A 52,621-nucleotide genomic window follows, 5' to 3' on the forward strand; every position below is an offset into this window, starting at 1 on the left:
CAAGGGCTGGCGGCGCGTCACCGACGCGGTGCACGCCGCGGGCGGCCGGATCTACGCCCAGCTGATGCACGGCGGCCGCAACGGTCACCCGCTGGCCCGCATCGACGGCGACCTGCCCCTCGCCCCCTCCGCGGTGACCCCGCCCGGCCACGCGCACGGCCCGGACGGCACCAAGCCCGACTACGTCGCCCCGCGCGAGATGACCCCCGACGACATCCGCACGGCCGTCCAGGACTTCGCGGACGCCGCCCGCAACGCCGTCGCCGCCGGTTTCGACGGGGTCGAACTGCACGGCGCCAACAGCTACTTGATCCACCAGTTCCTCGCGGACAACACCAACCTCCGCGACGACGCGTACGGCAGGGGATCCATCGCCGACCGCATCCGCTTCGCCGTCGAGGTCGTCCGCGCCACCGCCGACGCCATCGGCGCCGAACGGCTCGGCCTGCGCCTCTCGCCCGGCAATCCGCAGTTCGGCATGGCGGAGGCCGACCCGGGACCCGTCTACCGCGCGCTGCTCGACGAGATCGACGGCCTCGGCCTCGCCTACCTCCACCTCACCGACAACGACCGCTACCCGGCCCTCGCCGACCTGCGCCCCCACTGGCACGGCCTGCTCATCGGCAACGTCGGCGAGAACGGCGAGCCGACGACGAGGGAGGCGGGCGAGGCGGTGCTCGCGTCGGGCCTCGCCGACCTCGTCTCGTACGGGCGGGCGTTCATCTCCAACCCCGACCTGCCCGAGCGCCTCGCGGTGGGCGCGCCCCTCCAGGAGATCGACGAGGCCCACCTGTACACGCACGGCGCCGAGGGCTACACCGACTACCCGGCGCTGACGGACGTGCTGGTCGCCGCTCAGACCTCCACGAGCACCTGATCGAGCGACTTGCGCACGAGGTCGGGGACCCGGCAGTCCGGCGCCGGGTAGCCCACCGGGATCACCGCGAACGCCTTCTCGTTCTCCGGGCGGCCCAGCACCTCCCGCAGGAACCGCATCGGGCTCGGCGTGTGGATCAGCGCGGCCAGGCCGGACAGGTGCAGCGCGGAGAGCAGCATCCCCACCGCGATGCCGACCGACTCGTCGACGTAGTAGTGCTTGTGCTTGGTGCCGTCCTCACCCAGCCAGTAGCGCTGCTGGAAGACGACGATCAGCGCGGGGGCGTCGGTGAGGTGCGGCTTCACCTCGTCCGTGCCGAGGGGGCGCAGGGCCGCGAGCCACTCCTCGCCGAGCCGGCCGTCGTAGGAGATCTGCTCCTCGTGCTCGGCGGCCTCCCGGATGCGGCGGCGTATCTCGGGGTCCTGGACGAGGACGAACGTCCACGGCTGCTGGTGCGCGCCGGACGGCGCCGTCGCGGCGCAGGCGATGGCGTCGCGGACCACCTGGGTGGGCACCGGGTCCGGGGCGAACTGGCGCACGGTCCGCCGTTCGTCCATCCGCTCCCGCAACTCGGCTGCCTGCGCGAGGGATTGGCGCTCGGGCATGCGCGCGGGCCGGTACGGGACGGAGCGGTAGGGCTCGCCGTGGACGGGGGTCCACGGTCCTTGCTGCGCGGTCTCAGACATGGTCAGATTCTGCGTCGGGAGGCGGCCCGCGCGCCATGGTGCAGACCTGTTCCGGCCCCTGGGCCGGCCGGAACGGCCCGATCAGCTCCACCCCGCCACGATGAGCGAGAGCCCGGCGGCGAATCCGCCCGCGAGCAGCGCCAGATACAGCCCGTAGAGCCGCCGCAGCCGGTGCGCGAGGAACCCGGACGCGCCGCACGCGAGCCCCACGGTGAGGGTGCGGGAGCCCCGGGAGAGCGCCGAGCGGGCCAGCCAGGCGGACGGCGCGACGTCGGCGCGGCCGGCCTCGCGTGCGTACACCTTGAAGGGGATGCCGTTCCAGGGCTGGTGGCGGACGGCGGCCGCCGACTCGGCGGAGAGCTCGTGCCGTACCTCCGACCGCATCCGGTCCGTGGTGAGCGGCTGCGGCAACTGCACGCCGGCGGCCGCCAAGTGGAGGGCGAGGAGGCCGCCGGCGAGGCTGCCGCCGAGCGCCGCGAGAGACAGCTTCAGGGCGCGGCGCGGGACCGCCGCACACGCCACGGCGAGGAACAGCTCCGGCATCAGCGGCCAGCTGAGCGCCTCCGCGCAGGCCCACGCGAAACCGAGCGCGAGGCCCGCGCGGGATCCGGCGACCGCGGCGACCCGCTTGCGCGCGCGGGAGTCGGCGAGGGGTTCGCCGGTGGTACGCCGGTGCAGCGCGGCCACCGCCTCGCGGGCCTCCTCCGGGGTGGCCGACGCGGGCAGCGGGGCGCCGATGGCGACGCGCACCAGGGCGGGGCGGAGCCTGCCGTGCTTGGGCAGCAGCCGGTCCGTACCCGCGATGGCCACCGGAACGACCGGCACGCGCGCGTGCTCCGCGAGGACGAGGGCACCGCGGTGGAAGGAGCCGAGCTCGCCGTGGCGCGCGCGGGTGCCTTCGGGGAAGAGGACCACGGCGCGGCCCGCCCGCAGCTCGGCGGTGCGGGACAGCAGGTCGTCCAGGCCGCCGCCGGTGCGGCGCACGGGGAAGCCCGCGGCCAGACGGCTGCAGATCCGTCGTCGCCACGGCGAGGCGAACCAGTAGTCGGCGGCGGCGCCGATCGCGGGGCAGTGGCGGGCGTCCAGCGCTGCGAGCAGCGCCGCGGTGTCGGCGTGGGAGGAGTGGTTGGCGACGACCACGCAGCCGCCGCGCGGGAGCCGTCCGCGCCGTTCCACGCCGCCGGTGAGGGTGAGCAGGGTCCACCACAGGGCGCGGCGGAGGGCGGCGGCGAGGGAGGGCCGGGGTTTGCCAGCCCGCTCAACGGACGCCATTGCTCCGGGACTTGACGTCCTCGTATTCACAGTGTCACCGCCATCGTCAGCAACAACGCCACCAGCAGCGAGTCGATCCGGTCGAGGAGTCCGCCGAAGCCCGGCAGCCAACTGCCCGCGTCCTTCACGCCCGCCTCCCGCTTGACCATCGACTCCAGGAGGTCGCCGAGGACGCCGCCGACCAGGACCGCCGCCCACAGGAGGAGGGAGAACGCGCCGAGGGCAGCCAGCGCGGCGCCCGTCGCGACGGCGGCCCCGACGACCCCTGCCCAGGTCTTGTGGGGTGACAGGGGTGACAGCGCGCGGGACAGCGGCCCACGGCGGCCGAGCGCCGTACCGCCGCACCACGCGCCCACGTCACCGAACGCCACCGCGACGCCCACCGCCACGGCCGTGTCGCCGAGCAGCACGAGTCCGCTCAGCGGGACCGGGATCCACAGGAGTCCGAAGAGCGTGCGGCACGTGCGCGAGAAGCCGGTCTCCGTGTCACCGGAGAGGAGCGCGACCGCGGCGGCGACGACCAGGAGCAGACAGGCCGCCCGCAGCCCGAGGGCGCCGGGCGCGGCCCACGCGACGCCGGGCACCGCCACGGCCGCCGCCCCGAGCACCGCGCGCTCGCCCCGGGGCAGCCCCGCCATGCGGGCGTACTCGCCGGCCGCGACCACCCCGAGCCCGGCCGCCAGCGCGAACGCCCCGGCCCGCCCCAGGAAGAACGCCCCGAGGAAGAGCGGCGCGGACAGGGCCCAGGTCCGCCACCGCCTGCGCAGCTCCGCCCGCATCCGCACCCGGCAGGGCAGTGCCGCGACGGCGACCCCGCCCGCGCCCAGCACACCGGCCACCACCGGCAGGGCGCGCCCCGCCGCCTCCCCCGCGAGGACCGCCGCGCTCATCGCGCACCGCCCGGCGCCGCGGCCTCGACGGACGCGCCCGCGCCCAACTCCCGCCACAGCCGTGCCAGTCGCAGGCACGCCGTCAGTGCGGAGCCTGCCGCCACCGTCGCGAGGACGGGTGTGCTCCAGCCCGACGCCGCCGCCAGCACGACCAGTGCGCAGCGCTCCGTCTTGCCGACCGGACCGCCGTTCAGGCGCCCCGCTCCCGCCGCCGCGCCCGCGAGGGACACCCAGGACGGCAACGTCGCCGCCAGGCCCGCCGTCGCCACCAGCCACAGCGGGGCCAGCGGCAGGAAGCCCGCGAGGACGGCCAAGTCGGCCGCCCGGTCGCCCAGTTCGTTGAGCAGCGCGCCCCTGCGGGTCGTACGGCCCGTGTCCCGGGCCAGCGCGCCGTCGAGGTTGGCGAAGGCGAGGCGGGCGGCGAGCAGCACGGCGACCGGCGGCGCCGACCAGCCGAAGGGCAGCAGGGCCAGCGCGGCGGCGGCGCCCGCCGCACAGACCACGCCCGCCAGCGTGAGGGCGTCCGGTGACACCGCGCGCCGGACGAGCGCGGCCCGCACGCCGGACAACTTCTCCGCGTACCAGGGCTTGAGGGCGTAGAGACCGTTCATGGCACCGACTCTGCCGCCGCCCGGGCCCGGGCGAATCGGGGTGCGTACTCAGCTGCGGGCTGAGTACGGTGAGGACGTGAACTCCTCGCACGGCACCGTGAATCCCCTGCGCACCGCCCACACCAGCGATCTGTCGCCGGCCGAACTGCGCGCCGCGCGCGAGCTGATGGACGAGGCCTTCGACGGGGACTTCGGCGACCACGACTGGGAGCACGGCCTCGGCGGCATGCACGCCCTGATCCACGACGGGACCGGCGCCCTCGTCGCGCACGGCGCGGTGGTCCAGCGCCGGGTCTTGCACGCCGGCCGTTCCTGGCGCATCGGATACGTCGAAGCGGTCGCCGTCCGCCCCGACCGGCAGCGGCAGGGGCTGGGCGGCCAGGTGATGGGCGCCCTGGAGCGCGTCATCGACAGGGCGTACGAACTGGGCGCGCTCTCCGCTTCCGACGAGGGGTCGCGGCTCTACCTCGGGCGCGGCTGGCGGGAGTGGACGGGCGCGGTCGGCGCGCTCGGCCCCTCCGGTGTCGTCCACCTGCCGGAGGAGGAGCCGCCGCTCCTCTGGGGCGCGGACCTCGACCCGGCACACGAGTTCCTCATCGACTGGCGGGACGGGGACGTCTACTGACGCGTCTGGTGAGACGCCCGCCCCCGCCCCGGGTGGCCTCCGTCTCAGATAGTAGGAAGTCCGAGTAATCGTGGAGACAGACGCTCCGTCCTCCCTTAGCTTGGTAGAAGCCGAACGCCTCGCTCGATCAAGCGAATGGCGGCCGTGAGCCGGAGCCTCGCGCAGGCGAACCCTGCCGCTCCGTTGCTCCCCGCCTCGTTGGGGGTGCCCCCACGCCGCACGCAGTGGGGGAGTCTCGAAACGCACCCTTCCCTCAAGGAGTGGATCTCCCATGGCCGAGACGACCGCCCGCCGAGTCCGTCACGTCTCCCGCACCACCGATTCCGAGCGCAAGAACGCCGCCGCCGCCCTCCAGCGCGCCCTCGACCGCAGGGACAACGGCGGCGAGACGGGTCACTGACCCGCGCGGACCACCTCGAAATGGTCGATGCGTTCGCCGGTCCCGGCGAGCGCGGAGACCGAGAGTTTTGGGTGGGCCCCGGCCGTCACCTCCACCGCGAGGAACGAATGGCCGGTGTAGCGCACCCGTGACCACTCCACGGTGTCCGGGTCGGGCCGCCGGGACCTCGTCCAGTGGAAGGTCGCGACATGGTCGTGATCGTGGACGTGGCCCTCGTAGCTGTCCTTCACCCCGGGACCGAAGCCGTACAGGTCCTTGCCCGCGCCGCCCGCGGTGACGTACACGATGCCGTCGCGCGTCGGATCGGTCGACGCGCCGACCGGCACGGGCCTGCCGACCTCGCCGTCCCTGATGGCGTCGGTGCGTTCGTAGACGTGGTTGTGGCCGTTCACCACCAGGTCCACCTGGTACCGGGTGAACAGCTCCAGCCACGCGTCGCGCACCCCGCCGTCGGAGGCGTGCGTCGACGTCGAGTAGGCGCAGTGGTGGAAGAAGACCACCACGAAGTCCACGGCCGGATCCGTGCGCAGCTCCCGCAGCCGCCGGCCGAGCCAGGCGGTCTGCCGGCCGTCCGTGTAACCGCGGTTGGCGGGTATCTCGTACGAGACGTCGTTGGCGTCGAGCGCGACGACCCCGACGTTCCCGTACCGGAAGGAGTAGACGCCCGGCGCGAGCTTCGGGTCGAAGCCGTTCCCGGGCAGCGACCAGCGGGCGTACTGCCCGCCGTACCCGTTCGGCGAGTACCACGCCTCCATGTCGTGGTTGCCGGTGGTCACCATCCACGGCACCTGCCGCGCCACCGACTCGGTCTGCGCGAGGAAGGTGTCCCACACGCGCGCGTCGTAGGTGTCCGTCTCCTTGCCGTGCCCGGTGGTGTCCGCGTAGCAGAGGTCGCCCGCGTGCAGATGGAAGGCCGGGTTCTGGCCCAGGATCAGCTGGTCGTTGGCGAGGGCGTGCGCGCTGACGCCCTGGTCGCCGAAGGCGGTGAAGACGAAGTTCTCCGGCCGCGCGGGCGCGGTCCTGAACGAGCCGACCGTGGCCGTCCGCTCCGGCGCCGCCGGGTCGAAGCCGTCGTGGCCGACGCCGTAGTAGTACGTGGTGCCGGGCGTGAGGCCGTCGAGCGCGGCGTGCAGGTAGTACTGCTCGACCGCCGGCAGCTTCTTCGAGAGCGACGGCGTGTGCAGGTCGCGCACCTCCGCCTCGATCTTCCGGCCCAGCTCCCAGGGCCGCGTGCCCACCCGTACGTACGGCGACCGCACCGCGAGCGGCACCTGCCAGGAGATCCGCATCTGCGTCCTCGGGTCGGCGCCGAAGGCGAGATGCCGCCCGAAGGGCGCCACGTGCCGGCCGTCGACGCGCACCGGCGTGCGGGGCGCGGTGACCGACGCCGCCACGGGGGAGCCCGCGCCGCTCGCGGTGCCCGAACTGCCCGCGAGCAGCCCCGCGCCGCCCGCCGCCCCGGCCGCCGCGAACGAACCGGCGAGCACCCGGCGGCGGGAGAGCTTCCCGCGCAGATACGCGTGCTGCTCGGGCATGCTCATACGGGCCGCGAGCCGTTCCGGGATACCGACGTCGGGTGTGTCCATGCCGGGAAAGTTCCCAGGGAACCCCAACTCCTCGCCCACGCTCGGGTGAAGACGGGGTGTCGGGCCGATGGCGCCCGTACGACCCACCGCACGGGCGCGCGCGCCGATCGGCCGAAACCCTCCGGAGCGCTCCCGACGGGGCATCCGCGCTGTCCACATGCCGGACGGAGCATGTCATCCCGTGGGACGGCGAGTAGGCTGCCGGCATGTCGGCCAGTCGCAGCATCAATCTCGCAGTCATCCCCGGAGACGGCATCGGCCCAGAGGTCGTGGCCCAGGGGCTCAAGGTCCTCAATGCCGTCCTTCCGCAGGACGTGAAGCTGGAGACGGAGGAATTCGACTTCGGCGCCAAGCGGTACCACGCCACGGGTGAGACCCTCACCGACGCCGACGCGGCCGCTCTCCAGCAGCACGACGCGATCCTCCTCGGCGCGATCGGCGACCCCTCGGTGCCGTCCGGCGTCCTGGAGCGCGGCTTTCTGCTGAAGCTCCGCTTCCTCTTCGACCACCACGTCAACCTGCGGCCGTCGAAGCTGCTCCCGGGTGTCGCGACCCCGCTCGCGGGACAGCCGGAGATCGACTTCGTCGTCGTGCGCGAGGGCACCGAAGGCCCGTACACGGGCAACGGCGGCACCATCCGCACCGGCACCCCGCACGAGGTCGCCACCGAGGTCTCGGTCAACACCGCCTTCGGCGTGGAGCGCGTGGTCCGCGACGCCTTCGCGCGGGCCCAGGCCCGCCCGCGCAAGAAGCTGACGCTGGTCCACAAGAACAACGTGCTGACCTACGCCGGACACCTCTGGACGAACACCTTCAACAAGGTGGCCGAGGAGTTCCCCGAGGTCACCACCGACTACATCCACGTCGACGCCGCGACGATCTACCTCGTCACCGACCCGGCCCGCTTCGACGTGATCGTCACCGACAACCTCTTCGGCGACATCGTCACCGACCTCGCCGCGGCCGTCTCCGGCGGCATCGGCGTCGCGGCCTCCGGGAACATCAACCCGAGCCGGGAGTTCCCGTCCATGTTCGAGCCGGTGCACGGCTCGGCGCCGGACATCGCAGGCCAGGGCAAGGCCGACCCCACGGCGACGGTCCTCTCCGTCGGACTCCTGCTGCGCCACCTCGGGTACGAGGCGGAGGCCGTCCGCATCGAGGACGCGGTCGCCGCGGACCTCGCCGAGCGCGGCGACACGGTGCGCAGCACCGAGCAGATCGGCGACGCGCTCGCCGTACGCGTGGCGGGCTGACACCCGGCAGTTCGAACGTCAGACAGAAGCCGCCGGGTCGCGCAAGACGCCCGGCGGCTTCTCGTATCCGCTCCCAGGTGTCACTATCGACCCTCGGACCGCGACCACGCCGTTTCCTCCTGCGGGACCCCACGGGCGATAATCGAACGAGGGGCCGTGACAGCAGCGGGGAAACTCGGACGTCCTAGTACTGGGCGTACGGACGGGAGCGCGGTCCGTCACCATCACACGTGAAGGACGTAGGACTCATGACGACGACGCCGACCATCGAGCTGAAGCCCTCCTCGACGCCGCTGGCCACCGCCGAGCGCGAGGCGATCCTGGCGAACCCCGGGTTCGGCCGCCACTTCACCGATCACATGGTGACGATCAAGTGGACGGAGGGCCGCGGCTGGCACGACGGCCAGCTGGTGCCGTACGGCCCGCTGGCGCTCGACCCGGCGACGAACGTCCTGCACTACGCCCAGGAGATCTTCGAGGGCCTGAAGGCCTACCGGCAGCCCGACGGCACGGTGGCGACCTTCCGCCCCGACGCCAACGCCCGCCGCTTCCAGTCCTCCGCGCGCCGCCTCGCCATGCCGGAGCTGCCGGTCGAGACGTTCATCGAGGCGTGCGACCTGCTGGTCCGCCAGGACAAGGCGTGGGTGCCGGAGCACGGCAGCGAGGACTCCCTCTACCTGCGCCCCTTCATGATCGCCACCGAGGTCGGCCTGGGCGTGAAGCCCGCCAACGAGTACCTCTTCGTCGTCATCGCCTCGCCCGCCGGCGCCTACTTCCCCGGTGGCGTCAAGCCCGTCTCGATCTGGCTCTCCGAGGACCGCGTGCGCGCCGTCCCCGGCGGCGTGGGCGACGCCAAGACCGGCGGCAACTACGCCGCGTCGCTGCTCGCGCAGGCGGAGGCGGCCACCAAGGGCTGCGACCAGGTCGCCTACCTCGACGCCGTCGAGCACAAGTGGGTCGAGGAACTGGGCGGCATGAACCTGTACTTCGTGTACGGGGACAAGATCATCACCCCCACCCTCACCGGCTCCCTGCTGGCCGGCGTCACCCGCGACTCGCTCCTGTCGGTCGCCCGTGACCTCGGCTACGCGTCGGAGGAGGGCCGCGTCTCCATCGAGCAGTGGAAGACCGACTCCGAGAACGGCACGCTCACCGAGGTCTTCGCCTGCGGGACCGCCGCGGTCATCACCCCCGTCGGCACGGTCAAGTGCAACGGCGGCGAGTGGCAGCAGAGCGGTGGCGAGCCGGGCGAGGTCACGATGCGGCTCCGCGAGACCCTGCTGGACATCCAGCGGGGCACGGTGGAGGACCGGCACGGCTGGATGCACGATCTCGGCTGAGGGCTTGAACCTCTTGGGCGTGGCCCCGCGCCTCCGGTTCCGCCGGAGGAGCGGGGCCTTTCCCGTCCCCCGGCCGCGGGCCTGCCGTAACCGGCCTGCCGCGCAGTTCCCCGCGCCCCTGTCGGCTGCGGGTCCGTCGTGGCTGGTCGCGCAGTTCCCCGCGCCCCTTAACGGCTCCGCCGCCAGGGGGCGGCGCGGCTCGCAGGCCCGCACCGGGCCGCAGGTGCGGGGTTTCTCGTGCGCCTGTCGGCTGCGGGTCCGTCGTGGCTGGTCGCGCAGTTCCCCGCGCCCCTTAACGGCTCCGCCGCGCCTCACAGGCCCGCACGGGGCCGCAGGTGCGGGGTTTCTCGTGCGCCTGTCGGCTGCGGGTCCGTCGTGGCTGGTCGCGCAGTTCCCCGCGCCCCTGAGCGGCTTCGCCGTCAGGGGGTGCCGCGACTCACAGGCCCGCACCGGGCCGCAGGTGCGCAGTTCCCCGCGCCCCTGAACGGCTTCGCCGTCAGGGGGCGGCGCGGCTCGCAGGCCCCACCGGGCCGCACCCGCACACGCTCGGGAGGGGACGTGGGGGTATGTGCGCACGGAGCACCGAGCACGCTCTAGCAACATTGTCCGCGAGGCGGCGCCGCAGGGATGGCGAGTACGCACATACCCCCGCGGCCCCGCACCCACAACCGAACCCCAGGCGCAGACGCACGCCCCCGCCGACCGGACACTCACACCACGTGATCCACCGAGGCGTCAGCCGGAGCCGCCCCCGCCGCAGTCGCCCCCGCCGCAGCCACCCCTGCCGGAGCCGCCCCCGCCGCCGCCTCCAGGGAGGCCCCGGCGCCCGCCGGCCCGCGGTCCCGTGCCGTCAGTGCCGCGTAGGCCACCCCGCCCACCACCCCCGACAGCAGGAAACTGCAGTCGACCCCGCCGGTCAGGCGCAGCAGCGGACCCTCGTACGACGGCAGCGAGACCGCGAGCAGCCCCACCGCCGCGCCCAGCGCCCACGCGGCCGTCGCGCGGACGTTCCAGCCGGCGCGGTACCAGTAGACGCCGCCCCGGGAGCGCCGGTTGAAGACCTGGAGGGCCTCCGCGTCGTACTGCCCGCGACAGCGCGCGAACCCGATCAGGGTGATGACCGCCCACGGCGTGCCGATGGCGGTCAGCAGCAGCACGAAGGACGTCATCGCGTCCTGCGCCTCCCAGGCGAAGTGCCCGACGAAGACACACACGGTGGCGACGCCGGCGACGGTGTACGTGGCGCGGGCACGGGACGCGCGCGGCAGGATCGCGTCGAGGTCGAGCCCCATCGAGTAGAGCATCAGACCCGCGTTGCCGACCGATCCGGCGGACGCGGCGAGCAGCAGCGGCACCAGGTACCAGCCGGGCGACGCGTCGACGAGCCCGCCCGCGTACTCCAGGGCGGCCCGGGCCGCGTACGCGGTGAAGGTGCCGAAGAGCTGCGGGACGAGCAGCCCGGCGATCAGACCGAGCCAGGCCGCGCCGAGCACCTTGCGGGAGCTGTGCCGGGCCGGTGAGACGTAGCGGGTGTAGTCGCCGAGCAGGGTGATGAAGGCGATCGGACCGGAGAGGCCCGCCGCGACCAGGGCGAGGAGCCAGGTCGGCCAGAACGAGCCGAGCGCGTAACCGCCCGCGCCGGGCAGCGCGGAGGTGGTGAAGTCGGGGGCGTAGGCGATGACGCCGAGGACCAGCAGGGCCGTCATGCCGACGGCGAGGATGCGGGAGAGCCGCAGCAGCACCCGGTAGCCGTAGACGGCCCCGGCGACGGTGGCCGCCGCGAGCAGCGCGTAGATCACGGAGTAGGTGAGTCCGCCGGCCGGCAGGCCGAGCAGGCGGTGCAGCGTGTCCACCATCACGTCACCGCCGATCCAGATGGTCAGCGCGGTGTAGCCGAGCGAGAGCAGCAGCCCCACGACCGAGCCGACCAGCCGGCCGCGCACCCCGAACTGGGCGCCGGAGGAGGTCGAGAGGTTCGTCCCGGTGCGCAGCGAGACCAGCGCGAGCGGCGCGGTCAGCGCCGTGCCGAGCACCGTCCCCGCCACCACCGCGCCGACCGACTGCCACCAGCCGAGGCCGAACGACACCGGCAGCCAGCCGAAGATGATCACCCCCAGGCAGAGGTTGGAGCCGATGAGGATCGACACGAGATCGCGGGGACCGCTGGTGCGCTCCCCGTCCGGGATGGTGTCGACTCCGCGCTGTTCTATCGGCATGAGGGTGCCCCTGACGCTCGCTGGTCCCGATCGGTTGCCTCCACGTGTCGCACGTCGCACGTTAGAGCAGCGCTCAATGTGACGCGTAAAACCCCTTGACGTCAATGGTTCCCGCATGCGGATTTCGTCGTTAGAGTGTTGCTCTAAACGTGCAACAGGGAGGTACGGCGCGTGCGACTCACGCCCACCGAACGCGACCGGCTGCTGCTCTTCGGGGCCGCCGAGCTCGCCAGGTCGCGCAAGGCACGCGGCCTCAGACTGAACGTCCCCGAGGCGACCGCGCTGATCGCCGACACCGTCTGCGAGGCCGCCCGCGACGGCGTCCGGCTCGCCGAGGCCATCGAGCGGGCCCGCGCGGTCCTCGGCCCCGACGACGTGCTCCCCGGGGTCGCGGACGTGGTGACCGAGGTGCACGTGGAGGCGGTCTTCGACGACGGGTCCCGGCTCGCGGTGGTGGCCGACCCGATCGGCGGCGGCGGACTCGGCGACGAGGCGCCCGGCGCGCTGCTGCCCGGCCCGCAGCACGAGGACACCACGGCCACCGTGACCCTGACCGTGCACAACACCGCGACCGTGCCCGTCTCGGTGACCTCGCACTTCCACTTCTTCGAGGCCAACCCCCGGCTCGACTTCGACCGCGCCGCGGCCTACGGGCTGCGCCTCGCCGTCCCCGCCGGGTCCTCCGTCCGCTTCGGGCCCGGCGAGAGCGCCGACGTCGGGCTGCTGCCGATCGGCGGCGAGCGGATCGCCATCGGCTTCGCCGGACTCGTCGACGGCCCGCTGGACGCGCCGGGCGCCCGCGAAGAAGCCCTGCGCCGCGCCGCCGCCTGCGGCTACCTCGGCGTACCGCACCCGACCGAGCAGGAGGCCGAACGATGAGCCGCCCCGGAGGCCACGCCGCCGAACCGCGCCGCCTCACCCCGCATGAGTACGCGTCCACCCACGGCCCCCGCGCCGGCGACCACGTCCGGCTCGGCGACTCCGGCCTGACGATCCGGGTCGAGTCCGACGCCCAGAAGTACGGCGACGAGTTCCTCGCCGGGTTCGGCAAGACGGCCCGCGACGGACTGCACCTGAAGGCCGCAGCCGTCCGCGAGACCTGCGACGTCGTCATCAGCAACGTCGTCGTCATCGACGCCGTGCAGGGCATCCGCAAGGTGTCCATCGGCATCCGGGAAGGCCGCATCCACGCGATCGGGCGGGCCGGCAACCCCGACACCCTGGACGGCGTCGACGTGGTGGTCGGCACCGGCACGTCCATCGTGTCGGGGGAGGGGCTCATCGCCACCGCGGGCTCCGTGGACACCCACGTCCACCTGCTCTCGCCGCGCATCATGGAGGCCTCCCTCGCCTCCGGCGTGACCACCGTCATCGGCCAGGAGTTCGGGCCGGTCTGGGGCGTCGGCGTCAACTCCCCCTGGGCGCTGCGCCACGCCTTCAACGCCTTCGACGCGTGGCCGGTCAACATCGGCTTCCTCGGGCGCGGCTCCTCCTCGCACGACGCGCCGCTGATCGAGGCGCTCGCCGAGGGCGGGGCCTCCGGGTTCAAGGTGCACGAGGACATGGGCGCGCACACCCGCGCGCTGGACACCGCGCTGCGCGTCGCCGAGGAGCACGACGTCCAAGTCGCCCTGCACAGCGACGGGCTGAACGAGTGCCTGTCGGTCGAGGACACCCTGAAGGTCCTCGACGGGCGCACCATCCACGCCTTCCACATCGAGGGCTGCGGCGGCGGTCACGTGCCGAACGTCCTGAAGATGGCGGGCGTACCGAACGTCATCGGCTCCTCGACCAACCCGACCCTGCCCTTCGGCCGGGACGCGGTCGCCGAGCACTACGGCATGATCGTCTCCGTCCACGACCTGAAGACCGATCTGCCGGGCGACGCCGCGATGGCCCGCGACCGCATCCGCGCCGGCACGATGGGCGCCGAGGACGTCCTGCACGACCTGGGCGCCATCGGCATCACCTCGTCCGACGCGCAGGGCATGGGCCGGGCCGGCGAGACCGTCCGCCGCACCTTCGCGATGGCCGGGAAGATGAAGGCCGAGCTCGGCCCGATGGAGGGCGACGGCGCGCACGACGACAACGCGCGCGTGCTTCGCTACATGGCCAAGCTGACCATCAACCCCGCCCTCGCGCACGGCCTCGCCCACGAGGTCGGCTCCCTGGAGGTCGGCAAGCTCGCCGACATCGTGCTGTGGCGCCCGGAGTACTTCGGTGCCAAGCCGCAGCTGGTCCTGAAGGCCGGCTTCCCCGCCTTCGGCGTCACCGGCGACCCGAACGCTGCCACCGACACCTGCGAACCCCTCGTCCTCGGCCCGCTGTTCGGCGGCCACGGCGCGGTGCCCGCGGACATCTCCGTGGCCTTCGTCGCCCAGGCCGCCCTCGACCAGGGCAACGACACGATGCCCACCCGCAGGCGCCGCGTCGCCGTCCGGGGCACCCGCGGCATCGGCCCGGCAGACCTGCGCCTGAACTCCCGCACCGGCGCGGTCGACGTGAACCAGCGCACCGGCCTGGTCACCCTCGACGGCGACCCGGTCCGCTCCGAGCCCGCCGACTCCGTCTCCCTCAACCGCCTCTACTTCCTTTAAGGGTGTACGTCATGACCGCAGCCGCCGACGGCTTCCGCATGCCCGCCGAGTGGTCCCCGCACGAGCGCACCTGGATGGCGTGGCCGTGCCCCAACCCCACCTTCGACGACCCCGCGGGCCTGGACGAGTCCCGCCTCGCCTGGGCCAACGTGGCCCGCGCCGTACGCCGCTTCGAGCCGGTCACCGTGGTCTGCGGCCCCGCCCAGTCCGCGTACGCCACCGAGCTCCTCGGCCCGGACATCGAGGTGGTGGAGCGCGAGCTCGACGACGCCTGGATGCGGGACATCGGGCCGACGTTCCTCACCGACGGCAAGGGCCGGCTGGCCGCCGTCGACTGGACGTTCAACGGCTGGGGCGCCCAGGAGTGGGCGCGCTGGGACCACGACTCCAAGATCGGCGCGTACGTGGCCGACCTGGCCGGAGCCGCCACGTACGCCTCGAAACTGGTGAACGAGGGCGGCGGCATCCACGTCGACGGCGAGGGCACCGTCCTGCTCACCGACACCGTCCAGCTCGGTCCCGAGCGCAACCCCGGCTGGACCAGGGAGCAGGTCGAGGCGGAGATCCACGCCCACCTCGGCACCACCAAGGCGATCTGGCTGCCGCGCGGGCTCACCGCTGACTACCCCGGCCACGGCTACGGCACCCTCGGCCACGTCGACATCGTCGCCGCCTTCGCCGCGCCCGGCGTGGTCCTCGTGCACGCCCAGCGCGACCCCTCCCACCCCGACTTCGAGGTCAGCCAGGAGGTCGTCGCGGCCCTGAAGGGGCAGACGGACGCCCGCGGCCGCACCCTGAGGATCGTCGAGGTGCCCGCTCCGACCGTCCTCAAGGACGACGAGGGCTGGGTCGACTACTCGTACATCAACCACTACCTGTGCAACGGCGGCGTCGTCCTGTGCGCCTTCGGCGACCCGAACGACGAGATCGCGGCGGGCATCTTCCGCGGTCTCTTCCCCGGCCGTACGGTGACGCTCGTCGACGCCCGTACGATCTTTGCCGGGGGTGGTGGCATCCACTGCATCACCCAGCAGCAGCCGAAGGTGTGAGCAAGGAGCGGGAACATGGCCGGTCAAGTCCGCGCGCGGAAGAACGCCCCACCGCGTGAGGACGTACTGACCGTCGCGATGGAGATGATCGCCGAGCGCGGCCTGGAGAAGCTGACCATGGCCGCGCTCGGCCGCGAGGTCGGCATGAGCTCCGGGCACCTCCTCTACTACTTCCGCACCAAGGACGAGCTGCTCCTGCGCACCCTGGAGTGGAGCGAGGGGCGGCTCGGCGCCGAGCGCGGCCGGCTCCTGGCCCGCCCCGGCACGGCGCGCGCCCGCCTCGACGCCTACGTCGAGCTGTACGTCCCGGACGCGGCGGGCGACCCGCACTGGACGCTCTGGCTGGAGGTCTGGAACCGCTCCCTGAACGCCGACGAGGACGGCCGCGACCGGCAGGCCGCGATCGAGGGCGCCTGGCACCGCGACCTGGTGGCGCTGCTCGCCGAGGGCGTCTCGCGCGGGGAGTTCGGGGCCGTCGACCCCGACCGCTTCGCCGCCCGGCTCCGGGCGCTGCTCGACGGGTTCTCCATCCATGTGGCGATCGGGCTGCGGGGGACGGGCCGCGAGCACGTCATCGCGCACGTACGGGAGTTCCTGGACGGGGCGCTCGCGACCGGCACGGCCTGACGGCGCGGCGGGGCGCCGCGAGCGCGACCGGGCGGCGGCGCCCGCATCGTGAGACGGCGTCCCGCGCGAAGCCGAACCGTGGCAAGCTGCCCTCGTGCTCTCGTTCGCCATGATTATTGGCAGCAGGCGCGCCGGTCCGCAGTGACCGCCTCGTACCCATCACGTACGGGCGGACACCGTCGCCTCGACCCGCGCGCAGACCTCTCGCACCCGCGAGGGGTTTTTTCGTTTCCCGGCCCAACTGCAGCCGGACACGGAGCGCGAGGGATCATTGGGGGTGGTGGAGCCGGTCATTCCGGTAGACCGAGATCCGACACAGGAGCCAGATCAGCATGACGGACACCAGCGTTCCCGACGATTCCTTCCACGTCTTCGACACCACCCTGCGCGACGGCGCGCAGCGCGAGGGCATCAACCTCACCGTCGCGGACAAGCTGACCATCGCGCGGCACCTGGACGACTTCGGCGTGGGCTTCATCGAGGGCGGCTGGCCCGGCGCCAACCCGCGCGACACCGAGTTCTTCGCGCGGGCCCAGCAGGAGATCACCTTCCGGCACGCCCAGCTCGTCGCCTTCGGAGCCACCCGCCGCGCCGGCGCCAGGGCGGCCGACGACCCGCAGGTGGCCGCCCTCCTCGCGTCCGGCGCCCCCGTCATCACGCTCGTCGCCAAGTCCCACGACCGGCACGTCGAACTTGCCCTGCGCACCACCCTCGACGAGAACGTCGCGATGGTCCGCGACACCGTCTCCCACCTGGTCGCCCAGGGGCGCCGCGTCTTCGTCGACTGCGAGCACTTCTTCGACGGCTACCGCGCCAACCCCGAGTACGCCAAGTCCGTCGTACGGGCCGCCGCCGAGGCCGGCGCCGACGTCGTCGTGCTCTGCGACACCAACGGCGGCATGCTCCCCGCCCAGGTCCAGGCGGTCGTCGCCACCGTGGCCGCCGACACCGGCGCCCGGCTCGGCATCCACGCCCAGGACGACACCGGCTGCGCCGTCGCCAACACCCTCGCCGCCGTGGACGCGGGCGCCACCCATGTGCAGTGCACCGCCAACGGCTACGGCGAGCGGGTCGGCAACGCCAACCTCTTCCCCGTCGTCGCCGCCCTGGAGCTCAAGTACGGCAAGCAGGTCCTTCCCGAGGGCTCGCTGCGGGAGATGACCCGGGTCTCGCACGCCATCGCCGAGGTCGTGAACCTGACCCCGTCGACCCACCAGCCCTACGTCGGCGTCTCCGCCTTCGCGCACAAGGCGGGCCTGCACGCCTCCGCGATCAAGGTCGACCCGGACCTGTACCAGCACATCGACCCCGACCTCGTCGGCAACCGCATCCGGATGCTCGTCTCCGACATGGCGGGCCGCGCCTCCATCGAGCTCAAGGGCAAGGAGCTCGGCGTCGACCTCGGCAACGACCGCGAGCTGATCGGCCGCGTCGTGGAGCGGGTCAAGGAGCGCGAGCTCCAGGGGTACACGTACGAGGCGGCCGACGCCTCCTTCGAACTGCTGCTCCGTGAGGAGGCCGAGGGCCGCGCGCGGCGCTACTTCCGGGTGGAGTCCTGGCGGGCCATCGTCGAGGACCGCCCCGACGGCACGCACGCCAACGAGGCCACCGTGAAGCTGTGGGCCAAGGGCGAGCGCATCGTCGCCACGGCCGAGGGCAACGGCCCCGTCAACGCCCTCGACCGGGCGCTGCGGGTCGGCCTGGAGCGGATCTACCCGCAGCTCGCCAAGTTGGAGCTCGTCGACTACAAGGTCCGCATCCTGGAGGGCAAGCACGGCACGTCCTCCACCACGCGCGTCCTGATCTCCACGACCGACGGCGTCGGCGAGTGGTCGACCGTCGGCGTCGCGGAGAACGTCATCGCCGCCTCGTGGGGCGCCCTGGAGGACGCCTACACCTACGGCCTGCTGCGGGCCGGCGTCGAGCCGGTCGAGTAACCCCGGCTCGAACCTCCGTCCGTGTCCCCACTGGGTTACGTTCGAAGTATGAGGAATCGGGCGAAGCGGATCACTGTCGGACTTTCGGGGCTGCTGCTCGCCCTGGGGGCCGTGACCTTCACGGCGGCACCCGGGGCGCCGGCGGCCACCGGGGCGCCGAACGCCTCCAGCGCGTCGGTGGTGGCCGACGCCTGGAAGAAGAGTCCCGTGTACGTGGACCCCGCGGCCTCGGACCAGTTCTCCGGCGAGCAGGCCGACGCGCTCGCCGAGCGGATCAAGAAGGCGGACAAGCCGGTCTTCGTCGCGGTGCTCCCGGACGACTTCCCGCAGCAGGACATCTTCCCGCGGCTGCGCGCCGAGACCGGGGTGACCGGCCTGTACGCGGTCCGGCTCGGCGGCGGCTTCGACGCGAAGGCCGACCGGTCGGTGCTGACGGGCAACGCCGTCAACAACCTCGTCTCCCTCGTCCAGGGCGAGGACACCGCGACCCAGCTGGACCACTTCGTCCGCCAGGCCCTGGTGCAGGCGGGCGGCAAGGCCCCGCGGTCCTGGGGCGGCGGCGCGGACAACGGGGTGTCGACGGGCGCCCTGATCGGTGTCGGCGTGGTCGTCGTCGCCGGGGCGGGCGGTGCGTACGCCGTGATCCGCCGCAAGAAGCGGCGGCACGAGGAGAGCCAACGCGAGGCGCTGAACAAGCTGTCCGTCGTCGTCGACGAGGACATCACCGCGTTCGGCGAGGAGCTGGACCGGCTCGACTTCCACCCCGCGGAGGCGGGCGCGGACGACGCGATGCGCGCGGACTACGAGCGCGCGCTCGACGCGTACGAGAAGGCGAAGTCGCACATGGCCGCGGCGACCCGCCCCGAGGACGTCCGCGCCGTCACCCAGTCCCTGGAGGACGGGCGCTTCTCGCTGGCCCTGCTCGCCGCCCGGCGCGAGGGCCGCGAGCTGCCCGAGCGGCGCGCGCCCTGCTTCTTCGACCCGCGGCACGGGCCCTCGGTCGAGGACGCGGCCTGGGCGCCGCCGGGCGGTCCCGAGCGCTCGGTCCCGGTCTGCGCGGCGGACGCGGCGCGGCTGGCGGACGGCGAGGACCCGGCGGCCCGCCACGTGGTCACGGAGTCCGGTGAGCGTCGGCCCTACTGGGAGGCGGGCCCGGCCTACGGCCCCTGGGCGGGCGGCTACTTCGGCGGCGGCCTGCTGCCGGGCCTGCTGGTCGGCACCATGCTCGGCGGCATGATGTCGTCCCCCGCCTACGCGGCGGACTACGGCTCCGGGTACGGCGACTTCGGCGGCGGCTACGACGGCGGCGACTTCTCCGGCGCCGACTTCGACCCCGGGGACTTCGGTGGCGGCGGCGACTTCGGTGGCGGGGGCGACTTCGGCGGGGGCGGGGACTTCGGCGGCGGGGGCGGGTTCTAGGCGGGGCGGGGCGGGTCCGGTTCTGGGCGGGGGCGGCTCCAAGCGGGCTGGACCGCTTGACCGCACACCGAGGATGCGAGACGATACGTTCCGTCTCTAATCGTCGGGTCGTGGAGGGCCGTAGCGTGCCGGAACAGGTTCAGGAGCAGTACGTCGAGGTCGCACCCGGTGTGCGGCTGTGGACCGAGCGCCGGGGAGCACCCGACGCCCCCGCCCTGCTGCTCGTCATGGGGGCCCAGGCCTCCGGGCTCGGCTGGCCCGAGCCGCTGGTGGACGCGCTCGCCGCCCATCACCACGTCATCCGGTACGACCACCGCGACACCGGCCGCTCGACCCGGTCCTTCGACGAGCACCCCTACGCCGTCACCGACCTGGCGCGCGACGCGGTGACGGTTTTGGACGCCCTGGGGGTCGAGCGCGCCCACCTCGTCGGCCTCTCCCTGGGCGGCATGCTCACCCAACTGGTGCTCGCCGACCGGCCCGAGCGGGTGCTGAGCGCGACCCTGATGGGTACGTGCGCGCTGAGCGAGACGCCGTACGTGCGGCCGGACGGCACCTCCGTGCCCGTCGCGGAGCTCCCCGGCATCGCACCGGAGATCCTGCAGATGTGGTCGCAGCCGGTCGAGGACCACGGCCCCGAGGCCGAACTGGACCGCCGCGTCGAGCACTGGCGGCGGCTGAGCGGCGGCCAACTCCCGTTCGACGCCGTGTACTTCAGGGAACTGGAGCGCGGCATCATCGCCCACGCGGGCAGCTATCTGGACTCCGCCGCGCACGGCCGGGCCGACGACTCGGGGATGCTGCGCACCGCGGAGCTCGCCCGGACCCGGGTGCCCACGCTCGTCGTCTCCGCCACCGCGGAGCCCGTCTTCCCGCTCCCGCACCCCCAGCACCTCGCCCAAGTCATCGCGGGCGCACGGCTCGTGGAGATCGCGGGCATGGGCCACTCGCTGCCGCCCGCGGTGCACGGGCCGCTGGTCGAGGCGATCCTGGGGCACACGCTGAACGGGCGGTGAGCGAGGGGGTGGAGGCGGGTGGCGCGGGTGTTCACGGACCTCCGGAGGGGGCGGGCGGCCGTGTCGCGGGCGGGGGCGTCACCGGCCACTGGCCCGGGTGTCCCGGAGGCAGTGCCAAGTCCCGCCGGACCGCCGCGTAGTACGCCGCGCGCGCGGCCCGCTGCTGTGCGAGGAGGGCCGCCCACGCCTCGGGGTCGTGGGTGTCCTCGCGCAGGAAGTGCTCCATCGCGATCACCGTCAGGACCCATGCCCGGCCCCCGTCGACCACGTCCGGCGCGCCGAGCATGAGCAGCGCCTCCCCGGCGGGGTCGCGCGCCTCGGCGGCCTGGGTGAAGTGCGGCACCGCCTCGTCGGGCGAGAGGGGGTGCGGGTGCGGGTCGTTGCCGAGGTGGGCGGCGACCCGGTAGGTGAGGCTGACGGTCTGCTTCAGGACCCGGGCGTACTCGCTGTAGACGGCGAGCCGCCGCTCCTCCCAGCGTGCCGCCTGCTCGCGGCGGAACCGGATGCGGTCGCCCCGCGTGATGGCCACGTAGGAGCCGACCGCACCGATGACCACGCCCAGGAGAGCGGGCAGTTGCTGGATGAACTCGGGCACGGCGAAACCGTAGCGCGCGCCGGCAGGTTCAGGCGCCGGCCTTGATCGCCGAGATGTCGAAGTTCAGCTTGATCTTGTCGGAGACGAGTACGCCGCCGGTCTCCAGCGCGGCGTTCCAGGTGAGGCCCCACTCCGAGCGCAGGATCTCCGCCTTGCCCTCGAAGCCGACGCGCTCGTTGCCGAACGGGTCCTTGGCCGAGCCGTTGAACTCCAGGTCGATGGAGAGCGGCTTCGTGGTGCCCAGGATCGTCAGGTCGCCGGTGACGCGGTAGTCGTCGCCGCCCAGGGCCTCCGCCTTGGTGGAGCGGAAGGTCATCTCCGGGAACTCGTCGGTCTTGAAGAAGTCCGCGCTCTTCAGGTGTCCGTCGCGGTCGGCGTTGCCCGTGTCGATGCTCTGCATCGCCACGTCGATGGTCGCCGTCGAACGGGACGGGTCCGTGCCGTCCAGGTGCAGGGCACCGGTGAAGTCGAGGAAAGAGCCCTTCACGTTGGTGACCATGGCGTGCCGCGCGACGAAGCCGATCGTCGAGTGCGCGGGGTCGATCGTGTAGTCACCGGTCAGCGCGGCGAGCTCCGGGGCGACCGCGGCGGGGGCGGTGGTGGAGGGGACGGCGGTGACGGTGTCGGTGTCGTTCTTGCGGCCGAAGAGACCCATGACGTGCTCCTTGGGGACGAGCTCCGGTGGGAGCTGCTGTTGAAAGTTCAACGAGATTGAATGTAGCGCGATTCAGTTCAATGTTCAACCTCTAGCGCGGCGTGTCTTCTGTGGTCACCCGAAGGGGGCGCCGCGCGGGTGGGCGGTTGGTGCGCGCGTGGCGTCATGGGTCGGGAAGGTGGTGCCATCGTGGCGTCAAAAGGTGAGTCACGTGCTGTGAGCTGCGGAAAGAGGGCTGAAGTCGCCGGCGTCGGCGGCCCCTGGCGACATTGGTGGTTGTCATGGCGCCAATGTGGTGCCACTATGGCGTCATGAACCTCACGCAGTACGTCGACCAGCTCCGCCAAGAGCTCGCGGTGGCCGCCGCAGCCGGCGGGGACGAGGCCCGTGCGCTGGCCGAGCGCCTCACCGCCCCGCTGGAGTCGGCCGCCCGGCTCACCCTGCTGAACGCGCTCTCCGCCGCCGCGGACGAGATCACCGTCGATCTCGCGCCCGGATCGGTCGACGTACGGCTGCGCGGGATCGACCCCGAGTTCGTGGTGACGCCGCCGCCCGCGGCCGAGGCGTTCGACGCCCAGGCCGAGTACGCGGCCCTCATGCGGGCCCAGCAGGTGCCGCCCCCGCCGCCCGCCGCGCCCGAGGCCGCGGAGGACGGGGGGACCGCCCGGATCAACCTCCGGTTGCCCGCGCACGTGAAGTCCCGCGTGGAGGAGGCCGCGAACCGGGACGGCCTCTCGGTCAACGCCTGGCTCGTCCGCGCGGTCTCCGGGGCCCTCGAGCGGCCCGACGGCCGGGCGGAGGCGAAGTCCGGCCACGGCGGGTCGTGGAGCCCCGACAACCGCTTCACCGGCTGGGTGCGCTGACGCGGCTCCGCCCGGCCCGCGCGTCGATCGGCCCGCACGGCACCGCACGCACCGCCGCCCACCTCCATCAACCGAGCCTCCGCGGCTCGACGAGCTCCCAGGACGGGACAGCCATGCCTTCTTTCGACACCCCGAAGCCCATCACCGCCACGGTCACGATCGAGGTCGGATCCCTCCGGATCGTGGCCGGGGACCGCACGGACACCGTCGTCGACGTACGCCCCAGCAGCGCGTCCCGCGACGCGGACGTCAGGGCGGCCGAGCGCACCCGCGTCGAGTACTCCCACGGCAAGCTGCTGGTCAAGGGACCCAAGGAGCGCTCCCTGTTCGGCAAGGGATCGTCCGTCGAGGTGGACATCGCGCTGCCGGCCGGATCCGAGGTGCGGGCCACGGCCACCATGGCGCACATCACCGCCGAAGGCGGGCTCGGCGAGAGCGAGTTCAAGACCTCCGCCGGTGACGTGCGGGTCGAGCGGGCCGCCGGGGTCAGGGCCACCACCGGCTTCGGTGACGTACTGATCGGGTACGCGGACGGGGCGGCCCACGCCTCCACCGGTTCCGGCGAGATCCGGCTGGGCGAGATCCGGGGCGAGGTCGTCGCCAAGAACTCCAACGGCGCCGTCGTGCTCGGCGACGTCGAGGGCGCCATCACGGCGAAGACGTCCAACGGCTCCGTCACCCTCGACCGCGCGGCCGCCGACGTCTGCGTGAAGACCGCGTGCGGCTCCATCCAGGTCGGCGAACTGGTGCGCGGCACCAGCGAGTTGGAGACGGCCGCCGGCAAGATCGAGGTCGGCATCCGCGAGGGCTCGGCCGCCTGGCTCGACGTACGGACCGGGGGCGGCGTGGTCCGTCAGTCACTGGAGGAGTCGGGCACCTCGCAGGCGCCCGCCGACGCCACCGACACCCTCAGGCTGCGGGCCCGCTCGGGCTTCGGCGACATCACGGTCCACCGCGCCTGATCCGCGGACGGCCGCCCGGCCCGGGCCGCGGCGTCCTGTCCCGGGCCGTGACACCGGTGGGCCCGCGGGGGCGTGCGCGCTCCGAGGCTCCGCCCGCCCGAACCGCCCGTACCACCCGTGGCCTTGCCTGCGGGCTGAGGTGACCCCAGCCCGCCACCTGTGGAGCCCCCCCCGCGCGCCGAGCGTCGACCCGGCCGCCGTGATGTGCCAACCGCAGACCGCGCACCGCATCCGCGCACCGCATACCGCGTCCCCTCCACCCGCCGCATACGGCCCCTCCCTGCCCGCCGCCCGCTCGGCTCGCTTTCCCCTGCGGCACGCACACGCTTCCTTCCCTTCCTTCGCTGCCACGGGCAGCCGACCCGGAACCGACTCGAACTGGTGTCCGATATCGAGGCTGCCCCTGACCGGCCGTCCGCCCCCTGAAAGGAACGACATGTCCACGCCCCGCCCCACGCCGACGCGGTCGCGGCCGCAGTCGCCCCCGGCCGCGATCACCGCCACCGGTCTGCGCAAGTCCTTCGGCGAGAAGACCGTCCTCGACGGCATCGACCTCGACATCCCCCGGGGAACCGTCTTCTCCCTGCTCGGCCCCAACGGCGCCGGCAAGACCACCGCCGTACAGATCCTGTCGACCCTGATCCGCCCCGACGCGGGGGAGGTCCGGATCGCGGGGCACGACCTGGTCCGCGAGCCCGGGAAGGTGCGCGCCGCGATCGGCGTCACCGGCCAGTTCTCCGCGGTCGACAACCTCCTGACCGGCGAGGAGAACCTGCGCCTCATCGCCGACCTGTACGGCTTCGGCCGGCGCCCCGCCCGGCGGCTCGCCGCCGACCTCCTGACGCGGTTCGACCTCGTCGAGGCGGCGGGGAGGCCCGCGTCGACGTACTCCGGCGGCATGCGGCGCCGCCTCGACATCGCGATGACCCTGGTCGGCGGCCCGCGCATCATCTTCCTCGACGAGCCGACCGTCGGCCTCGACCCGCGCAGCCGGCACACCATGTGGGAGATCGTGCGCGGCCTCGTCGCCGACGGCGTCACCATCTTCCTCACCACGCAGTACCTGGACGAGGCCGACCAACTCGCCGACCGCATCGCGGTGCTGAACGGCGGCAGGCTGGTCGCCCAGGGCACGCCCGCCGAGCTCAAGCGCCTCGTCCCCGGCGGCCACGTCCAGCTGCGCTTCGCCGGCCTCGACGGCCTCAAGGACGCGGCGCGGCTGCTCGGCACCGGGACCGCCGACGAGGACGCCCTGACCCTCCACGTCCCCGGCGACGGCGGCCTCAAGTCCGTGAAGGCGGTGCTCGACCAGGTCGACGCCGCCGGTATCGAGGTCGAGGGACTCGGCGTCGAGACCCCCGACCTCGACGACGTCTTCTTCGCCGTGACCGGCCGCCCCGACGACGCGCGCCCGACCGGCCGCCCCGACCACGAGAAAGCGACGACCCGATGAGCACCGTGACCACCACCCCTGCCGCCACGGACATCCCGCGGTCCGACGGCTCCGGCCCCGCGCCGACCTCCGCGCTGCGCAACTCCCGGACCATGCTGCGGCGCAACCTCATGCACGCCCGCCGTTACCCGGCCATGACGATCAGCCTGGTGAGCATGCCCATCGCCATGCTGCTGCTCTTCACCTATGTCTTCGGCGGCACGATGTCGGCCGGCATGGGCGCCGGATCGTCCGACGACTACCTCTCCTACCTCGTCCCCGGCATCCTGCTGATGGCCGTCGGCGCCGGCGTGCTGCCCACCGCGGTCGGCGTCAGCATGGACATGACCGAGGGCATCGTGGCCCGCTTCCGTACGATGCCGATCAGCGGCTCCTCGATCCTCACCGGCCGCGCGGTCGGCGCCGTCATCCAGATCATGCTCAGCGTCGTCCTGGTCATCGGGGTCGCCCTCCTCGTGGGCTTCCGCTCCGGGGCCGGACCCGTCGAGTGGGCCGCGGCCCTCGGGCTCCTGGCGCTCATGTCGCTGGCCCTCACCTGGCTCGCGGTCGCGCTCGGGCAGCTGGTGAAGGCTCCGGAGGCGGCCAGCAGCGCCGCCCTGCCCTTCTCCTTCCTGCTGCCCTTCCTCAGCAGCGTGTTCGTGCCGCTCGACTCGATGCCGGGCTGGCTGCACCACTTCGCCGAGTGGCAGCCGTACACCGCCTTCACCGAGACCCTGCGCGGCCTGCTGACCGGTACGGAGATCGGCAAGTTCGGTCCGCTCGCGGTGGGTTGGGGTGTCGCGATCGCCGTCCTCGGTTTCCTGTGGGCGCGTGCGCTCTTCCGCCGGGGCGCCAAGAGGTAGGAGCCCCCGGTACTCCGCCGTGCGCCGGAGTCCGCGAACCGTGCGACCGGCCGCCGCCGGTCGCACGGTTCTTCGTGGTTCCCTTCGGGAGACGCGGTGTCAGAGGTATAGACAGCGCTTTCTCCAGGCTGGTACACCCCTGTCGCATGACCCCGACCCGCCGCACCTTTCTCGCCGCAACCGCTTTCACTGCGGCCGGTACCGCCGCTCCGCTGACCCTGCCGGCCCCGGCGCACGCCGCCGAAGGGGACGACGAGTTCACCGTCCTGCGGCGGCGCTGGCTGGAGATCTCCCTCGGCACCGGCTACGACCCCGCCACCGAGCCGTACGCCACCCGCCTGAAGGAGACCGGCGACCTCGCCCGCGCCGCCCGCGCGGCGATGGCCCCGGCCGCCGGATCCCTGTGGCCCGACGCCCCGTTCGACCCACCCGCCGGCATCACCCTGAGCTACAGCAGGCTGTGGACGATGACCCAGGCGTACGTCTGTGCAGGCACCGGCTCGACGGGCGACGCCGGGCTCCTCGCCGACGTGCTGCGCGGCGTCGACCACCTGGAGGCCACCGTCTACCACCCCGCCACCACCCGCTACGGCAACTGGTGGGAGTGGCAGATCGGCAGCCCGCGGCTGCTCATGGACATCGTGGCGGCGCTGCACGACGAGCTCGGTGCGGAGCGCAGGGCCAAGGCCTGTGCCGCCGTCGACCACTTCATCCCCGACTCCGAACTCGGCGCCTACACCGGCACGTCGACCGGCGCCAACCGCGTCGACCTGTGCCGCTCCGTCGCCTTGCGCGGCATCCTCGGCAGGTCCCCGGCCAAGGTCGCCCTCGCCCGGGACGCGCTCTCGCCGGTCTTCCCGTACGTCACCAAGGGCGACGGCCTCTACCCGGACGGCTCGTTCGTCCAGCACACCTGGATCGCGTACTCGGGAACGTACGGCCAGGTGATGCTCGACGGCCTCGGCCGGCTCTTCGCGCTGCTCGCCGGGTCGACCTGGGCCGTCACCGACCCCGGGAAGCAGATCATCCTCGACAGCGTGGAGCGGGCGTACGCCCCGCTGATCCTCGACGGTCTGGTGATGGACGGCGTCAACGGCCGTGCCGTCAGCCGCGGTTACCTGAAGAGCGACGACCGCAAGATCATGCGCAGCGACCACTTTCACGGCCAGGGACTGATCGCCGCGATCGCCCTGCTCGCGGGCGGGGCGAGCGCCGCCGAGCGGGAGCGCTGGCACGGCCGCGTCAAGGGCTGGATCGAGCGGGACACCGTCGCCCCGATCCTCGCCGCCCGGCAGTTCGGGGTCGCCGACCTGGCGCGGCTGCACGCGGTCGCGGACTCCGGTGTGCGGGCGGCGCCGGAGCCGGTGGAGCACCGGCTGTTCGCCGCCATGGACCGGGCCGTGCACCGGCGCCCCGGCTTCACGGCGCAGCTCTCGATGGCCTCGGAGCGCATCGCCTACTACGAGTGCGGCAACGGCGAGAACCCGCGCGGCTGGCACACCGGCGCCGGCATGCTCTCCTGGTGGGCCGCGGGGGAGCCCAGCGACCAGTACACCGACTGGTTCTGGCCGACCGTCGACCCCTACCGGCTGCCCGGCACGACCGTTTCCACCAAGCGGCTCCCGGACAGGGCGGGCGGAGAGTGGGGCGCGGCCCGGCCCGCCGTGACCTGGGTGGGCGGGGCGACGGACGGCGAGTTCGCGGCGATCGGGCAGCACCTCAGGGGGCTCGGCTCCACGCTGACGGCCCGCAAGTCCTGGTTCTGCGCCGCCGACGCCGTGATCTGCCTCGGCGCCGGGATCACCGCGAACGACGGGGCGGCCGTCGAGACGGTCGTCGACAACCGCAACCTGGGCGAGGCCGGCGACGCCGGCTTCACCCTCGACGACCGCGCGCACCCCCGCTGGGCGCACCTCGAAGGGCACGGCGGCTGGGTCTTCCCCGGCGGCGCGAGCGGGCTGCACAGCCTGCGCGAGGACCGCACCGGCGCCTGGTCCGACATCAACACCACCAGTTCCACCGAGCGGCGGACCCGGCGCTGGCAGACCCTCTGGCTCGACCACGGCACCGACCCCGCCGACGCCACGTACGCCTATCTCCTCATGCCCGGGGCCTCGCGCCGCGCCCTCGCGGCCCGGGCGGCCGACCGGCGCTGGTTGTCGGTCCTCGCCAATTCCGCCGAGGCGCAGGCCGTCGCCGTCGACTCGCTCGGCCTGATCGCGGCCAACTTCTGGCGGGCCGGCGCGGCGGGGCCGCTGCGGGTCACCGCCCCCGCGAGCGTGCTGATCCGGCGGCGGGGCGGGCGGGCCACGGTGGTGGTGAGCGAGCCCCCGCGCACCGGAGAATCGCTCGAATTCACCTGGAACCGGCGCGTCTCCCGGGTGGTGGCCGAGGACCCCGGAGTAGAGGTCCTCGCCACCGGCGGGTCGCTGCGGATCCGCGTCACCCCGGGAACCGCGTGTGCCGGCCACCGATGTGAGGTGACTCTCAGGTGAATCCCGGGTGCCCCGGAACAGCGCGGGACCGCCCCCGTAGGGGTTCTTTTGTGGAACCCCTACAGCGACGGAGGGGCTGAGCCGTCACTTCTTCAGTACGGCGGCCCTCTTCTGTCCGGGGGTGCCAGGAAAACGGCCCGGAGACTGTGAGGAGTCGACGGTCCGTTTCCCCGGGGGCGCTCCGTAAGGTCGCTACATGACCGTTTTGGACGAGACCGCTTCGCCTGGGGGCGAGCCCACCGACTCGCGCGGCCGCGTGGCCGAACTGCACGAGATCCGTGCCGAGGCGCTGCGCGGGCCGAGCGAGAAGGCGACCGAGGCGCAGCACGCCAAGGGCAAGCTGACGGCGCGCGAGCGGATCGAACTGCTCCTCGACCCGGACTCGTTCAACGAGGTCGAGCAGTTGCGCCGGCACCGGGCCACCGGCTTCGGCCTGGAGGCCAAGAAGCCGTACACCGACGGTGTCATCACCGGCTGGGGCACGGTGGAGGGCCGCACGGTCTTCGTCTACGCGCACGACTTCCGGATCTTCGGCGGTGCCCTCGGCGAGGCGCACGCCACCAAGATCCACAAGATCATGGACATGGCCATCGCGGCCGGTGCCCCGCTGGTCTCGCTCAACGACGGCGCGGGCGCCCGTATCCAGGAGGGCGTCTCGGCGCTCGCCGGCTACGGCGGCATCTTCCAGCGCAACACCAAGGCCTCGGGCGTCATCCCGCAGATCTCGGTCATGCTCGGCCCGTGCGCGGGCGGCGCGGCCTACTCGCCGGCGCTGACCGACTTCGTGTTCATGGTCCGCGACACCTCGCAGATGTTCATCACCGGACCCGACGTGGTCCGCGCGGTGACCGGCGAGGAGATCACCCAGAACGGCCTGGGCGGCGCCGACGTGCACGCGGAGACCTCGGGCGTGTGCCACTTCGCCTACGACGACGAGGAGACCTGCCTCGCCGAGGTCCGCTACCTGATCTCGATGCTCCCCTCCAACAACCGGGAGAACCCGCCGGCGCACGAGTCGGAGGACCCGGTGGAGCGCCGCTCCGACGTCCTGCTCGACCTGGTCCCCGCGGACGGCAACCGGCCGTACGACATGGCCAAGGTCATCGAGGAGCTCGTCGACGACGGCGACTTCCTGGAGGTCCACGAGCGCTGGGCGCGCAACATCATCTGCGCCCTGGCCCGCCTGGACGGCAAGGTCGTCGGCATCGTCGCCAACCAGCCGCAGGCGCTGGCCGGTGTCCTCGACATCGAGGCCTCCGAAAAAGCCGCCCGTTTCGTGCAGATGTGCGATGCTTTCAATATCCCGATCGTCACGCTCCTCGACGTCCCGGGCTTCCTGCCCGGTGTCGACCAGGAGCACGGCGGCATCATCCGGCACGGCGCGAAGCTGCTGTACGCGTACTGCAACGCCACGGTCCCGCGGATCTCGCTGATCCTGCGCAAGGCCTACGGCGGCGCCTACATCGTCATGGACAGCCAGTCCATCGGCGCCGACCTCACGTTCGCCTGGCCGACCAACGAGATCGCGGTCATGGGTGCCGAGGGCGCCGCCAACGTGATCTTCCGCCGGCAGATCGCCGCGGCCGAGGACCCCGAGGCGATGCGGGCCCGCATGGTCAAGGAGTACAAGGCCGAGCTGATGCACCCGTACTACGCCGCCGAGCGCGGCCTGGTCGACGACGTCATCGACCCGGCGGAGACCCGCGAGGTCCTCGTGAAGTCGCTCGCGATGCTCCGCAACAAGCACGCCGACCTGCCCTCGCGCAAGCACGGCAACCCCCCGCAGTAGCGACGGTCCGGCGTCCGCCACCGCAGTAACCCACGCAGGTGCCCACAAGGAGAACGCTGCAGATGACCACCCCCGACATCCGCGTCGAGAAGGGCCACGCCGAGCCCGAGGAGGTCGCGGCCATCACCGCGATCCTGCTGGCGCGCGCCGCCGCCCAGCCGGCCGCCCCCGCCCGCCGCGGCCGCGACAAGGCCGGCTGGCGCCGCCTGGAGCGCAGCCCCGGCTTCCGCGCCCCGCACAGCTGGCAGGGCTGACACCCGCCGCTTCGCCGAGGCCCCGCTTCCCGCGTAGGGAGGCGGGGCCTCGGCGCGTCACGGGGCCGGGCGCGCGGCGGCCGACTCCGCCAGCGGCCGGACCGCCGGGTGCCAGGGGCGGCCGCGCGGCCCGGCGAGCACCAGACGGCGCGCGGCGTGCGGCGTCACCGGTATCAGCGTCAGATCGGACGGTACGAGGGGGCGGGCGGCCTCCGTCAGGACGCTCACCCCCAGACCGGACCGGACCATGCCGATGAGGGTCGCGAGGTCCCTGACCCGGTGGGCCGGGGCCAGTGCGAGGCCCGCCCGGTCGTGGAGCGCGCGGACGCGCTCCTCGCAGCCGCCCGGCGCGACCAGGAAGTCGTCGTCCTCCAGCTCGCGGATGTCCACGGCCGGCTCGCCCGCCAGCGGATGGTCGCGGGGGAGCAGGGCGCGGTAGCCGTCGACCGCGAGCAGGGTGCCGGGGCCCGGCGGCGGGTCGACCAGGACGGCGGCGTCGGCCGTGCCGTTCTCCAGCCACGCGGCGATCTCGGCGCTCTCGCCCTCGAAGACCCGCACCGTCACCTGGGGCGTGCTCTCCCGCCAGTACCGCAGCAGGGCGGGCAGCAGGCCCCGGCCGACCGTCGGGGTGGCGGCAAGCCGCACCGTGCCGGTCAGGGTGTCGGCGGCGGCCGCGGCGATCCGCTCGACGGAGCGGACGGCCGACAGCGCGCCGCGCGCGTGCGGCAGGATCCGCTCGCCGAGCGCGGTCGTCCGCACCGGGGCCGACCGGACCAGGAGCGGCCCCGCCAGCTCGCGTTCGAGGGAGGCCACGGCGTGCGACACCGCCGACTGCGTCACGCCCAGTTCGGCGGCGGCCGCGCTGAAGCCACCCGCGTCGACCACCGCCAGAAACGCTCTGAGCTGCGGAAAGTTCACGGTCATGAGGCTGGCTCATCCCTCCATGACGGTCTCGTGTTGGATCAAGGATGCCCGGCGGGGCGAGAGTTGCTCCGGGCCGCCGGACCGGGCGGACCGAGCGACGCACCGCAGGAGAGCCATGCCGCACATCAGGGCCACCGTCACCGACCCCGACCTGCCCGCCGACACCCGGCGCGACCTCGCCGAGGGGCTGACCCGCCTCGCGGTCACCGCGCTCGGCAAGTCGGCCGCGCGGACCGTCGTCCACCTCGACCTCGTCCCCGCCGACCGCTGTTACGTGGCCGGAAAACCCCTCGCGGACGGCGTCCGCGATGTGCACCTGGAGGTCAGCATCACCGCGGGCACGAACAGTGCGGCGGAGAAGGCGGCCTTCATCGCCGGGGCCGCCGCGTTCCTGACGGAGCTCCTCGGCCCGCTCGCCCGGGGCGGTGTCGCCCTGCACGAACTGCACCCCGAGAGCTACGGCTACCAGGGCGTGACCCAGTTCGACCACTACCGCGGGACATGACAGGGGCCCGCACGCCACGGCGTGCGGGCCCACATCCGCGTACAGGCAGGCAAAAGGGGCGGAGCGCTACCGCAGCCGTGCCATCAGCGCGTGCTCGACCAGCGTGATCAGCGCGCTCTTCGCGTCCGCGCGGTGGCGCGCGTCGGTCGTGATGATCGGGGTGTCCGGGCCGATCTGCAGCGCCTCGCGCACCTCGTCGGGCGTGTACGGCTGGTGGCCGTCGAAGCCGTTGAGGGCGATGACGAAGGGCAGCCCGGAGTTCTCGAAGTAGTCGACGGCGGGGAAGCAGTCGGCGAGCCGCCTCGTGTCGACCAGGACGACCGCGCCGATCGCGCCACGGACCAAGTCGTCCCACATGAACCAGAAACGGTCCTGACCCGGCGTACCGAAGAGGTACAGGATCAGGTCCTGGTCCAGGGTGATGCGGCCGAAGTCCATGGCCACCGTCGTGGTGGTCTTGTCTCCGGTGTGGGTCAGGTCGTCGATGCCCGCGGACGCGGACGTCATGACGGCCTCGGTGCGCAGCGGGTTGATCTCAGAGACCGCCCCGACGAACGTGGTCTTGCCCACGCCGAAGCCGCCCGCCACCACGATTTTCGCGCTGGTGGTGGAGCGGGCTGTTGCTCCGCCGCTAGAGCTTGCGAAGTCCACTGAGCACCCTTTCGAGCAGTGTCACGTCTGGCTGGCCGCCGGCGGTCTCGTCGCCGCCGGGCTGATGGATGGCGACAAGTCCGGCCTCCGCCAGGTCGGCTACGAGGATCCGGGCGACGCCGAGGGGGATGGAGAGCAGCGCCGAGATCTCGGCGACTGACTTGATCTCGCGGCACAGGTTGCAGATGCGCTGATGCTCGGGCAACTGGCCCTGCAACTGGTGCGGTTGTGCGGTGGTGTGCACCAGCGCCTCGATGGCGAGCTGGTAGCGGGGCCTGGTGCGGCCGCCCGTCATGGCGTACGGGCGCACCAGGGGGTTGTTCGCCGACCCCGCGGGCGCCGGCTCGGGGGCGCGTCGCTGGGGTTGCACGGGCTGGATGCGCGGCGCGTGCGCCGGGTTGCCCTGCTCGTAGGGGCGCGGCCCGGGCTGCTGGGGCTGCGCGTACGGCTGGCGGCGGTGGCTCGGCGTGGAGGGGAAGTTGTACCTGTTCGGACCGCCGCCGTGCTGGCCGCCCTGGCCGTGACCAGGGGACCAGTTCGCCGATGACGAACCGTCTGGGGGTGTTGCCACGTTGCTTCCTCCTCCAACTGTGCCGGGCACCATCACTGTGGAGCCGCGTCCCGAAACCTTACGGGGCCGGGACACGAAAACGCACCGTCCGTCTGTCAGTTGAGAAGGCTCCCCTGGAGCTCCGCGCGCAGGTCCGGCGTGAGGACCGTGCCCGCGCGATCGACAAGAAGTGCCATTTCGTACCCGACGAGACCGATGTCCGCATCCGGGTGGGCGAGAACGGCGAGCGAGGAACCGTCGGAAATGGACATGATGAAGAGAAATCCTCGCTCCATCTCCACAACGGTCTGGGTCACGGAGCCGCCCTCGAAGATCCGGGAGGCCCCGGCGGTCAGCGAGGTCAGACCCGAGGCGACGGCCGCGAGCTGGTCGGCGCGGTCGCGGGGGAAGCCTTCGGACATCGCCAGAAGGAGTCCGTCGGCGGAGACCACCACTGTGTGGGACACCCCGGGGGTGTTGTCCACGAAGTTGGTGATCAACCAGTTCAGGTTCTGTGCCGCCTGGCTCATCGGGCTCACACTAACGCTCCTGGTTGTAGGTGCTATCAGGGCTGAAGCCCTGGCCATTCGTGTCACTGCCTGCGGTGCGTCCCCGCTGGACACCACGGCGCAGGTTGCTCAGCCTGCCCCGTACGTCCTCGGGGTCGCGGGAGACCTGGGGGCCGCCCTGTGGGGTCTGTTCCGCGGTGCCCTCGACCAGGTTGGCCTTGGGCACCCGCCGCGGGAGCCCGGACGAGGTGACCCCGCCCGCCTTCGGCTCCTTGAGGCGCTCGGCGCGCTGCCAGCGCTCGTCGTTGGACGAGCGCCAGTCGCCCGGGCCCTCGCCCGCGGCGGGGGAGCTTCCGTTCCCGTTCGCGGCGGCGGAGCCCCGGCGGGGAAGGCCCGCGTCGGTCGTCTCGTGGACCACGGAGGGAGTCGGTCCCGGCCGGTCGAAGCCTACGCGTTCGGCGTCGGCCGCGTGGCCCGGTGCAGCAGATTCCGCTTCCTGGCCGTACTCGGGCTGATAGCCGTCGTTGCCGGGCCAGTCGTCCTGGCGGGACCGCTCCGGATAGGAGATCTGGGGGTCCTGGGAACCGTCCTGGTAGCTGTCCGGGGACGCCTGCTCCGGGTAGTACTGCTCGGCCGGCCGGTACTGCTCCTCGCGGTAGCCGTCCTCGGCGTACTGACCGGTGGCGTACTGGCCCGTGGCGTACGGATCGTCGGCGTACCCCTGCCCCTGGTCGTACCCGCCCTGCTGCTGCTCGTCGTAGCCGGGAGCCTGCTGCTGGTCGTAGCCCGGGGCCTGCTGCTGGTAGCCGTCCGGCTGCTGGTAACCGCCGCCCTGCTGGGACTGCTGCCCCGGCTCCACCTCGTCGCGGAAGAGCGGACGGTGGCCGCCGGGCTGCTGGGCCTGTGCCTCCAGGGCCGCGCGGCGCTCCTCACGCATCAGGGAGCGGCCGACCGGGTCGAGCTCCGCCTGCGTCTCGGCGCCGTCGCCGTGGTAGCGGCTGTCGTCGAAGCCGAGCTCCGCGGCGGTGCGCAGCGGCTCGGCCTCCAGGGCCTGCTGCTCCGGGATGATCGAGGAGACGGTGAACTCGTTGTCGTGAGGGGCGTGGTCGCCACCGCCACCGTGGGTGATCGCGTCCGGCAGCATGACCAGCGAGGTCGTGCCCGCCTGCTCGCCCGAGGGGCGCAGCTGGACGCGGATGCCGTGCCGGTCGGAGAGCCGGCCGACCACGAACAGACCCATGCGCTGGGAGATCGCGGCGTCCACGGTCGGCGGGTTGGCCAGCTTGTGGTTGATGTCCGCGAAGTCCTCGGCGGTGAGGCCGATGCCCTTGTCGTGGATCTCGACCATGACGCGGCCGTCGGGCAGCCGGGTCGCGGTGACGCGGACCTTGGTCTGCGGCGAGGAGAACGTGGTGGCGTTCTCCAGGAGCTCGGCGAGCAGGTGCACGAGGTCGGTCACGGCCAGGCCGTGGATCTCGGCCTCCGGGACGCCCGACAGCTCGATGCGCTCGTACTGCTCCACCTCGGAGGAGGCGGCGCGCAACACGTCGACCAGCGGGACCGGCTGGTCCCAGCGGCGGCCCGGCTCCTCGCCGGAGAGGACCAGGAGGTTCTCGCCGTTGCGGCGCATACGGGTCGCCAGGTGGTCCAGGCGGAAGAGGCTCTCCAGCTGGTCCGGGTCGGCCTCGTTGTTCTCCAGGTCGGTGATGAGGGTCAGCTGGCCCTCGATCAGCGACTGGTTGCGGCGCGAGAGGTTGGTGAAGATCGCGTTGATGTTGCCGCGGAGCAGCGCCTGTTCGGCGGCGAGCCGGACGGCCTCGCGGTGCACCTGGTCGAAGGCGCGGGCGACCTCGCCGATCTCGTCCGTGGTGTTGATCGGGATGGGCTGCACCCGGGTGTCGACCCGGCCCGGGTCGGTCCGCGACAGCTGGTCGACCAGCATCGGCAGGCGCTGCTCGGCGATGCCGAACGCGGCCGTGCGCAGCTGGCGCATCGCCTTGGACATCTGCCGGGCCATGAGCCCGGCCAGGATGAACGCGGCGAGCAGCGCGAGGACCACGATGGCGCCGGTGATGTAGGCGTTGCGCTGCGCGTTGGCCGCGATGTCGGACGCCTCGTCCACCGCCTTGTCGGCGAGGTCCGACTCGATGGTGCGGTACGCGTCGAACTTGGCGGAGGTGGTGGCCCACCAGGCCTGCCGCGTGACGCCCTTGCCGGCGAGCACCACGCGGGCGCTCGGCTGGGTGCTCTGCAGGGTGGCGAGGGCCGCGACCATCTTCTCCTGCGAGGGCGGCGGGACGAAGGTCTTGCCCTGCGCCTTGGCCTCGGCGGCGGCCTCCTTGGCCTGCTTCTCGCCGGCGGCCGTCAGCTCCTTCTTGGCGGCCTCCAGCTTGGCGACGTCCTGCGGGGTGCCGCCGCCGGTGTACTCCTCGATGGCGATGCGCTCGAGGTAGGCGTACGAGGAGAGGGAGGTGCGCTGCAGCGTCAGCGAACCGGTGCCGGGGCCCGGCTTGACCAGCAGATGGGTGCCGATGGACCGCTCCAGCGAGAGCGCGGCCTTGGAGAGCGAGATCGCGTAGACGGTCCGGCCGTAGCTGGTGATGTTTCCGGTGCCCAGACCGAGTTCGTTGGCGAACTCCATCAGCGGGTGCTGGATGGCGACGTAGCCCTCTTCGGTCTGCACGCCGGGAAGCTTGGTGGTGTACGCGGCCTGGCGCAGCGGTCCGAGCTTCGGCTCGACCTTGCGGAATCCCTCCAGGCGGCGGTTGAGGCCTTCCTTGTCGGGCATGTTCGAGGCGGCGGACCTGAACTCGGCGGCGGCCCGGTCGGTGGCCTTGCGCGCCTTGATGACGGTCGGATCGTTCCGCTTTCCGCTCAGCAGCGGGGCGGCGGAGAGGTCGCGCTCCTCGACGAGACGGTTGCCGTAGTTCAGCGACGCCCGCACCAGACGGGCGGTGTTCTCGGCGTCCTGGGCCTCGCTCCAGGTGTCGATGGAGCCCTTCACCTGGAAGCCGCCCATGACCAGGCCGACGAGCACGGGGATGAGCAGGATCGCGTTCAGCCGGGTCGGCACACGCCAGTTGCGGGGGGACAGCCGTCCACCGGAGGCGACCGGGGGCTCGTTTCCTGGCGCGGCGGCCATGTCGGCGGGGGACGCCGCTGTGCGCGGCGGCGGGGTGAAGTTGCCCCGGGTGTCCCCCGTGGGGGATGCCGCGGGGCTCGGCTTGCTTCGCCTCACTCGACCAACAACCTCTCGGCGGCGGCACTCACATCGTGCCGCTGTCGTCTCCAAGGCCCGTGCTACTGGGCAGTTCAGCGCATTCCAGCACGTCAGGGGCTGCTCTTCCAAACAGTGGGAAGTGAGCGTCCCACGTGGTGTAAGCCTCAGATAAATCGGTCATAAAGAGCGAGCCCCGCCAAAAGGCGGGGCTCTTGTGAGCACAGCGGCACCAGGTGACCGCGACGCGTGGCGGCCACCGGGCAATTCTCTGTCGAAACGTTATGAACATGGCGAGCGGCCGTGTCAAAGGACACAGATCGCTCCGGTCGGACTACGGCAACTGCCGTACTGACCTGCTTACTTGAGGCGTGCCATCAGTGCGTGCTCGACCAGGGTGATCAAGCCGCTCTTTGCGTCCGCACGGTGTCGCGCGTCGGTCGTGATGATCGGAGTGCCGTCCCCGATCTGCAGCGCCTCGCGCACTTCCTCGGGCGTGTACGGCTGGTGGCCGTCGAAGCCGTTGAGGGCGATGACGAAGGGCAGCCCGGAGTTCTCGAAGTAGTCGACGGCCGGGAAGCAGTCGGCGAGACGGCGGGTGTCCACGAGCACGACCGCGCCGATCGCGCCGCGCACGAGGTCGTCCCACATGAACCAGAAACGGTCCTGACCCGGCGTACCGAAGAGGTACAGGATCAGGTCCTGGTCCAGGGTGATGCGGCCGAAGTCCATGGCCACCGTTGTGGTGGTCTTGTCTCCGGTGTGGGTCAGGTCGTCGATGCCCGCGGACGCGGACGTCATGACGGCCTCGGTGCGCAGCGGGTTGATCTCGGAGACCGCCCCGACGAACGTGGTCTTGCCCACGCCGAAGCCACCCGCCACCACGATCTTCGCGGAGGTGGTGGAACGGACGGCGTCCGAGCTCGTGTCGCTAGAGCTTGCGAAGTCCACTGAGCACCCTTTCGAGCAGTGTCACGTCAGGCTGGCCGCCGGCGTTCTCGTCGCCGCCGGGCTGGTGGATGGCGACGAGCCCGGCCTCGGCCAGGTCCGCCACCAGGATCCGGGCCACCCCGAGCGGCATCGACAGCAGGGCCGAGACCTCGGCCACCGACTTGACCTCGCGGCACAGGTGGCAGATCCGCTGGTGCTCGGGGAGCAGCCCCATCAGCTGGGCCGGGTCGGCCGTGGTGCTCACCAGCGCCTCGATGGCGAGCTGGTAGCGGGGCCGGGTCCGGCCGCCGGTCATCGCGTACGGACGCACCAGCGGCTGGTCGCCCTCCATTCCGTACGAGGCGTCGCCGTACGGGTTGTGAGAGGCGGTGGGCGGGGTCATGGATCCTCCGGGCGGGACAGCAGGTCATCTGCGTGTGCCGTCTGACAGAGCCGGTGGGGGCAGTGTGGCGGCCGGACGGTTGGTCAGTACGTTCGGTCGGTGGGGCGGCCGAAGGGGTAAGGCTTCGGAGCGTGCTCGGGGCTAGTGGAGCAGGCTGCCCTGCAGCTCGGCGCGGAGGTCCGGGGTGAGGACGGCGCCCGCGCGGTCGACGAGGAGGGCCATCTCGTACCCGACCAGGCCGATGTCGCACTCGGGGTGCGCGAGCACCGCGAGGGACGAGCCGTCGGAGACGGACATGATGAAGAGGAACCCCCGCTCCATCTCCACCACGGTCTGGGTGACGGTGCCGCCCTCGAAGATCCGGGAGGCGCCCGCGGTCAGCGAGGTCAGCCCGGAGGCGACCGCGGCGAGCTGGTCGGCCCGGTCGCGCGGGAACCCCTCGGACATGGCCAGAAGGAGGCCGTCGGCGGAGACCACGACCGTGTGGGACACCCCGGGGGTGTTGTCCACGAAGTTGGTGATCAACCAGTTCAGATTCTGTGCCGCCTGGCTCATCGGACTCAACTAACGCTCCTGCTGGTGAGTGGGGCGAGGGAAACTGCCGGTCTGGCCGGAGCCGGCCTGGCGCCCCTGCTGGATACCCCGACGGAGATTCGTCAGCCGGCCGCGCACCTCTTCGGGGGCGCGCGAGACCTGCGGACCTGTGCTGTCCTGCTGTTGCTGTGCCGTGCCCGCGACCAGGTTGGCCCGCGGGACGCGGCGCGGCAGTCCGGATGTGGTGACGCCGCCCGCGGAGGGCTGGCGGACCCGCTCGGCCTGACGGCCCAGCTCGTCGTTGGGGGAGGAGCGCCAGTTGCCGGGCGCGCCACCGCCGTTGGTGGCGCCGTTGGCACCGGCCGGCGCGGGGGCGCCGCCCTGGTCCTGGCGCTGGGGGCGCGAGGGGAGCGGGCGCTGCGGCGGCTCGGGAGCCTGGTGGCGGGCCTGCTCGGGAGCCTGGCGCGGCGCGGCCTCGGGGGCCTGCCTGCCGTGCTGCCCGTGCGGGGCGGCGCGGTGGTTGCGCTGCTCCTCCTGCGGGGCCTGCTGCTGCGGGGCCTGCGGGGCGGCCTGCTGGTTCTGCTGCTGCTGGAACCAGTTGGTCTCCAGCGTGTCGAACAGCGGCGTACGCCCGTCGCCGGGGCCCGCGGGGGGCAGCGGCTCGGGCTCGGCGGGCTGCTGCGGCTGCGAGGACCGCGCCGGCATCTGCGGCGCCTGCTGGTCGCGCTGCGGCAGACCCCGGCCCGGCTGCTGCTGCCCGGGCGACTGCGGCTGCTGGGGGAGACCCTGCTGGGGGTCGCCCTGGCCGCGGCGCGGGGCCGGCGGACGCGGCACCGTGTAGTCGGGCATCTCCCGGTTGCCGTGCTGCGCGGGGCCGCCCGCCTGGTGCTGCTGCGGGTTCTGCGGCCTGCCCTGCGGGGTGTTCGGCCCGGGACGGTGCTGCGGCTGGTCCTGGTGCGGACCGGCCGGGGCGCTCTGGCCGCCGAAGACGTCCGAGCGGACGAACTGGCCGGTGGAGCCGTTGTCCTGGGGCGACTGCGTGCCGGGCGGCGGCGCGTCGAAGTCCGGGCGCGGGAACTCGGCGGTGGAGCCGGGACCCTGCCGGTCGTCGCCGGTGGGCAGCTCGTACTGGCCGGTGGTCTCGGGCTCCTCGTGCCCGCGCGGGGTGTCGAAGGGCTCGCGCGAGACCTGCGGCTGCGCGTTCTCGTCGCTCCAGCTGGGCACGCGCGGCTGCGGGTTGCCGCCGGGCAGCTCGGCACGCGGAGTGCCGCGGGGCGGCAGCTGGGGCCTGCGGCCCTGGTCACCGGAGTCCGCGGGCGGGTTCATCGCGTTCGTACGCTGCTGGGGGACCGGAGGCTGCGGCGCGTTGCCGCCACGGCCGCGCTGCGGCGCCTGCGGCTGACCCCCCTGCGGGGCGAGCGGCGGACGCTGACCCTGGCCGGGACCCTGCGCCTGGCCCTGTCCCTGACCCGTGTCCCGGGAGGGCAGCGCGGCCCGCGGGCCCGAGCCCGCGACCTGCTGGCGGGGCGCACCGGCGCCGAGCAGCCCCGGGCCACCGGACGCGCCGGGGCCTCCGCCGAGCGCGGGACCACCGCGGCCGGGACCGCCGGTGAGCCCGGCGTTGCCGTTGCCCGCGCCGGCACCGCGGCGCGCGGCGGCGGCACCGGCGGCGGCCTGCGCCGCGGCGGGGCCACCGGTCGAGGTGGGCGCACCGGGCTTGCCCGGCTTCTTGCCGCCCTGGGCGACGTCGACGGGCAGCATGACCAGCGCGGTCGTGCCGCCGGAGTCGGACGGACGGAGCTGGATGCGGATGCCGTGGCGCTGCGAGAGGCGGCCGACCACGAACAGACCCATGCGGCGGGAGACGGAGACGTCCACGGTGGGCGGCGACGCGAGCCGCTCGTTGATCGCCGCGAGGTCCTCGGGCGACAGGCCGATGCCGGTGTCGTGGATCTCGATCAGCACGCGCCCGTCGGGCAGCGCGTGACCGGTGACCTTGACCTTGGTCTGCGGCGAGGAGAACGAGGTGGCGTTCTCCAGCAGCTCGGCGAGGAGGTGCACGAGGTCGTTGACGACGCGTCCGGCGACCTCGGTCGCGGGGACCGAGGAGAGCTCGATGCGCTCGTACTGCTCCACCTCGGACGCGGCGGCACGCAACACGTCGACCAGCGGGACGGGCCGGGTCCAGCGGCGGCCCGGCTCCTCACCGGCGAGGACGAGGAGGTTCTCGCCGTTACGGCGCATGCGGGTCGCGAGGTGGTCGAGCTTGAAGAGCGAGGACAGCTGGTCCGGGTCGGCCTCGCGCGACTCCAGCTCGGAGATGAGCGAGAGCTGGCGCTGGATGAGGCCCTGGGAGCGGCGCGAGAGGTTGGTGAACATCGCGTTGACGTTGCCCCGCAGAAGGGCCTGCTCGGCGGCGAGGCGGACGGCCTCGCGGTGCACGTCGTCGAAGGCCGCGGCCACCTGGCCGATCTCGTCCCGGGAGTGCACACCGACCGACTCCACGGAGGTGTCGACGTCCTGCGGGTCCGACTCCGAGAGCTGCTTGACGAGCTCCGGCAGACGGTCCTGGGCGACCTTGGTCGCGGTGTCCTGCAGCCGGCGCAGCGAGCGGATCATGGACCGGGCGACGACGAAGGCGCCGACGAGCGAGACACCGAGCACGAGCAGGATCAGCGCACCGTTGAGGATGGCCGACTGCTCCGACTCGTTGCGCAGCTCGCGGGCCTTCTGCTCCATCTCGCCGAGCAGCGTCAGCTCGATCTTGGACATCGCGTCGATCTTGGTGGTGTCGGCGTCGATCCAGTCCTTGTAGGACCGCTTGTCCTGGAGCTTGATGCCGCCTTCCTGCTCGAGGACGCGCTTGGCGTACTCGTTGGCGGCCTTGATCGCCGGGTTGCCGCCGTCGATGGGAGCGGTCAGCTCACCGGCGTTGCCCGCGTAGATCTTGCTGAACGTCTGCAGCTCGGAGCGCTCGCCCTCGTTGGCGCTGAGGCCGAAGGTGCGGTCGGTCTCGGAGATCTTGCCGTACTGGCTGTCATTCGCCGGCAGCGCCGCGGCGATGATCGCGCGCTGTACGGACGCGTACTCCTTGGCCGAGGAGAAGGCGGCCAGCGAACGCGTGCGCTGGATCATGTCCGGGTTGCTCGTCGCCTGCGCCATGTCCTGCGACAGGTCGAGGAGCTGCTCGACGAGCTTGCTGTAGGCCTCGACGGTCTGCGAGGTCGTGCCCTCGCCGAAGGCCTTCTTGCGGACGTCGTTGATGCCCTGGAGCTGCTGGGTGATCTGGACCGCACTGTGCCGGACGCCGAGGAGGCCCTTCTCGCCGTCGGTGTCGTTGAGGTCCTGGGTGCCCTGCAGGAAGTTGCGGTAGACGCGGTCGGTCTTCTCGCGTGCGCCCTTGACCGTGTAGTCGGAGGCGTCCGCGCCGTGGGCGAGGGGGCCCGCCGACTTGTCGCGCTCCTCCTGGAGCGCCGCGGCCAGCTCGGTGGCCTGCTTGGTCATCTCGGTCAGCAGCTTCATGTTGTCGAGCTGCTGGATCTCGTCCATGGACGAGTTGATGCGGAGCGCGCCGAGGGAGGTCGCCGTGATCACGGGGAGCGCGAGCAGCGACACCAGGCGCGTGGAGATGCGCCAGTTGCGCAGGGCTATTCGCGAGCCGGGGCCGGTGGGCTTCTTGGCGCCGGCCGAACCCTTGCCCTTGGCGGGGGCGGCCGCCGCGCCGCTGCCCGTGGCTCCCTGGCGCGTGGCGCCGGGACCGCTGTCGCCGGGCGTACCCGGTGCGGGGCTCTGGGCGTGCTGGGGCGAGGAGCCGCGCTCCGGCTCCGCCGGAGCACTCCCTCGGCCGTGGTCGGCCTGGGGAGACCCCTTGCCATCCCTCTTGAAACGTCCCTGCACTAGCGTCGCAACCTCTGGACCAGGCGTCCTGCCGGATAACGGCGGGACGGTGTCGGCGTCGTGGGGCGGCGAGCGCCCCATGGGTGGTCGTGAGTGACCGGCGCTGCTCCCCCTTCCCGCCGCCACTCGGCGCTGCGTTGCGCCCCTGCGCGCCGGTTCGATCCCGCGGCGGTCCCGGGAATTCCAGCACAGTGCCGGATCTCCAACAAGGCCCGTGTGTCGCGCCACGACCTACGTGACTGGGTGTGAGTGCGGGGTCACGAGACGTAGAAAGTGATCTAGTAGAAAACGGACTCATGCCCACAAAGCTTCTACCGGTGGGGGGTGTCCCAGTCTTCATGATCAGGAGCGGAATGGTGCCTTCAGTGGCGCAATGTCCGTTTCCAACTGGCTGACCCTGGGCCGGAATTGACCCATTTGTCGGCTCACTCGTGAGCAAACTCACACGAAGATCATGGCGTCTTCCGGACTTTCGCCGGGAATTGGATGTTTAGCCTGACGCTTTACAGGGATGGCGCATCCGACAATCGCGTCCGCCACGGGCGCCCCAACCGACGAGGTCCGAACAGCAGATGAAGACGGTCAAGTCCACGATGTTCCGCAACATAGCCAACCCGCGCCGCACCACGCTCGCGCATCTCACGGACGCGGACGACTTCCAGGCCGCCCCGGCCCAGCCGGACCACGCCGCCGAGCTCCCGACCCAGACGGCCAACCCCAAGCGCACGATCCTGATGACGGTCCCGGAAGAGGCCGCCGCGTCCGCGGTCTGAGGCAAGGGGACGACGCAGCCCGTCCGGCGTTTGCGGACGAGCCGCGAAGCGGCGACGGGCCGAGCCGAGGGCGGGGGTACCGGTGAAGGCGCGGGCCCACCGAAGCGACGTCGTCAGCAGGCCGCAGGCCCCCGCGTTAGCCTGGAGCGTCATACCGCAACCACCCCAAGAGGCTAGAGCGTGCGCATCGCCAGGTTCTCCATCGACGGCAATGTCGGCTACGGCGTAGTCGAGGGGGAGAGCACCCCCGGCAAAGAGGGCGAGCTCGTCCTCGACATCATCAAGGGCATCCCGTACGCCGACTTCGAGCTGTCCGGCACGAAGGTCCCGCTGAGCAAGGTGCGCCTGCTGCCGCCGGTGCTCCCGAACAAGATCGTGGGCATCGGCCGCAACTACGCGGACCACGCCGCGGAACTCGGCAACGAGGTCCCCGACATCCCGGTCGCCTTCTTCAAGCCGTCCACCTCGGTGATCGGCCCCGGCGACACCGTCACCTACCCCTCGTTCTCGCAGGAGCTGCACCACGAGGCGGAGCTGGCCGTGGTCATCGGCCGGATGTGCCGGGACGTCCCGCGCGAGCGCGCCCGCGAGGTCGTCCTCGGCTACACCTGCGCCAACGACGTCACCGCGCGCGACGTCCAGCGCCGCGAGAACCAGTGGGCCAGGGCCAAGGGCTTCGACAGCTCCTGCCCGCTCGGCCCCTGGGTGGAGACGGAGCTCGACCCCTCCGACCTCACCATCCAGTGCACGGTCAACGGCGAACAGCGCCAGCTGGGCCGCACGGCCGAGATGGTCCGCTCCGTCGAGGACCTGATCGCGCACATCTCCGAGGCCATGACGCTGCTCCCCGGCGACGTCATCCTCACGGGCACCCCGGCCGGCGTCGGGCCCCTCCACGACGGCGACGAGGTCGCCGTCACCATCGAAGGCATCGGCACTCTCACCAACAAGGTGATCAAGCGTGGCTAACGCGACCCCCGTACGCGTACGGTTCTGTCCCTCGCCGACCGGCAACCCCCATGTGGGCCTGGTCCGCACCGCCCTCTTCAACTGGGCCTACGCCCGGCACAACGAGGGCACCCTGGTCTTCCGCATCGAGGACACCGACGCGGCCCGCGACTCGGAGGAGTCGTACCAGCAGCTCCTCGACTCGATGCGCTGGCTGGGCTTCGACTGGGACGAGGGCCCCGAGGTCGGCGGCCCGCACGCGCCGTACCGGCAGTCGCAGCGCATGGAGACCTACAAGGACGTCGCGGCCAGGCTCCTCGAAGCCGGCCACGCCTACCCCTGCTACTGCACGACCGAGGAGCTGGACGCCCGCCGCGAGGCCGCCCGCGCCGCCGGCAAGCCGTCCGGCTACGACGGCCACTGCCGCGACCTCACCGACGAGCAGGTGCGGGCGTACGAGGCCGAGGGCCGCAGCCACATCGTCCGCTTCCGGATGCCCGACGAGGCCACCACCTTCACCGACCTGGTCCGCGGCGAGATCACTGTCCAGCCGGAGAACGTCACGGACTACGGCATCGTCCGCGCGAACGGCGCCCCGCTGTACACGCTGGTCAACCCGGTCGACGACGCCCTGATGGAGATCACCCACGTCCTGCGCGGCGAGGACCTGCTCTCCTCCACGCCCCGCCAGATCGCCCTCTACAAGGCGCTGATCGAGCTGGGCATCGCGACCACGATCCCCGAGTTCGGCCACCTGCCGTACGTGATGGGCGAGGGCAACAAGAAGCTCTCCAAGCGCGACCCGCAGGCGTCCCTGAACCTCTACCGCGAGCGCGGCTTCCTGCCCGAGGGCCTGCTGAACTACCTGTCCCTGCTCGGCTGGTCCTTCTCCGCGGACCAGGACGTCTTCTCCATCTCCGACATGGTGGCGAAGTTCGACGTGGCGGACGTGAACCCCAACCCCGCCCGCTTCGACCTGAAGAAGGCCGAGGCGATCAACGCCGACCACATCCGCATGCTGGACGTGAAGACGTTCGCCGAGGCCTGCGAGCCCTGGCTGCGGGCCCCGCACGCCAACTGGGCGCCCGAGGACTTCGACGAGGCGGCCTGGCAGGCCATCGCGCCGCACGCGCAGACCCGCCTCAAGGTCCTCTCCGAGATCACCGACAACGTCGACTTCCTGTTCCTGCCGGAGCCGGTCTTCGACGAGGCCAGCTGGGCGAAGGCCATGAAGGAGGGCTCCGACGCCCTCCTGCGCACGGCCCGCGCCAAGCTGGAGGCGGCCGACTGGAGCTCCCCGGAGTCCCTCAAGGAGGCCGTCCTGGCCGCCGGTGAGGAGCACGGTCTGAAGCTCGGCAAGGCCCAGGCCCCGGTCCGCGTCGCCGTCACCGGCCGCACGGTCGGCCTGCCCCTCTTCGAGTCCCTGGAGATCCTGGGCAAGGACAAGACGCTGACCCGCATCGACGCGGCCCTGGCGAAGCTCACCGCCTGACCCCCGGCGCCCACGAAGGACCCGGAAGCCCCCTGGGGCTTCCGGGTCCTTTCGCATACCGTCGAAGACATGCCGATCAAAGCCGTGGTCTGGGACATCGATGACACGATCTTCGACTACGCGCGCGCCGACACCGCGGGCATGCAGGCGCACCTCGCCGCCGAAGGGCTCCTGGAGCGGTACGAGTCCGCGGAGCGCGCACTGGAGCTCTGGCGGCGGCTCACCCAGCGCCACTGGGCCCGCTTCGGCGCGGGTGAGGTCGCCTTCGAGCAGCAGCGCCGCGACCGCGTACGGGACTTCCTCGACGCCCCGGCGCTCTCCGACCCCGACGCCGACGCCTGGTTCACCCGCTATGTCGGGCACTACGAAGCGGCCTGGTCGCTCTTCCCCGACACCGAGGCGACCCTGCGGGCGCTCGCCGGTGACTACCGCCAGGCGGTGCTCTCCAACTCCGCGCTGGTCGTCCAGGACCGCAAGCTGACGATCCTCGGCATCCGCGGCCACTTCGAGGCGGTCCTGTGCGCCGCCGACCTGGGCTTCTCCAAACCCGCCGCGGAGGCCTTCCACGCGGTCTGCACGACGCTGGGCCTGGAGCCCGCCGAGATCGCCTACGTCGGGGACCAGCCGGAGATCGACGCGCGGGGCGCCCGGGACGCCGGTCTGGTCGGGATCTGGCTCGACCGCAACGGCGCGGCGGGGGAGGGCCCGTCGGGCGTGCACCGCATCACGCGCCTCTGTGAGCTGCCCGCGCTGCTGCGTGCGGATACCCGTTTTGGAGCGCCGTCCACCTTCGGGTAATGTTCTTCCTGCGCCGCCCGAGAGGGCCGAAAGGTCCGGCCGGGAGACGCAAGTCAAACAAAACCCCCACCGGGGGTTGCGCTTTGATGGCCTATGGTGTAATTGGCAGCACGACGGTTTCTGGTTCCGTTAGTCTAGGTTCGAGTCCTGGTAGGCCAGCTCGCAGAGCTCATCTGCAATCGCGGGTGTTCGTTCACGGACACAGCATCCGCAAAGCCCCCGTTGTGTAGCGGCCTAGCACGCTGCCCTCTCAAGGCAGTAGCGCCGGTTCGAATCCGGTCGGGGGTACAGATCCTTCCCGCGGGGACAGATCGGGTCGCACCCACTGTCCCTGATGCAGGATCGCTAGGGCCCCCGTTGTGTAGCGGCCTAGCACGCCGCCCTCTCAAGGCGGTAGCGCCGGTTCGAATCCGGTCGGGGGTACGGTTGGTACTGGACCTGGTCTAGACCACATTGGGCTATGGTGTAATTGGCAGCACGACGGTTTCTGGTTCCGTTAGTTTAGGTTCGAGTCCTGGTAGCCCAGCTGGATCAAGTGAATACGCAAGATCCTTGCCCCCGTTGTGTAGCGGCCTAGCACGCCGCCCTCTCAAGGCGGTAGCGCCGGTTCGAATCCGGTCGGGGGTACAAGAAACGACAGAGGGCCTTCCCGTCAGGGAGGGCCCTCTCGTTATTCCCCGGGCGCATGCCGCCCGTAGCGCCGGCCGGACTCCTCGGCCTGGGACATGCGGCGCAGGCTCAGCAGGACCGGTTCGTACAGCACGGTGAGCGCGACCGCCGCCTCCAACTGCTCGTCCGGCGACTCGTACCGCTCGATCAAGTCCAGGTCGGCGACGGCCAGTTGACGGCCCGCGCGCGCGTACGGCGCCAAGTCCGCCACGCCGCACGGGTATCCGAGCCGCGCCAGGGTGCCCACCGCGGTCACCAGCATCCGATAGGCCGGCGCCTGCGCCCCGTACTCCCGTGCGCCCTTCCAGCCGAGCTGCTCCAGCAGGGCGTCCACCGTCCGGCGCGCCTGCTCCTCGGAGGCGTCCGGCTCGGTGGACTCCGGGCCGTGCGGCAGGGCCCATACCGCCGTCCCCAGGCGGGAGTTGTGGTCCAGCGAGTCGTCCTCCAGCGCGGTGAGCACCTCGCGCGCCGACGCGATCGGCACCCGGCCCACCTGGACCAGCGCCCGCACCAGCCGGAGCCGCCGCAGATGGTTGTCGTCGTACTCGGCCTGCGTCGCCGTCACACGGTGGCCCGGCGGGAGCAGCCCCTCGCGCAGGTAGTACTTGATCGTGGCCGTGGCGACCCCGCTGCGCCGGCTCAGTTCCGCCAGTCTCATCGGTACGTGCCTCCTCTTGCGCTCCTCTTTGGAGAGTGGCACTATCCAAACATGGATAGCGGAACTATCCAAAGTTCGGCCGAGGCTTCATCAAGGGGGAACCGTCATGAGCGGCAAGCCGATCGAAGGGCGCATGACCGACGCGGCGGAGGGCGGCGTGGTCGTCTTCCACATCGGGATGCGCATCAACTCCTTCCGCGCCGTCCGCAGCTGGTGGCCCGTCTTCCTCGCGATGCCCCGCATGCTCAAGGAGCTGTCGCGGGACCGGGAGAGCGGAATGCTGGGCTACCGGCTCCTGTTCGGCGGGGCGCGCCTGTTGTATGTGGTCCAGTACTGGGAGTCCCAGGAGAAGCTGCTGGCCTACTCGGTGGCCCCGGACCGGACGCACCGGCCCGCCTGGGCGGCCTTCAATCGCCGCCTGAAGGAGGGCAGGGGCAAGGTCGGCTTCTGGCACGAGACGTTCGTCGTGCCGGCCGGCGCCCATGAGGCGGTGTACGTGAACATGCCGCGGTTCGGTCTGGGCGAGGCCGCCGGTGTCGTACCGGTCGGGCGTCGCGGGGACCGGGCGGCGGACCGCCTGAAGGCGGCCTGAGGCGGGACCCGGGGTACGAGAAAAGCGCCGGAAGGGACCGCCGCGGCGTTGAGGCGGTTCCTTCCGGCGCTGAGCTGTGTACGGGCCGGCGTTTCTGGCGCCGGGGGATCAGCCGCCGGTGCGGCGCAGGGCTTCGGAGAGGCGCCCGGCGGCGTCGATGACCGCCTGGGCGTGCATGCGGCCGGGGTGGCGGGTCAGGCGCTCGATCGGTCCGGAGACCGAGACGGCGGCGACCACGCGGTTGGAGGGGCCCCGCACGGGCGCGGACACGGACGCGACGCCCGGCTCGCGCTCGCCGATCGACTGGGCCCAGCCCCGGCGCCGCACGCCGGAGAGGGCGGTCGCGGTGAACCGGGCGCCCTGGAGGCCGCGGTGCAGCCGCTCCGGCTCCTCCCAGGCCATCAGGATCTGCGCCGACGAACCCGCCTTCATGGTGAGCGTCGAGCCGACCGGGACGGTGTCCCGGAGGCCCGAGAGACGCTCCGCCGCGGCCACGCAGATGCGCATGTCGCCCTGGCGGCGGTAGAGCTGCGCGCTCTCGCCCGTGACGTCGCGCAGATGCGTGAGGACCGGGCCCGCCGTGGCGAGCAGGCGGTCCTCGCCCGCCGCCGCCGCGAGCTCCGCGAGACGGGGGCCGAGGATGAAACGGCCCTGCATGTCCCGGGCCACTATCCGGTGGTGTTCCAGTGCCACGGCCAGTCGGTGGGCCGTGGGTCGTGCGAGCCCGGTGGCCGCGACCAAGCCCGCGAGGGTGGCCGGACCGGACTCCAGGGCGCTCAAGACAAGGGCCGCCTTGTCCAGAACGCCGACGCCGCTAGAGTTGTCCATGCGTCGATACTCGCGTCTCACTCTGTGAAACGCAAGTTCAAATTTCTGCGATACCCGCCACTCTGTAGGGGCGATCCGCGGACCAACGGATCGGCGGTCCACGTGCGGTACGAGGGGTACGCGCGTCGGCCACCACATTCTCTAGTTGAGCCGGCGAACCGGCCGGTCGGAGGGAAAGCGATGGGTAGGACACTGGCGGAGAAGGTCTGGGACGACCACGTCGTCCGGCGCGCCGAGGGCGAGCCCGACCTCCTCTTCATCGATCTGCACCTGCTGCACGAGGTGACCAGCCCGCAGGCCTTCGACGGCCTCCGCCAGGCCGGCCGCCCGGTACGGCGGGTCGACCTCACCATCGCGACCGAGGATCACAACACCCCGACCCTCGACATCGACAAGCCCATCGCCGACCCGGTCTCGCGCGTCCAGCTGGAGACGCTGCGCAAGAACTGCGCCGACTTCGGCGTGCGCCTGCACCCGCTGGGCGACGTCGAGCAGGGCGTCGTCCACGTGGTGGGACCGCAGCTGGGACTGACCCAGCCCGGCACCACGGTGGTCTGCGGCGACTCGCACACCTCCACCCACGGCGCCTTCGGCGCGCTGGCGTTCGGCATCGGCACCTCCCAGGTGGAGCACGTCCTGGCCACCCAGACGCTGCCGATGGCCCGCCCCAAGACCATGGCCATCACCGTCGACGGCGAACTGCCGGACGGCGTCACGGCCAAGGACCTGATCCTCGCGATCATCGCGCAGATCGGCACCGGCGGCGGCCAGGGCTACGTCCTGGAGTACCGCGGCTCGGCCATCGAGAAGCTCTCGATGGAGGCCCGCATGACCATCTGCAACATGTCCATCGAGGCGGGCGCCCGCGCCGGGATGATCGCCCCGGACGCGACCACCTTCGACTACATCAAGGGCCGCGCCCACGCCCCGCAGGGCGAGGACTGGGACGCCGCGGTGGCGTACTGGGAGACCCTGAAGACCGATGACGACGCGGTCTTCGACGCCGAGGTCTACATCGACGCCGCCTCGCTGGCCCCGTTCGTCACCTGGGGCACCAACCCGGGCCAGGGAGCGCCGCTTTCGGCCCACGTCCCCGATCCCGCTTCGTACGAAGACGCTTCGGAGCGCTTCGCCGCCGAAAAGGCCCTGGAATACATGGGGTTGACCGCCGGGCAGCCGCTGCGGGACATCAAGGTCGACACCGTCTTCGTAGGTTCCTGCACCAACGGCCGCATCGAGGACCTGCGGGCGGCGGCCTCCATCGTCGAGGGCCGCAAAGTCGCCGACGGCGTACGGATGCTGGTCGTCCCCGGCTCGGTCCGGGTCGCCCTGCAGGCCGTGGAGGAGGGCCTGGACAAGGTCTTCACCGCCGCGGGGGCCGAATGGCGGCACGCGGGCTGCTCGATGTGTCTGGGCATGAACCCCGACCAACTCGCGCCCGGCGAGCGCTCGGCCTCCACGTCGAACCGCAACTTCGAGGGCAGGCAGGGCAAGGGCGGGCGCACCCACCTGGTCTCCCCGCAGGTCGCCGCCGCCACCGCGGTCACCGGCCACCTGTCCTCGCCCGCCGACCTGTCCGACGCCCCCGTCACCGCCGGAGTCTGAGACCCATGGAAGCATTCACCACGCACACCGGCCGGGCCGTTCCGCTGCGCCGCAGCAACGTCGACACCGACCAGATCATCCCCGCCCACTGGCTGAAGAAGGTCACCAGGGACGGCTTCGAGGACGGGCTCTTCGAGGCCTGGCGCAAGGACCCCGAGTTCGTCCTCAACCGCCCCGAGCGCCAGGGCTCCACGGTCCTGGTCGCGGGCCCCGACTTCGGCACCGGCTCCTCCCGCGAGCACGCCGTGTGGGCGCTGCAGAACTTCGGCTTCAAGGCGGTCATCTCCTCCCGCTTCGCCGACATCTTCCGCGGCAACTCGCTGAAGAACGGCCTGCTCACCGTGGTGCTCGACCAGCCGGTCGTGGACGCCCTGTGGGAGCTGACGGAGCGCGATCCGCAGGCCGAGATCACGGTTGACCTGCGGGATCGCCAAGTCCGCGCGGAGGGCGTCACCGCCGACTTCGAGCTCGACGAGAACGCCCGCTGGCGGCTCCTGAACGGCCTGGACGACATCAGCATCACCCTGCAGAACGAGCCGGACATCGCCGCGTACGAGGCGGAGCGCCCCGCGTACAAGCCGCGGACCGTGCGGGTCTGACAGCGCGGAACACCCCCGCAACACCCTGACGTACCCCCAATCGTGGACGGTTGGGGGTACATCTGTGTGTGGCCCCCGGCCGGCCCCGCTGACCTGAACGGGTGGTCTCAACTCCCTTGTCGGACACGGAAGAAGAGGCCGGAAATCCCCTTGTACTCGGCGGGACGGGGTACCCTCGGAACGGCTGCGGACGGCGGCAGTTACCCCCTGCGGAGGCGACAACTCGCCCCAGATGGCACAATCGGTGCATGGGACGTGACAGCCAACTCGAGCTCTACGGGCTCGTCGCGGACCAACTGAAGGAAGCGCACGCAAGGGTGCGCGCACTGCAAGTCCCGGAGGGCGTACGGATGGCGCTGACCCGGAAGCTGCTGGTCATTACGGCCGCGGCCAAACACGATCTCGCCGATGCGGCAAGGCGTCTGGAGCGATTGATGGTGACTCTCGACGAAGCGGACGAGGGCCGATTCCCCCAAGACACCTGATCCGCAGCCTCAACGGGCCTTCGAGGAACTCCGAGATGGGCCACTCCGTTGCGGCACAAGGGTGATTAGCCCGTTTCGTGTTTGATTTGCGGTATATATCTGCCTAACGTGCGAAAAAGCCGGAGTATTTCGCTCCCGGCAATGTCTCCGAAGGGGAAGACGTGAACAAGGCGCAGCTCGTAGAAGCGATTGCCGACAAGGTGGGTGGCCGTCAGCAGGCCGCCGACGCCGTGGACGCGGTCCTGGACGCCATCGTCCGTGCCGTCGTCAGCGGTGACCGGGTTTCGGTCACCGGTTTCGGCTCGTTCGAGAAGGTCGACCGCCCGGCCCGTTACGCCCGCAACCCGCAGACCGGTGAGCGCGTGCGGGTCAAGAAGACCTCGGTTCCGCGCTTCCGCGCCGGTCAGGGCTTCAAGGACCTGGTCAGCGGCTCGAAGAAGCTCCCGAAGAACGACGTCGCGGTCAAGAAGGCGCCCAAGGGCAGCCTGACCGGCGGCGCTTCGGCGACCGTCAAGAAGGCCGCGGCCAAGAAGGCCACCGCCAAGAAGTCGGCCGCGAAGACCACGGCGACGGCCAAGAAGGCGACGGCGAAGAAGACCACCGCCAAGAAGGCCACCCCCACGGCGAAGAAGGCGGCCGCCAAGAAGAGCACCGCCAAGAAGTCGGCCGCGAAGACCACGGCGACGGCCAAGAAGGCGACGGCGAAGAAGACCACCGCCAAGAAGGCCACCCCCACGGCGAAGAA

General features: G+C 72.1%; 48 protein-coding genes and 5 tRNA genes (1 of these 53 only partly in view). 34 read left to right on the plus strand and 19 right to left on the minus strand.

Annotated features, from left to right (window positions below; translation table 11 throughout):
* A protein-coding gene (locus tag ACZ6B8_RS33545; protein WP_471086315.1) for an alkene reductase crosses the window boundary here: on the plus strand, positions 1-877 show its 3' portion. It extends 242 nt beyond the left edge of the window; only the last 877 of its 1,119 coding nucleotides appear in the window; its start codon lies beyond the left edge, outside the window; it ends in the stop codon at positions 875-877.
* Here the strand turns inward: ACZ6B8_RS33545 and ACZ6B8_RS33550 are convergent.
* The 4 genes from ACZ6B8_RS33550 to ACZ6B8_RS33565 form a co-directional block, all read right to left on the minus strand.
* Entirely contained in the window at positions 856-1,563 is a 708-nt protein-coding gene (locus ACZ6B8_RS33550; protein WP_471086318.1) for a nitroreductase family protein, read from the minus strand. The two genes, ACZ6B8_RS33545 and ACZ6B8_RS33550, sit on opposite strands and share 22 nt — an antisense overlap.
* Before the next feature lie 81 nt (positions 1,564-1,644).
* On the minus strand, positions 1,645-2,835 hold the full coding sequence (locus tag ACZ6B8_RS33555) for a lysophospholipid acyltransferase family protein (protein WP_471609631.1): 1,191 nt from the start codon (positions 2,833-2,835) through the stop codon (positions 1,645-1,647).
* A gap of 26 nt (positions 2,836-2,861) precedes the next feature.
* Positions 2,862-3,725 carry a phosphatidate cytidylyltransferase gene (locus tag ACZ6B8_RS33560; RefSeq protein ID WP_471609632.1) on the minus strand — a complete coding sequence of 288 codons (864 nt, stop codon included), beginning with the start codon at positions 3,723-3,725 and terminating at the stop codon, positions 2,862-2,864.
* Complete coding sequence (locus tag ACZ6B8_RS33565) at positions 3,722-4,336, minus strand: CDP-alcohol phosphatidyltransferase family protein (RefSeq protein ID WP_471086327.1); 615 nt, start codon at positions 4,334-4,336, stop codon at positions 3,722-3,724. The genes ACZ6B8_RS33560 and ACZ6B8_RS33565 overlap by 4 nt, the downstream gene beginning before the upstream one ends.
* A gap of 76 nt (positions 4,337-4,412) precedes the next feature.
* Here ACZ6B8_RS33565 and ACZ6B8_RS33570 point away from each other — a divergent pair, with 76 nt between their 5' ends.
* Together ACZ6B8_RS33570 and ACZ6B8_RS33575 are read left to right on the plus strand one after the other, a co-directional pair.
* On the plus strand, positions 4,413-4,961 hold the full coding sequence (locus ACZ6B8_RS33570; RefSeq protein WP_471086330.1) for a GNAT family N-acetyltransferase: 549 nt from the start codon (positions 4,413-4,415) through the stop codon (positions 4,959-4,961).
* A gap of 271 nt (positions 4,962-5,232) precedes the next feature.
* Positions 5,233-5,361, plus strand: a complete 129-nt coding sequence (locus ACZ6B8_RS33575) for a hypothetical protein (protein WP_355811527.1) — start codon at positions 5,233-5,235, stop codon at positions 5,359-5,361.
* On the opposite strand, the gene ACZ6B8_RS33580 is transcribed toward ACZ6B8_RS33575, so the two are convergent.
* Entirely contained in the window at positions 5,355-6,947 is a 1,593-nt protein-coding gene (locus ACZ6B8_RS33580; protein WP_471609633.1) for a purple acid phosphatase family protein, read from the minus strand. The two genes, ACZ6B8_RS33575 and ACZ6B8_RS33580, sit on opposite strands and share 7 nt — an antisense overlap.
* A 206-nt stretch (positions 6,948-7,153) precedes the next feature.
* On the opposite strand from ACZ6B8_RS33580, the gene ACZ6B8_RS33585 reads away from it, so the two are divergent.
* Entirely contained in the window at positions 7,154-8,200 is a 1,047-nt protein-coding gene (locus ACZ6B8_RS33585) for a 3-isopropylmalate dehydrogenase (protein ID WP_471086337.1), read from the plus strand.
* A 248-nt stretch (positions 8,201-8,448) separates the two neighbouring features.
* Positions 8,449-9,540 (plus strand): branched-chain amino acid aminotransferase, encoded by a 1,092-nt coding sequence (locus ACZ6B8_RS33590; protein ID WP_471609634.1) that lies wholly within the window; start codon positions 8,449-8,451, stop codon positions 9,538-9,540.
* Between the two features lie 710 nt (positions 9,541-10,250).
* Here the strand turns inward: ACZ6B8_RS33590 and ACZ6B8_RS33595 are convergent.
* Positions 10,251-11,756: a cytosine permease gene (locus ACZ6B8_RS33595; RefSeq protein ID WP_471609635.1), complete on the minus strand. Its 1,506-nt coding sequence runs from the start codon at positions 11,754-11,756 to the stop codon at positions 10,251-10,253.
* Positions 11,757-11,927: 171 nt separating this feature from the next.
* On the opposite strand from ACZ6B8_RS33595, the gene ureA reads away from it, so the two are divergent.
* The 7 genes from ureA to ACZ6B8_RS33630 all read left to right on the plus strand — a co-directional run bounded on the left by ureA (position 11,928) and on the right by ACZ6B8_RS33630 (position 20,401).
* Positions 11,928-12,635 carry an urease subunit gamma gene (gene ureA, locus ACZ6B8_RS33600; protein WP_471609636.1) on the plus strand — a complete coding sequence of 236 codons (708 nt, stop codon included), beginning with the start codon at positions 11,928-11,930 and terminating at the stop codon, positions 12,633-12,635.
* Positions 12,632-14,353, plus strand: a complete 1,722-nt coding sequence (locus ACZ6B8_RS33605; protein WP_471086349.1) for an urease subunit alpha — start codon at positions 12,632-12,634, stop codon at positions 14,351-14,353. The genes ureA and ACZ6B8_RS33605 overlap by 4 nt, the downstream gene beginning before the upstream one ends.
* Positions 14,354-14,364: 11 nt before the next feature.
* Positions 14,365-15,402: an agmatine deiminase family protein gene (locus ACZ6B8_RS33610; protein WP_471086352.1), complete on the plus strand. Its 1,038-nt coding sequence runs from the start codon at positions 14,365-14,367 to the stop codon at positions 15,400-15,402.
* A 15-nt stretch (positions 15,403-15,417) separates the two neighbouring features.
* Complete coding sequence (locus ACZ6B8_RS33615; protein WP_471086355.1) at positions 15,418-16,029, plus strand: TetR/AcrR family transcriptional regulator; 612 nt, start codon at positions 15,418-15,420, stop codon at positions 16,027-16,029.
* Positions 16,030-16,361: 332 nt separating this feature from the next.
* Positions 16,362-17,966, plus strand: a complete 1,605-nt coding sequence (gene cimA, locus ACZ6B8_RS33620; RefSeq protein WP_471609637.1) for a citramalate synthase — start codon at positions 16,362-16,364, stop codon at positions 17,964-17,966.
* A 48-nt stretch (positions 17,967-18,014) separates the two neighbouring features.
* Positions 18,015-19,385, plus strand: a complete 1,371-nt coding sequence (locus ACZ6B8_RS33625) for a hypothetical protein (RefSeq protein WP_471086361.1) — start codon at positions 18,015-18,017, stop codon at positions 19,383-19,385.
* Positions 19,386-19,510: 125 nt separating this feature from the next.
* The gene (locus ACZ6B8_RS33630; RefSeq protein ID WP_471086364.1) at positions 19,511-20,401 is read left to right on the plus strand and encodes an alpha/beta fold hydrolase; all 891 of its coding nucleotides are present in this window, start codon (positions 19,511-19,513) and stop codon (positions 20,399-20,401) included.
* A gap of 31 nt (positions 20,402-20,432) precedes the next feature.
* On the opposite strand, the gene ACZ6B8_RS33635 is transcribed toward ACZ6B8_RS33630, so the two are convergent.
* Together ACZ6B8_RS33635 and ACZ6B8_RS33640 are read right to left on the minus strand one after the other, a co-directional pair.
* A complete protein-coding gene (locus ACZ6B8_RS33635) occupies positions 20,433-20,996 on the minus strand; it encodes a hypothetical protein (RefSeq protein WP_471086367.1) in 564 nt (187 codons plus the stop codon).
* A gap of 28 nt (positions 20,997-21,024) precedes the next feature.
* Positions 21,025-21,651 (minus strand): YceI family protein, encoded by a 627-nt coding sequence (locus ACZ6B8_RS33640; protein WP_471609718.1) that lies wholly within the window; start codon positions 21,649-21,651, stop codon positions 21,025-21,027.
* A 311-nt stretch (positions 21,652-21,962) separates the two neighbouring features.
* Between ACZ6B8_RS33640 and ACZ6B8_RS33645 the strand changes: the two genes are divergently transcribed.
* From ACZ6B8_RS33645 to ACZ6B8_RS33675, 7 genes are all read left to right on the plus strand, one after another.
* On the plus strand, positions 21,963-22,514 hold the full coding sequence (locus tag ACZ6B8_RS33645) for a hypothetical protein (RefSeq protein WP_471609638.1): 552 nt from the start codon (positions 21,963-21,965) through the stop codon (positions 22,512-22,514).
* 113 nt (positions 22,515-22,627) lie between these two features.
* On the plus strand, positions 22,628-23,476 hold the full coding sequence (locus ACZ6B8_RS33650) for a DUF4097 family beta strand repeat-containing protein (RefSeq protein ID WP_471086373.1): 849 nt from the start codon (positions 22,628-22,630) through the stop codon (positions 23,474-23,476).
* Positions 23,477-23,912: 436 nt separating this feature from the next.
* Complete coding sequence (locus tag ACZ6B8_RS33655; RefSeq protein ID WP_471609639.1) at positions 23,913-24,929, plus strand: ATP-binding cassette domain-containing protein; 1,017 nt, start codon at positions 23,913-23,915, stop codon at positions 24,927-24,929.
* Positions 24,926-25,771 carry an ABC transporter permease gene (locus tag ACZ6B8_RS33660; RefSeq protein WP_471609640.1) on the plus strand — a complete coding sequence of 282 codons (846 nt, stop codon included), beginning with the start codon at positions 24,926-24,928 and terminating at the stop codon, positions 25,769-25,771. The genes ACZ6B8_RS33655 and ACZ6B8_RS33660 overlap by 4 nt, the downstream gene beginning before the upstream one ends.
* Before the next feature lie 146 nt (positions 25,772-25,917).
* Positions 25,918-28,266 (plus strand): polysaccharide lyase 8 family protein, encoded by a 2,349-nt coding sequence (locus tag ACZ6B8_RS33665; protein ID WP_471609641.1) that lies wholly within the window; start codon positions 25,918-25,920, stop codon positions 28,264-28,266.
* Between the two features lie 196 nt (positions 28,267-28,462).
* Complete coding sequence (locus tag ACZ6B8_RS33670) at positions 28,463-30,055, plus strand: acyl-CoA carboxylase subunit beta (RefSeq protein ID WP_471086385.1); 1,593 nt, start codon at positions 28,463-28,465, stop codon at positions 30,053-30,055.
* A 62-nt stretch (positions 30,056-30,117) separates the two neighbouring features.
* Positions 30,118-30,309, plus strand: coding sequence for an acyl-CoA carboxylase subunit epsilon (locus ACZ6B8_RS33675; RefSeq protein WP_471086388.1), 192 nt, complete (start codon positions 30,118-30,120; stop codon positions 30,307-30,309).
* 57 nt (positions 30,310-30,366) lie between these two features.
* On the opposite strand, the gene ACZ6B8_RS33680 is transcribed toward ACZ6B8_RS33675, so the two are convergent.
* A complete protein-coding gene (locus ACZ6B8_RS33680; protein ID WP_471609642.1) occupies positions 30,367-31,233 on the minus strand; it encodes a LysR family transcriptional regulator in 867 nt (288 codons plus the stop codon).
* A gap of 115 nt (positions 31,234-31,348) precedes the next feature.
* Between ACZ6B8_RS33680 and ACZ6B8_RS33685 the strand changes: the two genes are divergently transcribed.
* Complete coding sequence (locus ACZ6B8_RS33685) at positions 31,349-31,738, plus strand: tautomerase family protein (RefSeq protein WP_471609643.1); 390 nt, start codon at positions 31,349-31,351, stop codon at positions 31,736-31,738.
* 66 nt (positions 31,739-31,804) lie between these two features.
* Here ACZ6B8_RS33685 and ACZ6B8_RS33690 read toward each other — a convergent pair whose 3' ends face one another.
* The 8 genes from ACZ6B8_RS33690 to ACZ6B8_RS33725 all read right to left on the minus strand — a co-directional run bounded on the left by ACZ6B8_RS33690 (position 31,805) and on the right by ACZ6B8_RS33725 (position 42,429).
* On the minus strand, positions 31,805-32,389 hold the full coding sequence (locus ACZ6B8_RS33690; protein ID WP_030361923.1) for a GTP-binding protein: 585 nt from the start codon (positions 32,387-32,389) through the stop codon (positions 31,805-31,807).
* Positions 32,370-32,960, minus strand: coding sequence for a DUF742 domain-containing protein (locus tag ACZ6B8_RS33695; protein ID WP_471086397.1), 591 nt, complete (start codon positions 32,958-32,960; stop codon positions 32,370-32,372). Before ACZ6B8_RS33695 ends, ACZ6B8_RS33690 begins: the two co-directional genes overlap by 20 nt.
* 95 nt (positions 32,961-33,055) lie before the next feature.
* Entirely contained in the window at positions 33,056-33,469 is a 414-nt protein-coding gene (locus tag ACZ6B8_RS33700) for a roadblock/LC7 domain-containing protein (RefSeq protein ID WP_055564496.1), read from the minus strand.
* Between the two features lie 10 nt (positions 33,470-33,479).
* Positions 33,480-36,686, minus strand: coding sequence for a sensor histidine kinase (locus tag ACZ6B8_RS33705; protein ID WP_471609644.1), 3,207 nt, complete (start codon positions 36,684-36,686; stop codon positions 33,480-33,482).
* A gap of 339 nt (positions 36,687-37,025) precedes the next feature.
* The gene (locus ACZ6B8_RS33710) at positions 37,026-37,616 is read right to left on the minus strand and encodes a GTP-binding protein (protein WP_355811597.1); all 591 of its coding nucleotides are present in this window, start codon (positions 37,614-37,616) and stop codon (positions 37,026-37,028) included.
* Entirely contained in the window at positions 37,597-37,998 is a 402-nt protein-coding gene (locus tag ACZ6B8_RS33715) for a DUF742 domain-containing protein (protein WP_055564453.1), read from the minus strand. Before ACZ6B8_RS33715 ends, ACZ6B8_RS33710 begins: the two co-directional genes overlap by 20 nt.
* A 141-nt stretch (positions 37,999-38,139) precedes the next feature.
* Complete coding sequence (locus tag ACZ6B8_RS33720; RefSeq protein ID WP_030787430.1) at positions 38,140-38,553, minus strand: roadblock/LC7 domain-containing protein; 414 nt, start codon at positions 38,551-38,553, stop codon at positions 38,140-38,142.
* A gap of 9 nt (positions 38,554-38,562) precedes the next feature.
* Positions 38,563-42,429, minus strand: a complete 3,867-nt coding sequence (locus ACZ6B8_RS33725) for a sensor histidine kinase (RefSeq protein ID WP_471609645.1) — start codon at positions 42,427-42,429, stop codon at positions 38,563-38,565.
* A 572-nt stretch (positions 42,430-43,001) separates the two neighbouring features.
* On the opposite strand from ACZ6B8_RS33725, the gene ACZ6B8_RS33730 reads away from it, so the two are divergent.
* The 9 genes from ACZ6B8_RS33730 to ACZ6B8_RS33770 all read left to right on the plus strand — a co-directional run bounded on the left by ACZ6B8_RS33730 (position 43,002) and on the right by ACZ6B8_RS33770 (position 47,067).
* The gene (locus ACZ6B8_RS33730) at positions 43,002-43,202 is read left to right on the plus strand and encodes a hypothetical protein (protein WP_471086408.1); all 201 of its coding nucleotides are present in this window, start codon (positions 43,002-43,004) and stop codon (positions 43,200-43,202) included.
* A gap of 180 nt (positions 43,203-43,382) precedes the next feature.
* On the plus strand, positions 43,383-44,171 hold the full coding sequence (locus tag ACZ6B8_RS33735; RefSeq protein WP_471609646.1) for a fumarylacetoacetate hydrolase family protein: 789 nt from the start codon (positions 43,383-43,385) through the stop codon (positions 44,169-44,171).
* Positions 44,164-45,642, plus strand: a complete 1,479-nt coding sequence (gene gltX / locus ACZ6B8_RS33740) for a glutamate--tRNA ligase (protein WP_471086414.1) — start codon at positions 44,164-44,166, stop codon at positions 45,640-45,642. Before ACZ6B8_RS33735 ends, gltX begins: the two co-directional genes overlap by 8 nt.
* Before the next feature lie 69 nt (positions 45,643-45,711).
* Positions 45,712-46,440 carry an HAD family hydrolase gene (locus ACZ6B8_RS33745; RefSeq protein WP_471609647.1) on the plus strand — a complete coding sequence of 243 codons (729 nt, stop codon included), beginning with the start codon at positions 45,712-45,714 and terminating at the stop codon, positions 46,438-46,440.
* An 87-nt stretch (positions 46,441-46,527) separates the two neighbouring features.
* Positions 46,528-46,599: transfer RNA gene (locus ACZ6B8_RS33750), tRNA-Gln, on the plus strand.
* Positions 46,600-46,655: 56 nt separating this feature from the next.
* A tRNA-Glu gene (locus ACZ6B8_RS33755) sits at positions 46,656-46,728 on the plus strand.
* A 62-nt stretch (positions 46,729-46,790) separates the two neighbouring features.
* Positions 46,791-46,863, plus strand: a tRNA-Glu gene (locus ACZ6B8_RS33760).
* Between the two features lie 31 nt (positions 46,864-46,894).
* Positions 46,895-46,966 (plus strand) — tRNA-Gln (locus ACZ6B8_RS33765).
* A 28-nt stretch (positions 46,967-46,994) separates the two neighbouring features.
* Positions 46,995-47,067, plus strand: a tRNA-Glu gene (locus ACZ6B8_RS33770).
* A 43-nt stretch (positions 47,068-47,110) separates the two neighbouring features.
* Here the strand turns inward: ACZ6B8_RS33770 and ACZ6B8_RS33775 are convergent.
* Positions 47,111-47,767: a MerR family transcriptional regulator gene (locus ACZ6B8_RS33775; protein WP_471609648.1), complete on the minus strand. Its 657-nt coding sequence runs from the start codon at positions 47,765-47,767 to the stop codon at positions 47,111-47,113.
* A gap of 106 nt (positions 47,768-47,873) precedes the next feature.
* Here ACZ6B8_RS33775 and ACZ6B8_RS33780 point away from each other — a divergent pair, with 106 nt between their 5' ends.
* Positions 47,874-48,359, plus strand: a complete 486-nt coding sequence (locus tag ACZ6B8_RS33780; protein WP_471609649.1) for a DUF4188 domain-containing protein — start codon at positions 47,874-47,876, stop codon at positions 48,357-48,359.
* A 108-nt stretch (positions 48,360-48,467) separates the two neighbouring features.
* Here the strand turns inward: ACZ6B8_RS33780 and ndgR are convergent, their stop codons facing one another.
* Positions 48,468-49,187: an IclR family transcriptional regulator NdgR gene (ndgR, locus tag ACZ6B8_RS33785; RefSeq protein ID WP_471086423.1), complete on the minus strand. Its 720-nt coding sequence runs from the start codon at positions 49,185-49,187 to the stop codon at positions 48,468-48,470.
* 180 nt (positions 49,188-49,367) lie between these two features.
* Here ndgR and leuC point away from each other — a divergent pair, with 180 nt between their 5' ends.
* The 4 genes from leuC to ACZ6B8_RS33805 form a co-directional block, all read left to right on the plus strand.
* Positions 49,368-50,792 carry a 3-isopropylmalate dehydratase large subunit gene (gene leuC, locus ACZ6B8_RS33790; protein ID WP_471086426.1) on the plus strand — a complete coding sequence of 475 codons (1,425 nt, stop codon included), beginning with the start codon at positions 49,368-49,370 and terminating at the stop codon, positions 50,790-50,792.
* 5 nt (positions 50,793-50,797) lie between these two features.
* Complete coding sequence (gene leuD / locus ACZ6B8_RS33795; RefSeq protein ID WP_471086429.1) at positions 50,798-51,391, plus strand: 3-isopropylmalate dehydratase small subunit; 594 nt, start codon at positions 50,798-50,800, stop codon at positions 51,389-51,391.
* A 248-nt stretch (positions 51,392-51,639) separates the two neighbouring features.
* Positions 51,640-51,876, plus strand: a complete 237-nt coding sequence (locus ACZ6B8_RS33800) for an SCO5555 family protein (protein ID WP_471086432.1) — start codon at positions 51,640-51,642, stop codon at positions 51,874-51,876.
* Between the two features lie 161 nt (positions 51,877-52,037).
* Positions 52,038-52,621, plus strand: a 584-nt coding sequence (locus ACZ6B8_RS33805; RefSeq protein ID WP_471609650.1) for an HU family DNA-binding protein, incomplete at its 3' end; no start/stop codon positions are given.

It is taken from the genome of Streptomyces sp. NPDC041122, from assembly GCF_055592445.1.

What these genes read in the sequence shown, in the direction of transcription:
- ACZ6B8_RS33550 (WP_471086318.1), bottom strand. Translation starts at nt 1,563, where the DNA reads ATGTCTGAGACCGCGCAGCAAGGACCGTGGACCCCCGTCCACGGCGAG.
- ACZ6B8_RS33555 (WP_471609631.1), bottom strand. Translation starts at nt 2,835, where the DNA reads ATGGCGTCCGTTGAGCGGGCTGGCAAACCCCGGCCCTCCCTCGCCGCC.
- ACZ6B8_RS33560 (WP_471609632.1), bottom strand. Translation starts at nt 3,725, where the DNA reads ATGAGCGCGGCGGTCCTCGCGGGGGAGGCGGCGGGGCGCGCCCTGCCG.
- ACZ6B8_RS33565 (WP_471086327.1), bottom strand. Translation starts at nt 4,336, where the DNA reads ATGAACGGTCTCTACGCCCTCAAGCCCTGGTACGCGGAGAAGTTGTCC.
- ACZ6B8_RS33575 (WP_355811527.1), top strand. Translation starts at nt 5,233, where the DNA reads ATGGCCGAGACGACCGCCCGCCGAGTCCGTCACGTCTCCCGCACCACC.
- ACZ6B8_RS33580 (WP_471609633.1), bottom strand. Translation starts at nt 6,947, where the DNA reads ATGGACACACCCGACGTCGGTATCCCGGAACGGCTCGCGGCCCGTATG.
- ACZ6B8_RS33585 (WP_471086337.1), top strand. Translation starts at nt 7,154, where the DNA reads ATGTCGGCCAGTCGCAGCATCAATCTCGCAGTCATCCCCGGAGACGGC.
- ACZ6B8_RS33590 (WP_471609634.1), top strand. Translation starts at nt 8,449, where the DNA reads ATGACGACGACGCCGACCATCGAGCTGAAGCCCTCCTCGACGCCGCTG.
- ACZ6B8_RS33595 (WP_471609635.1), bottom strand. Translation starts at nt 11,756, where the DNA reads ATGCCGATAGAACAGCGCGGAGTCGACACCATCCCGGACGGGGAGCGC.
- ACZ6B8_RS33605 (WP_471086349.1), top strand. Translation starts at nt 12,632, where the DNA reads ATGAGCCGCCCCGGAGGCCACGCCGCCGAACCGCGCCGCCTCACCCCG.
- ACZ6B8_RS33610 (WP_471086352.1), top strand. Translation starts at nt 14,365, where the DNA reads ATGACCGCAGCCGCCGACGGCTTCCGCATGCCCGCCGAGTGGTCCCCG.
- ACZ6B8_RS33615 (WP_471086355.1), top strand. Translation starts at nt 15,418, where the DNA reads ATGGCCGGTCAAGTCCGCGCGCGGAAGAACGCCCCACCGCGTGAGGAC.
- cimA (WP_471609637.1), top strand. Translation starts at nt 16,362, where the DNA reads ATGACGGACACCAGCGTTCCCGACGATTCCTTCCACGTCTTCGACACC.
- ACZ6B8_RS33625 (WP_471086361.1), top strand. Translation starts at nt 18,015, where the DNA reads ATGAGGAATCGGGCGAAGCGGATCACTGTCGGACTTTCGGGGCTGCTG.
- ACZ6B8_RS33640 (WP_471609718.1), bottom strand. Translation starts at nt 21,651, where the DNA reads ATGGGTCTCTTCGGCCGCAAGAACGACACCGACACCGTCACCGCCGTC.
- ACZ6B8_RS33645 (WP_471609638.1), top strand. Translation starts at nt 21,963, where the DNA reads ATGAACCTCACGCAGTACGTCGACCAGCTCCGCCAAGAGCTCGCGGTG.
- ACZ6B8_RS33650 (WP_471086373.1), top strand. Translation starts at nt 22,628, where the DNA reads ATGCCTTCTTTCGACACCCCGAAGCCCATCACCGCCACGGTCACGATC.
- ACZ6B8_RS33655 (WP_471609639.1), top strand. Translation starts at nt 23,913, where the DNA reads ATGTCCACGCCCCGCCCCACGCCGACGCGGTCGCGGCCGCAGTCGCCC.
- ACZ6B8_RS33660 (WP_471609640.1), top strand. Translation starts at nt 24,926, where the DNA reads ATGAGCACCGTGACCACCACCCCTGCCGCCACGGACATCCCGCGGTCC.
- ACZ6B8_RS33665 (WP_471609641.1), top strand. Translation starts at nt 25,918, where the DNA reads ATGACCCCGACCCGCCGCACCTTTCTCGCCGCAACCGCTTTCACTGCG.
- ACZ6B8_RS33670 (WP_471086385.1), top strand. Translation starts at nt 28,463, where the DNA reads ATGACCGTTTTGGACGAGACCGCTTCGCCTGGGGGCGAGCCCACCGAC.
- ACZ6B8_RS33675 (WP_471086388.1), top strand. Translation starts at nt 30,118, where the DNA reads ATGACCACCCCCGACATCCGCGTCGAGAAGGGCCACGCCGAGCCCGAG.
- ACZ6B8_RS33680 (WP_471609642.1), bottom strand. Translation starts at nt 31,233, where the DNA reads ATGACCGTGAACTTTCCGCAGCTCAGAGCGTTTCTGGCGGTGGTCGAC.
- ACZ6B8_RS33685 (WP_471609643.1), top strand. Translation starts at nt 31,349, where the DNA reads ATGCCGCACATCAGGGCCACCGTCACCGACCCCGACCTGCCCGCCGAC.
- ACZ6B8_RS33700 (WP_055564496.1), bottom strand. Translation starts at nt 33,469, where the DNA reads ATGAGCCAGGCGGCACAGAACCTGAACTGGTTGATCACCAACTTCGTG.
- ACZ6B8_RS33715 (WP_055564453.1), bottom strand. Translation starts at nt 37,998, where the DNA reads ATGACCCCGCCCACCGCCTCTCACAACCCGTACGGCGACGCCTCGTAC.
- ACZ6B8_RS33720 (WP_030787430.1), bottom strand. Translation starts at nt 38,553, where the DNA reads ATGAGCCAGGCGGCACAGAATCTGAACTGGTTGATCACCAACTTCGTG.
- ACZ6B8_RS33730 (WP_471086408.1), top strand. Translation starts at nt 43,002, where the DNA reads ATGAAGACGGTCAAGTCCACGATGTTCCGCAACATAGCCAACCCGCGC.
- ACZ6B8_RS33745 (WP_471609647.1), top strand. Translation starts at nt 45,712, where the DNA reads ATGCCGATCAAAGCCGTGGTCTGGGACATCGATGACACGATCTTCGAC.
- ACZ6B8_RS33775 (WP_471609648.1), bottom strand. Translation starts at nt 47,767, where the DNA reads ATGAGACTGGCGGAACTGAGCCGGCGCAGCGGGGTCGCCACGGCCACG.
- ACZ6B8_RS33780 (WP_471609649.1), top strand. Translation starts at nt 47,874, where the DNA reads ATGAGCGGCAAGCCGATCGAAGGGCGCATGACCGACGCGGCGGAGGGC.
- ndgR (WP_471086423.1), bottom strand. Translation starts at nt 49,187, where the DNA reads ATGGACAACTCTAGCGGCGTCGGCGTTCTGGACAAGGCGGCCCTTGTC.
- leuC (WP_471086426.1), top strand. Translation starts at nt 49,368, where the DNA reads ATGGGTAGGACACTGGCGGAGAAGGTCTGGGACGACCACGTCGTCCGG.
- leuD (WP_471086429.1), top strand. Translation starts at nt 50,798, where the DNA reads ATGGAAGCATTCACCACGCACACCGGCCGGGCCGTTCCGCTGCGCCGC.
- ACZ6B8_RS33800 (WP_471086432.1), top strand. Translation starts at nt 51,640, where the DNA reads ATGGGACGTGACAGCCAACTCGAGCTCTACGGGCTCGTCGCGGACCAA.